This is a genomic window from Rhodovulum sp. 12E13 (assembly GCF_003340565.1).
GTDB lineage: Bacteria > Pseudomonadota > Alphaproteobacteria > Rhodobacterales > Rhodobacteraceae > HLUCCA09.
Genome location: NZ_QPLK01000005.1, coordinates 1 through 55,566, shown reverse-complemented (window position 1 = coordinate 55,566; position 55,566 = coordinate 1). Strand labels below are relative to the sequence as shown.

At 71.4% G+C, this 55,566-nt stretch carries 50 protein-coding genes and 1 CRISPR repeat array (1 of these 51 only partly in view); of the genes, 21 read left to right on the top strand and 29 right to left on the bottom strand.

Translation table 11 applies throughout. The features are described from left to right. Together DLJ49_RS06005 and DLJ49_RS06000 are read left to right on the top strand one after the other, a co-directional pair. Positions 1–275 carry the 3' portion of a RidA family protein gene (locus DLJ49_RS06005; protein WP_115392630.1) on the top strand. The gene continues 127 nt to the left of window position 1, outside the view, so the window shows 275 of its 402 coding nt (coding positions 128–402); the start codon falls outside the window, past its left edge; the stop codon is at positions 273–275. Further along, the gene (locus tag DLJ49_RS06000; protein WP_115392629.1) at positions 272–967 is read left to right on the top strand and encodes a GntR family transcriptional regulator; all 696 of its coding nucleotides are present in this window, start codon (positions 272–274) and stop codon (positions 965–967) included. Before DLJ49_RS06005 ends, DLJ49_RS06000 begins: the two co-directional genes overlap by 4 nt. Before the next feature lie 38 nt (positions 968–1,005). On the opposite strand, the gene DLJ49_RS05995 is transcribed toward DLJ49_RS06000, so the two are convergent. Then, the gene (locus tag DLJ49_RS05995) at positions 1,006–2,454 is read right to left on the bottom strand and encodes an aminotransferase class V-fold PLP-dependent enzyme (protein WP_115392628.1); all 1,449 of its coding nucleotides are present in this window, start codon (positions 2,452–2,454) and stop codon (positions 1,006–1,008) included. Between the two features lie 108 nt (positions 2,455–2,562). On the opposite strand from DLJ49_RS05995, the gene DLJ49_RS05990 reads away from it, so the two are divergent. Beyond that, positions 2,563–3,027 carry an Lrp/AsnC family transcriptional regulator gene (locus DLJ49_RS05990; RefSeq protein WP_115392627.1) on the top strand — a complete coding sequence of 155 codons (465 nt, stop codon included), beginning with the start codon at positions 2,563–2,565 and terminating at the stop codon, positions 3,025–3,027. On the opposite strand, the gene DLJ49_RS05985 is transcribed toward DLJ49_RS05990, so the two are convergent. The 8 genes from DLJ49_RS05985 to DLJ49_RS05950 all read right to left on the bottom strand — a co-directional run bounded on the left by DLJ49_RS05985 (position 3,017) and on the right by DLJ49_RS05950 (position 10,577). Then, a complete protein-coding gene (locus tag DLJ49_RS05985) occupies positions 3,017–3,877 on the bottom strand; it encodes a VOC family protein (RefSeq protein WP_158547408.1) in 861 nt (286 codons plus the stop codon). The genes DLJ49_RS05990 and DLJ49_RS05985 overlap by 11 nt on opposite strands. 11 nt (positions 3,878–3,888) lie before the next feature. Then, a complete protein-coding gene (locus tag DLJ49_RS05980) occupies positions 3,889–5,205 on the bottom strand; it encodes a TRAP transporter large permease (protein WP_115392625.1) in 1,317 nt (438 codons plus the stop codon). A 7-nt stretch (positions 5,206–5,212) separates the two neighbouring features. Further along, complete coding sequence (locus tag DLJ49_RS05975; protein WP_115392624.1) at positions 5,213–5,764, bottom strand: TRAP transporter small permease subunit; 552 nt, start codon at positions 5,762–5,764, stop codon at positions 5,213–5,215. Positions 5,765–5,816: 52 nt separating this feature from the next. Further along, positions 5,817–6,896, bottom strand: coding sequence for a type 2 periplasmic-binding domain-containing protein (locus tag DLJ49_RS05970; protein WP_115392623.1), 1,080 nt, complete (start codon positions 6,894–6,896; stop codon positions 5,817–5,819). Between the two features lie 108 nt (positions 6,897–7,004). Continuing rightward, positions 7,005–8,009, bottom strand: coding sequence for a zinc-binding dehydrogenase (locus DLJ49_RS05965; protein WP_115392622.1), 1,005 nt, complete (start codon positions 8,007–8,009; stop codon positions 7,005–7,007). Then, complete coding sequence (locus tag DLJ49_RS05960) at positions 8,006–9,523, bottom strand: class I adenylate-forming enzyme family protein (RefSeq protein WP_115392621.1); 1,518 nt, start codon at positions 9,521–9,523, stop codon at positions 8,006–8,008. Before DLJ49_RS05960 ends, DLJ49_RS05965 begins: the two co-directional genes overlap by 4 nt. After that, positions 9,523–9,957 (bottom strand): PaaI family thioesterase, encoded by a 435-nt coding sequence (locus DLJ49_RS05955; RefSeq protein WP_199533311.1) that lies wholly within the window; start codon positions 9,955–9,957, stop codon positions 9,523–9,525. Before DLJ49_RS05955 ends, DLJ49_RS05960 begins: the two co-directional genes overlap by 1 nt. Beyond that, on the bottom strand, positions 9,954–10,577 hold the full coding sequence (locus DLJ49_RS05950; RefSeq protein ID WP_115392620.1) for a VOC family protein: 624 nt from the start codon (positions 10,575–10,577) through the stop codon (positions 9,954–9,956). The genes DLJ49_RS05955 and DLJ49_RS05950 overlap by 4 nt, the downstream gene beginning before the upstream one ends. A gap of 267 nt (positions 10,578–10,844) precedes the next feature. Here DLJ49_RS05950 and DLJ49_RS05945 point away from each other — a divergent pair, with 267 nt between their 5' ends. After that, positions 10,845–11,807: a TetR/AcrR family transcriptional regulator gene (locus DLJ49_RS05945; RefSeq protein WP_158547407.1), complete on the top strand. Its 963-nt coding sequence runs from the start codon at positions 10,845–10,847 to the stop codon at positions 11,805–11,807. Positions 11,808–12,095: 288 nt separating this feature from the next. On the opposite strand, the gene DLJ49_RS05940 is transcribed toward DLJ49_RS05945, so the two are convergent. The 4 genes from DLJ49_RS05940 to DLJ49_RS05930 all read right to left on the bottom strand — a co-directional run bounded on the left by DLJ49_RS05940 (position 12,096) and on the right by DLJ49_RS05930 (position 16,708). Then, positions 12,096–12,527, bottom strand: a complete 432-nt coding sequence (locus DLJ49_RS05940; protein WP_115392618.1) for a hypothetical protein — start codon at positions 12,525–12,527, stop codon at positions 12,096–12,098. A gap of 150 nt (positions 12,528–12,677) precedes the next feature. Then, positions 12,678–12,815 (bottom strand): hypothetical protein, encoded by a 138-nt coding sequence (locus DLJ49_RS21685; RefSeq protein WP_158547406.1) that lies wholly within the window; start codon positions 12,813–12,815, stop codon positions 12,678–12,680. A 60-nt stretch (positions 12,816–12,875) separates the two neighbouring features. After that, the gene (locus tag DLJ49_RS05935; RefSeq protein ID WP_115392617.1) at positions 12,876–13,541 is read right to left on the bottom strand and encodes a class I SAM-dependent methyltransferase; all 666 of its coding nucleotides are present in this window, start codon (positions 13,539–13,541) and stop codon (positions 12,876–12,878) included. 140 nt (positions 13,542–13,681) lie between these two features. Beyond that, entirely contained in the window at positions 13,682–16,708 is a 3,027-nt protein-coding gene (locus tag DLJ49_RS05930) for a M10 family metallopeptidase C-terminal domain-containing protein (protein ID WP_158547405.1), read from the bottom strand. Positions 16,709–17,020: 312 nt separating this feature from the next. Between DLJ49_RS05930 and DLJ49_RS05925 the strand changes: the two genes are divergently transcribed. From DLJ49_RS05925 to DLJ49_RS05910, 4 genes are all read left to right on the top strand, one after another. Further along, positions 17,021–17,242 (top strand): hypothetical protein, encoded by a 222-nt coding sequence (locus DLJ49_RS05925; RefSeq protein WP_115392615.1) that lies wholly within the window; start codon positions 17,021–17,023, stop codon positions 17,240–17,242. 78 nt (positions 17,243–17,320) lie between these two features. Then, positions 17,321–18,997 carry a cytochrome c oxidase subunit I gene (gene ctaD / locus DLJ49_RS05920; RefSeq protein WP_115392614.1) on the top strand — a complete coding sequence of 559 codons (1,677 nt, stop codon included), beginning with the start codon at positions 17,321–17,323 and terminating at the stop codon, positions 18,995–18,997. Positions 18,998–19,004: 7 nt separating this feature from the next. Next, positions 19,005–19,583, top strand: coding sequence for a DUF2244 domain-containing protein (locus tag DLJ49_RS05915; RefSeq protein ID WP_115392613.1), 579 nt, complete (start codon positions 19,005–19,007; stop codon positions 19,581–19,583). 47 nt (positions 19,584–19,630) lie between these two features. Beyond that, entirely contained in the window at positions 19,631–20,533 is a 903-nt protein-coding gene (locus DLJ49_RS05910; RefSeq protein WP_115392612.1) for a hypothetical protein, read from the top strand. Between the two features lie 3 nt (positions 20,534–20,536). On the opposite strand, the gene DLJ49_RS05905 is transcribed toward DLJ49_RS05910, so the two are convergent. Together DLJ49_RS05905 and DLJ49_RS05900 are read right to left on the bottom strand one after the other, a co-directional pair. Continuing rightward, the gene (locus DLJ49_RS05905) at positions 20,537–21,001 is read right to left on the bottom strand and encodes a GatB/YqeY domain-containing protein (RefSeq protein ID WP_115392611.1); all 465 of its coding nucleotides are present in this window, start codon (positions 20,999–21,001) and stop codon (positions 20,537–20,539) included. 111 nt (positions 21,002–21,112) lie between these two features. After that, the gene (locus DLJ49_RS05900) at positions 21,113–21,526 is read right to left on the bottom strand and encodes a hypothetical protein (protein WP_115392610.1); all 414 of its coding nucleotides are present in this window, start codon (positions 21,524–21,526) and stop codon (positions 21,113–21,115) included. Positions 21,527–21,722: 196 nt separating this feature from the next. On the opposite strand from DLJ49_RS05900, the gene carA reads away from it, so the two are divergent. Then, the gene (gene carA, locus DLJ49_RS05895; protein WP_115392609.1) at positions 21,723–22,874 is read left to right on the top strand and encodes a glutamine-hydrolyzing carbamoyl-phosphate synthase small subunit; all 1,152 of its coding nucleotides are present in this window, start codon (positions 21,723–21,725) and stop codon (positions 22,872–22,874) included. A 100-nt stretch (positions 22,875–22,974) separates the two neighbouring features. Then, entirely contained in the window at positions 22,975–23,625 is a 651-nt protein-coding gene (locus DLJ49_RS05890; protein WP_255566560.1) for a GntR family transcriptional regulator, read from the top strand. A gap of 15 nt (positions 23,626–23,640) precedes the next feature. Here the strand turns inward: DLJ49_RS05890 and DLJ49_RS05885 are convergent, their stop codons facing one another. Continuing rightward, positions 23,641–25,887 carry a glycosyltransferase family 2 protein gene (locus tag DLJ49_RS05885; protein WP_233488783.1) on the bottom strand — a complete coding sequence of 749 codons (2,247 nt, stop codon included), beginning with the start codon at positions 25,885–25,887 and terminating at the stop codon, positions 23,641–23,643. Positions 25,888–26,087: 200 nt separating this feature from the next. Further along, positions 26,088–26,930: a 3-oxoadipate:acetyl-CoA acetyltransferase gene (locus DLJ49_RS05880; RefSeq protein WP_115392607.1), complete on the bottom strand. Its 843-nt coding sequence runs from the start codon at positions 26,928–26,930 to the stop codon at positions 26,088–26,090. Between the two features lie 196 nt (positions 26,931–27,126). Between DLJ49_RS05880 and DLJ49_RS05875 the strand changes: the two genes are divergently transcribed. Genes DLJ49_RS05875 through DLJ49_RS05865 form a run of 3 tightly spaced genes read left to right on the top strand, consistent with a single transcriptional unit; the run spans position 27,127 to position 29,266 of the window. After that, the gene (locus DLJ49_RS05875; RefSeq protein ID WP_115392606.1) at positions 27,127–27,798 is read left to right on the top strand and encodes a pyrimidine 5'-nucleotidase; all 672 of its coding nucleotides are present in this window, start codon (positions 27,127–27,129) and stop codon (positions 27,796–27,798) included. Positions 27,799–27,806: 8 nt separating this feature from the next. Continuing rightward, positions 27,807–28,040, top strand: coding sequence for a hypothetical protein (locus tag DLJ49_RS05870; RefSeq protein ID WP_115392605.1), 234 nt, complete (start codon positions 27,807–27,809; stop codon positions 28,038–28,040). 29 nt (positions 28,041–28,069) lie between these two features. Further along, positions 28,070–29,266: an FAD-dependent monooxygenase gene (locus DLJ49_RS05865; RefSeq protein WP_115392604.1), complete on the top strand. Its 1,197-nt coding sequence runs from the start codon at positions 28,070–28,072 to the stop codon at positions 29,264–29,266. Positions 29,267–29,333: 67 nt separating this feature from the next. Here the strand turns inward: DLJ49_RS05865 and DLJ49_RS05860 are convergent, their stop codons facing one another. Together DLJ49_RS05860 and ilvC are read right to left on the bottom strand one after the other, a co-directional pair. Continuing rightward, positions 29,334–30,278: a DMT family transporter gene (locus DLJ49_RS05860; RefSeq protein ID WP_115392603.1), complete on the bottom strand. Its 945-nt coding sequence runs from the start codon at positions 30,276–30,278 to the stop codon at positions 29,334–29,336. A gap of 91 nt (positions 30,279–30,369) precedes the next feature. Next, a complete protein-coding gene (ilvC, locus tag DLJ49_RS05855) occupies positions 30,370–31,392 on the bottom strand; it encodes a ketol-acid reductoisomerase (protein ID WP_115392602.1) in 1,023 nt (340 codons plus the stop codon). A 132-nt stretch (positions 31,393–31,524) separates the two neighbouring features. Between ilvC and DLJ49_RS05850 the strand changes: the two genes are divergently transcribed. Both DLJ49_RS05850 and DLJ49_RS05845 read left to right on the top strand, forming a co-directional pair. Further along, a complete protein-coding gene (locus DLJ49_RS05850; RefSeq protein ID WP_115392601.1) occupies positions 31,525–31,980 on the top strand; it encodes an Lrp/AsnC family transcriptional regulator in 456 nt (151 codons plus the stop codon). A 10-nt stretch (positions 31,981–31,990) separates the two neighbouring features. After that, the gene (locus DLJ49_RS05845; protein ID WP_115392600.1) at positions 31,991–32,449 is read left to right on the top strand and encodes an Lrp/AsnC family transcriptional regulator; all 459 of its coding nucleotides are present in this window, start codon (positions 31,991–31,993) and stop codon (positions 32,447–32,449) included. A 177-nt stretch (positions 32,450–32,626) separates the two neighbouring features. On the opposite strand, the gene DLJ49_RS05840 is transcribed toward DLJ49_RS05845, so the two are convergent. Then, complete coding sequence (locus DLJ49_RS05840) at positions 32,627–34,531, bottom strand: PhoX family protein (RefSeq protein ID WP_115392599.1); 1,905 nt, start codon at positions 34,529–34,531, stop codon at positions 32,627–32,629. Positions 34,532–34,762: 231 nt separating this feature from the next. On the opposite strand from DLJ49_RS05840, the gene DLJ49_RS05835 reads away from it, so the two are divergent. The 5 genes from DLJ49_RS05835 (at position 34,763) to glnT (ending at position 39,830) form a co-directional block, all read left to right on the top strand. Beyond that, positions 34,763–35,395 (top strand): helix-turn-helix domain-containing protein, encoded by a 633-nt coding sequence (locus tag DLJ49_RS05835; protein WP_199533309.1) that lies wholly within the window; start codon positions 34,763–34,765, stop codon positions 35,393–35,395. Between the two features lie 93 nt (positions 35,396–35,488). Continuing rightward, on the top strand, positions 35,489–36,397 hold the full coding sequence (locus tag DLJ49_RS05830; RefSeq protein WP_115392597.1) for a class II glutamine amidotransferase: 909 nt from the start codon (positions 35,489–35,491) through the stop codon (positions 36,395–36,397). Next, complete coding sequence (locus DLJ49_RS05825) at positions 36,394–37,104, top strand: GltB/FmdC/FwdC-like GXGXG domain-containing protein (RefSeq protein WP_115392596.1); 711 nt, start codon at positions 36,394–36,396, stop codon at positions 37,102–37,104. Before DLJ49_RS05830 ends, DLJ49_RS05825 begins: the two co-directional genes overlap by 4 nt. Before the next feature lie 18 nt (positions 37,105–37,122). Continuing rightward, positions 37,123–38,481: an FMN-binding glutamate synthase family protein gene (locus tag DLJ49_RS05820; protein ID WP_115392595.1), complete on the top strand. Its 1,359-nt coding sequence runs from the start codon at positions 37,123–37,125 to the stop codon at positions 38,479–38,481. Positions 38,482–38,537: 56 nt separating this feature from the next. Beyond that, a complete protein-coding gene (gene glnT, locus DLJ49_RS05815; protein ID WP_115392594.1) occupies positions 38,538–39,830 on the top strand; it encodes a type III glutamate--ammonia ligase in 1,293 nt (430 codons plus the stop codon). A gap of 3 nt (positions 39,831–39,833) precedes the next feature. On the opposite strand, the gene DLJ49_RS05810 is transcribed toward glnT, so the two are convergent. The 9 genes from DLJ49_RS05810 to DLJ49_RS05770 form a co-directional block, all read right to left on the bottom strand. After that, on the bottom strand, positions 39,834–40,475 hold the full coding sequence (locus tag DLJ49_RS05810; protein ID WP_115392593.1) for an ATP-binding cassette domain-containing protein: 642 nt from the start codon (positions 40,473–40,475) through the stop codon (positions 39,834–39,836). Further along, on the bottom strand, positions 40,472–42,181 hold the full coding sequence (locus tag DLJ49_RS05805) for an ABC transporter permease (RefSeq protein ID WP_233488781.1): 1,710 nt from the start codon (positions 42,179–42,181) through the stop codon (positions 40,472–40,474). The genes DLJ49_RS05810 and DLJ49_RS05805 overlap by 4 nt, the downstream gene beginning before the upstream one ends. Further along, positions 42,178–43,362, bottom strand: coding sequence for an ABC transporter substrate-binding protein (locus DLJ49_RS05800; RefSeq protein ID WP_115392592.1), 1,185 nt, complete (start codon positions 43,360–43,362; stop codon positions 42,178–42,180). The genes DLJ49_RS05805 and DLJ49_RS05800 overlap by 4 nt, the downstream gene beginning before the upstream one ends. 10 nt (positions 43,363–43,372) lie before the next feature. After that, the gene (locus DLJ49_RS05795) at positions 43,373–43,957 is read right to left on the bottom strand and encodes a CDP-alcohol phosphatidyltransferase family protein (RefSeq protein ID WP_369932493.1); all 585 of its coding nucleotides are present in this window, start codon (positions 43,955–43,957) and stop codon (positions 43,373–43,375) included. Positions 43,958–44,135: 178 nt separating this feature from the next. Further along, complete coding sequence (locus DLJ49_RS05790; RefSeq protein ID WP_115392590.1) at positions 44,136–45,686, bottom strand: bifunctional aminoglycoside phosphotransferase/ATP-binding protein; 1,551 nt, start codon at positions 45,684–45,686, stop codon at positions 44,136–44,138. A gap of 75 nt (positions 45,687–45,761) precedes the next feature. After that, positions 45,762–46,169 carry a PIN domain-containing protein gene (locus tag DLJ49_RS05785; protein WP_115392589.1) on the bottom strand — a complete coding sequence of 136 codons (408 nt, stop codon included), beginning with the start codon at positions 46,167–46,169 and terminating at the stop codon, positions 45,762–45,764. 13 nt (positions 46,170–46,182) lie between these two features. Further along, a complete protein-coding gene (locus DLJ49_RS05780; protein ID WP_115392588.1) occupies positions 46,183–49,311 on the bottom strand; it encodes an efflux RND transporter permease subunit in 3,129 nt (1,042 codons plus the stop codon). Between the two features lie 10 nt (positions 49,312–49,321). Beyond that, entirely contained in the window at positions 49,322–50,497 is a 1,176-nt protein-coding gene (locus DLJ49_RS05775; protein WP_115392587.1) for an efflux RND transporter periplasmic adaptor subunit, read from the bottom strand. A 213-nt stretch (positions 50,498–50,710) separates the two neighbouring features. Next, positions 50,711–51,160, bottom strand: coding sequence for a DUF1489 family protein (locus DLJ49_RS05770; RefSeq protein WP_115392586.1), 450 nt, complete (start codon positions 51,158–51,160; stop codon positions 50,711–50,713). Positions 51,161–51,280: 120 nt separating this feature from the next. Here DLJ49_RS05770 and DLJ49_RS05765 point away from each other — a divergent pair, with 120 nt between their 5' ends. After that, positions 51,281–53,848 carry an adenosylcobalamin-dependent ribonucleoside-diphosphate reductase gene (locus DLJ49_RS05765; RefSeq protein WP_233488779.1) on the top strand — a complete coding sequence of 856 codons (2,568 nt, stop codon included), beginning with the start codon at positions 51,281–51,283 and terminating at the stop codon, positions 53,846–53,848. Positions 53,849–54,035: 187 nt separating this feature from the next. Beyond that, a CRISPR array of direct repeats spans positions 54,036–55,529; the repeat unit is 29 nt; unit sequence CGGGTCATCCCCGCGCGGGCGGGGAACGG. Between the last annotated feature and the right edge of the window lie 37 nt (positions 55,530–55,566).

Here is a 55,566-nt window from a genome sequence, read left to right as displayed (position 1 = left end):
GCGCGATCTCGCCCGATCCCGCCGAGCAGACCCGGCAGGCGCTGCGCAACATCGAGGCGGCGCTCGAGGCGCTCGGCGCATCCCTCGCCGACCTCGTTCAGATCACCACCTACGTCGACTCGGCCGAGAGCTTCGAGGCGGTCGGCCCGGTGCTGGGCGAGGTGCTGGGCGGGGTGCGCCCGACCAACGCCGCGCTCGTCGTGGGCTTCCCCTTCCCCGACATCAAGGTCGAGATCAGCGGCGTGGCCATGGTCGGTTGCGGAGCGGCCGCGTGAGCGACGCGCTGCACGGCCTGCGCCCCGTCGAGCGGCACGAGACGCTTGCGGATCGCGCCCGGCAGGAATTGCGCGCCGCGGTCATGGCCGGCCGGTTCGAGCCGGGCGCGCGGCTGACGGTGCGCTCGGTCTCGCAGGCGCTGGGCATCAGCCTGACTCCCGCACGCGAGGCGCTCTACGGCCTCGTGGCGGAGGGTGCGCTCGAGACGGGGCCGACCGGCTCCGCCTCGATCCCCGTCCTGACGGAGGCACGGGTGCAGGAACTGCTCGTCATCCGCTGCGCGCTGGAGGGGGCGGCCGCCCGCGCGGCGGCCGGGCGCATCTCCGGGGCCGCGCTCGACGAGCTGCGCGCCTGCGATGCGGTGCTGCGGGGTGCGCACCGGAGGGCCGCGTTCAAGGAGGTGATGGCGCTCAACTGGCGCTTCCACTTCACCGTCTACGAGGCGTCCGGCATGCCCAACCTCGTGCGCATGATCGAGGGCTGCTGGCTGAGCGCCGGCGCCTATCTCAACGTGATCTACCCCGACTACGGCCAGACCGACCGGGGGCTGGCCAACCACGCCGAAATCCTCGCCGCGATCGAGGAGGCCGACGGCGAGCGGCTGGCTGCCGCGATCCGCACCGATATCGAGATGGCGAGCCATGCGCTGCTCGCCGCCATCACTGGCCGGGAAGAGAGCGCGGGCGCCTGACCGGCCGGCGGGCTGGCCCCGCGCGAGGCGTCGCCCGGCTATCCGGCCGCCGCGAGCGGCGCGAAACGCGCGGTTGCCCGGTCGGCCGCGTAGAGGCCCGCGAGCGTGTCGATCCGCCCGGCCACGTCGCGCACGGCGGCGAGAATGCGCGCCACCTCCTCGTCGCAGTGCAGCCACGACAGGTTGAGGCGCGTCCAGCCTGGCTTGTCCAGTTCCTCGCCGCGGGCAAGCCGCGTGCGCAGGGCCTCCGAGGCGGCCTCGTCGATGCCCAGCAGGCGGTGGGCATAGGGGCCCGCGCAGGCGCATCCGCCACGGGCCTGAACGCCGTGCAGGTCCGACAGAAGCCGCGTGACGAGCTGGTGGTGGACGGGCCGCCCTGCCCCGTCGCGCAGGCGGAACGACAGGATCGGCAGGGCCGGCGCCACCGCCTCTCGGCCCAGCAGCTCGAGCCCCGGCACATCGGACAGCTCGGCCAGGGCACGGGCGCGCAGGGCGGCGTCGCGCGCGTCGATGGCGTCGATCCCGGCGGCCTCCTTCACGCAGAGGGCGAGTGCGGCGCGGATGTCGCCCACAACGTTGGGCGTGCCGCCTTCCTCGCGCGCCTCGACGCGGCTCGAATAGTCGTGCGCCCAGGGCGAGACGAAGCTCACCGTGCCGCCGCCGGGCACCGATGGCCGGGCCGCGCGCACCACCGTGTTCCGCACGACGAGGAGGCCCGAGGCCCCCGGCCCGCCGGGGAACTTGTGGGGCGACAGGGCGACGGCGTCGATCTCGGCCCCGGGCGCGGGTGCCATGCGGATCGGCAGGTAGGGGCCGCCGCCGGCGTAATCCCATACCGCGAGCGCACCGCGCGCCTTGAGGCGCCGGGTGACGGCGTCGACGTCGGTCAGGATACCGGTGACGTTGGAGCAGGCCGAAAAGGCGCCGACGATCGTCTCGGCCCCCTGCGCCGCGTCGAGGCTCGCGTCGAGGGCGGCCATGTCGACCCCGCCGCCCGGCGCCTCGGCGATCTCGACCACCTCGGCGCCGCTCTCGCGCCAGGGCAGCAGGTTGGAGTGGTGCTCGTAGGGGCCGTGGATCACGACGACACGCGCACCCGCCCGCACCCGCGCCGGCAGGTCGAGCAGCGAGACGAGGCGGGCAAGGCCGGCCGTCGCGCCGGAGCCCGTGAAGATGGCGTGACAGTCGTCGCCGCCGCCGACATGGGCGAGCGCCACGGCGCGGGCGGCCTCGCGCAGGCGGGTCATCACCATCCCGCAATGGGACGCCTCGGTGTGACTGTTGGCGTAGAAGGGAAGGACATGCTCGCGCACCGCGTCCTCGACCTGCGCGAGCGCCCGGCCCGAGGCGACCCAGTCGGCATAGAGCAGCCGCACCGGGCCGAACGGCCCGTCGAATTGCGTGTCGCGCCCGATCAGCCCCGCGCGCAGCCGGGCGATGCCACCGTCGCGGAGGCGGTCCCGGAATGTCTCGAAGAAGTCCTGCATGGCTGTCTCCCCGTCTGCGCACGGTCAGAGAGTATCTTGTGCAACAGGGGCGGTTTCATCGCCGTCCGACCCGCTTTTTCGATCAATGCATGAGAGTATGATCGGCCAATGTCGGAGTCTCTCGATCAGACTGACCGGCGCCTCCTGCAGGCCTTGCAGGAGCGTCCCGGCCTCACGCAGCGCGCTCTGGCCGACCGAGTGGGCCTGTCGCAGAACGCCTGCTGGCGCAGGCTCAAGCGGCTGGAGGAGCGGGGCGTGCTCAGGGGCGCCCAGACGGTGATCGACCGGCACGCGCTAGGGCTCGATCTGGTGGTCTTCACGATGATCCGCACGCGGCACCACTCGGCCGAGTGGCTCGCGCGCTTTCACCGGCATGTCGTGGCGATCCCCGAGGTGATCGACGTGTTCCGCATCGCGGGCGAGTACGACTACATGCTCAAGATCGTCACCGCCGACATGGCGAGCTTCGATCGCGTCTATCGCTCGCTGATCGAGCTCGATCTCGAGACGGTGACCTCGTTCTTCGCGATGGAGGCGATCGCCGAGAACCGCCCCCTGCCGGTCATGCGCTGAGCGGCTCGAAGACGAGCACCGCGCCGCACGCGTCTGCCGCCGCCACCCCGATTCCGTGCTCGAGGTCGGCCACCTCGACACCCGCGCCGGCGAGGAACCCTCGGGTCGCGTCGGGGTCGCTCACGCGGAAATGCATCGCCACGGGGTAGCCGCCCACGGTGCCGGGATCGGCCGCACCGGCGAGCGCACCGTAGCGGGCGCGAACGGCGTGAGACGTCAGCACTTCCGAGAGATCCCCCCGTGCGCCGCGAAAGACGAATCCGTCTTCGCCCACGCTCTCGGGCTCTTGCCCCCAGCTGTCGCGGAAGTAGCCCAGATCGGACCCCGGATCGGCCGAGAGCCAGACGAGGCGTGTCACGTCGCGCGCCCCGTTGGCGTGGTCGACATAGCCCGGGATGAAGATCTGGTCGGGCTTGCGGTGTTCGGAGAAGAACAGCGAATTGAACGGGCGCGCGGGCTGCCAATTGTAGAGGAACGAACTGTCGGTCTCGTCGTCGCGCCCGTCGGGCATGGTGACGGCCCGGCGCGCGTTGCCCTCGACGCCCACGGCGTGGCCGAGGCCCTCGAGCCTCTGTCGCTCCGCGGCGAGGCTGTCGGCCGTGAGCGAGACGTGGGCAAGCCCCTCGCCGGCCGTCAGGCGCGGCATGTAGGGATCGACCAGCGCCGGCGCCGTGCAGTGCTCCAGCCACAAAAGCTCGTTGTAGGTGCGCTCGAAGATCACCACGGCGTTCGACGAGCCGAACTCGATGTGCCGCGCCGCCGGCCGGACATGGAAGCCCAGCCGCGACCATGTCTGCCGCGCGGTCTCGAGGTCGCGGACCATGTGGACGAAGTGATCGAGGCTCTTCATCGTGGGCGTCCTCAGTCGATCAGCACGCCCGGCAGCCATGTCGCCAGTGCCGGGAAGGCGAAGATCAGCGCCAGGGTGGCGAGTTGCGCGAGGATGAAGGGCACGACGCCCCAGTACATGTCGCGGTAGGTGATGTCGGGCGGCGCGATGGAGCGCAGGTAGAAGATCGACGGCGCCATCGGCGGGGTGAGGTACGATGTCTGGATCACCACGATCATCAGCACCGCGAACCACAGCGGCTCGATCTGGAAGGCCGAGAGCACGGGCACGAAGATCGGCAGGCAGATCAGAACCACCGACACCCAGTCGAGGATGAAGCCCGCGATGAACACGACGAGCAGCATGACGAGGATGATCCCCGTCTGGCCGAAGCCCGTCGCCTCGAGCAGGTCGCGCACCAGCCCGTTGCCGCCATGGATGCGGAAGGTGCCGGCGAAGATCGTTCCGCCCACGACGATCAGCAGGATCATCGCGTTGACGAGCATCGTCTGCCGCAACGCCTCGGTGAAGGTGGCCCAGGTGAAGCGGCCGTAGGCGATCGTCAGCAGCACGGTGCCGAGCGCGCCGACCGACGCCGCCTCGGTCGGCGAGGCGATGCCGAAGGAGATCGAGCCGAGCACGGCCACGATCAGCGCCACCATCGGCACGAGCGCCACGCCCGTCACGCGCAGCTTCTCGCCCAGCGGCACCTGGGTCTCGGAGACCTCGGCCGGCGCCATCCGGGGCGAGGCGAAGGCCGCGCCCAGCACGTAGCCGGCGAAGAGGGCGATCATGATGATGCCGGGAAGCATCACGGCGGCGAAGAGCTGGCCCACCGAGATCTGCGCGACGGTGGCGTAGATCACCACCACGATCGAGGGCGGGATCATCGTGCCGAGCGAGCCGCCCGCGCAGATCACGCCGGAGATCAGCCGCTTGTCGTAGCCCCGCGCCATCATCGCGGGGATCGCCATGACGCCGATCAGCACCTCGACCGCGCCGACGATGCCCGTGGCCGCGGCGAGTATGCCGGCCATCCCCATCGTCGCCAGCGCGAGGCCGCCGGGCAGCCGCCCGAGCCAGAGCTGAAGCGCGGCGAACAGCCGTTCGGCCACGCCCGAGCGCTCGAGCATGAAGCCCATGAAGATGAACGGCGGCACCGCCGACAGCACGAAGGACGAGGCTGTCTGCGAGATCCCGGCATAGAGCTGGTTGGCCACCGCGTCGCCGAAAAGCGGCCAGGCGAAGATCGCTGCCGTCACCAGCAGCGAGAACGAGATCGGCAGCCCCAGCAGGACGAACACGAACAGGCACGGAAACATCAGCGCCGCGAGCGTCTCTCCACTCATGCCCGCCTCACAGCTCTGGGCCGGCCGCGTGGCCGGGCAGGGGCACGGCCTCGGGGCGGAAGACGCCGATGGCGTGGCGGATCGTCTGCAGCGTCACCTGCAGCGCCAGGCCCAGAAGCCCCAGCGCGATGCCGGTCAGGAACGGCCAGATCACGGGCTGCCAGACGCTCATGTTCTCCAGCGTCTTCTCGACGAACGCCTCCCATGCCTTGTCGACGCTCGCCGAGGTGGTCAGCGCGAGCAGCGGCAGGAAAAGAAGCGCGTAGAACAGCGCGTTGACGGCGTGCTGCACCCGCGCGGGCAGCCGCGACGACAGGAAGTCGATCCGCACGTGGCGCTCCTTGAGCAGGGTGTAGCCCGCCGAGATCAGGAAAAGCGTGCCGTTGACCATGTAGACGATGTCGACCGACCACAGCGTGGGCGAATTGAAGATCCGCCGCGCTGCGACCTCGTAGAGCATCACGCAGATCAGGACGACGATCATCGCCTGCGCCACGACGGCGAGCGCCGCGGAGACGCGGTCGAGTGCAGGCAGGATGCGGCGAAGGAGCAGGTCCATGAAGCCTTCCAGACGGGGGGCCCGCGCCCCGTGGGAGCGCGGGCCGTGCGCGTCACTGACGCGTGTCGGTCACCATGTAGTACGACGAGGCGCGCCAGGCGTCCTGGAACGGGAAGAGCGAGTCGACCACCCTCTGCGGCCAGTCGTTGCCTTCCGCGGCGGCCTCGGCTGCCGTCTCGACAGCCCATTCGCGGGCGGCGGCCTCGGCCGCGTCGCGGAACTCCTGGTCGAGCTCCAGCAGGGTGTTCTGCCCCGCCTCTGCGCGTTCGTTGATCTTGCGCACCGCTTCCATGTCGGCGAGCATCGTGCGCTGCATGCTGTCGTAGGTCACGAGCCGCGCCGCCGTCTCGATGGCGGTCTTGTATTCTTCCGGCAGCTCCTCCCACTGGTCCATGCCGACCATCAGCTCGAAGCTCCAGCCGGGCGCGTGGATGCCGGGATAGATGATGTACTCTGCCGTCTCGTGCAGGCCCTGGTTGAAGTTCTCGCCGGGCAGCGAGTACTCGGCGAGGTCCAGGCCCTGCCGCTCGAGCATCGAATACACTTCGGAGCCCGGCGTGGTCGTGGCGGCCGCTCCGAACTTGTCCGACACGATCGCGGCCCAGTTGCCGAGCGTGCGATAGCGCTTGCCCTCCAGATCCTCGACGGTCTCGAGCGGGACATGCGAGTGCGCGAACCACTCGGCGGGGCCGGACCCGAGGATGATCGAGTGCACGCCCATCGTCTCGGCCCGGTGGGCGGTCAGCAGCTCCTCGCCACCTCCGTAGTAGAGCCAGGCGAGGATCGAGTCGCTGCCGAGGCCGGTGGGGAAGGTGTTGATCATCGAGTTGAACGGATCCTCGTTGCCGAGGAAGGCCGCCGGCCAGTTGACCATGTCGACAAGACCGTCGTCGAGCGCCTCGTGCAGGCGGAAGACCGAGCCGACGGTGCCCGCGGGCAGCGGCTGGATCTCCACCTCGCCGCCGGTGAGGTCGCTTACCAGTTCGGCGAAGGGCACGGCGATGAAGTTGAAGTAGTTGCCCGTCTCCACGTCGATCGTGGCCATGCGGAACGAGTATTCCTGCGCCGCGGCAGGGGCGGCGAGGCCCGTGGCGAGGGCAAGCGCGGCGAAGGATGTGCGAGCGTGTCTCATGAGTGTCTCCCTGTTTCTGGGTCGTCTCACGCCCAGGGGCGCGATCCTGTCTGCGCCTCGCGGCGCCTGTCTCTTTGCGCGCCCGCGGCGCTGGTCCTGTCCGTGCGCCTACGGCGCGACGAGCACCTTGCCGAAGATCCGTCGCTCCGCCATGTCGGAAAACGCGGCGTGGGCGTCGGGCAAGGCGTGGGTGCGGTCGATCACCGGCGTCAGCCTTCCCTGATCGACAAGGGCGAGCAGCGCCTCGACATCGGCGCGCTCCCACCCGTTCGAGCCCACGATCTGCTGCTCGAAGGTCCAGATGAAGCGGATGTCGGTCTTTGGGTCGTAACCCGCGGTCGCGCCGCAGGTCAGCATCCGCCCGTGGCGTTTCAGGCTGCGCAGCGACGGCACCCATGTCTCGCCGCCGGTGAAGTTCACCACCACGTCGACGCCGCCGCCGCCGGCGATGCGCGGCTTGCCATGGCGCTCGACGATCTGGTCGCGGAACAGGCGCTCGGTATAGTCGATCACCTCGTCGGCGCCGAGCGACTCGAGCTTCGCCAGCTTCTCGGGGCTCGAGGCGGCGGCGATCACGTGGGCGCCGGCCATCCTGGCGAGCTGCACGCAGCAGGTGCCCACGCCCCCCGAGGCGCCGAGGATCAGCACCTTCTCGCCCTCGGCGACCTGCCCGCGGGTGACCATCATGCGGTAGGCGGTGCCGTAGGCGCAGGGCAGTGCCGCCCCTGACTCGAAGCCGACGCTGTCGGGCAGGCGGACGAGCTGGTGCGCCTTGACCACCGCGTATTCGGCCAGCCCGCCGTTCACCATCTCGCCGAAGAGCCGGCCGCTCTCGCGGTCGATCGGGTCGATGAGCACGCGGTCGCCCTCGGCCCAGCCCTCGACGCCGGGGCCGGTGCCCGCCACCGTGCCGGAGGCGTCGATGCCCATGATGATCGGCATGGGCACCTTGATCCCGGGCATGCCGCGCAGGGTGAACAGGTCGTGGTAGTTGAGCGCGCAGGCGGCCACGCGCACCAGCACCTCGCCTTCGCCGGGTTCGGGGTCGGGCCAGTCCTCGTGCCACTCGATGTCGCCGATCTCGCCGTGGGCGTGCAGCACCATCGCCTTCATTGCGTCTCCTCCCTGTCGCGCGAGAACGCCGCCGCGCGGGCCTTCAGCGCCTTGCGATCCACCTTGCCGACGCCCGAGAGCGGCAGCGCCGTCACCACCTCGACGAAGCGCGGATGGGCGAAGGCCGGGCCGGTGGCGAGCGCGTGCGCCTTCACAGCCTCGGCCGTGATCCCGGCTCCCGGCCGGGCCACGACGAAGGCCGCCGGCAGCGCCCCCTTCACCTCGTCGGCCACCGGCACCACGCAGGCCTCAGCGATGTCGGGGTGCGCGGTCAGCCGTATCTCGATCTCGCCGGGGTGGATGTTTTCGCCGCCGCAGACGAACATGTCGTCGGAGCGGTCGACGAAGTAGAAGAAGCCCTGTGCGTCGCGCCGCATGACGTCGCCGGTGTCGTACCAGCCGTCATGCAGCTTCTCGGCCGACTTCTCGGGCAGGTTGAGATAGCCCGGCATCACCACCGGGCTCTTCACCCAGAGCACGCCCTCGTCCTCCGACGGCCCTCCGACCAGCTTCACCTCGGCATGGGGCGAGGCGACGCCGAGCGAGGTGGGCGGCGTCGGCCGCCCGTCGGGATGCGGGGCGAAGGCGGTCGGGCCGGCCTCGGTCGTGCCGTAGGTGATCCGCAGCGTCGCGCCGGGAAACGCCTCGGCGATCTGGCCGGCGAGGCGCTCGGTGACCGGGGACGAGCCGATCATGACGGTATCCACCGACGACAGGTCGAGCCGCTCCAGCAGGTCGTGCTCGCGCAGGGCCAGCGTCAGCATGGTGGGGATGCCGGTGAGCAGGGTGCAGCGCTCGGCGGCCGCCGCCACGAGGTAGGCGCGCGCCTCGAAGCGGCGCATCAGCACCATCTGCGCGCCCGACGCGGCCAGCATCTTGGCGAAGAACAGCCCGTTCATGTGGTAGAGCGGCGCCGGCACGAGCGCGCGCGCACCCCATGGCTTCGGCAGGGCGGCGATGGCCGCCTGCACCGCGTGGCCGTAGCCGCGATGGGTGAGCGGCACGCCCTTGGGCAACCCGGTCGACCCGGAGGTGTAGAGGATGTTCGCGGTCTCTGCCTCGCCGGCCTCCACCGCCGCGAAGGGGCCGGGGTCGCGCAGCGCCTCCCAGTCAGGCCCGTCGAGGGCGAGCGTGGGCACGCCTTCGGGCACCATGGGCGCCCGGTCGGTATCGGCCAGCGTCAGCGCCACGCCCGCGTCGCGGTGGATGTGGGCGATCGCGTCGGCCGGCAGCCGCCAGTTGACGGGCACGGAGACGAGGCCCGCCCGCATCGTGCCGAAATAGGCGAGCAGAAAGCGGGCGGAGTTCTCGCCGAGAATCGCCACCCGGTCGCCCCGCTTCAAGCCGCGCGCCAGCAGGCCGCGCGCCACGGCACAGGCCTCGGTGGCGAGATCGCCGTAGGTCAGTCGCGCGCTCGCGGTGGCTCCGTCCATTTCGACAAGCCACGGCGCGGCCGGATCGGCGGCGGCGAGAGCGAGGTCGCCCAGGTTGCGGGTGACCGGCAGCGTCGGCATCAGCCGACCTGCGTCGAATAGGTGCCGCGGCCCACGGCGGTCAGCCGGCCCTCGGCATCGGTCACGTCGACGTCGACCACCGCGACCGTCCGGCCGATGCGCCGTGCCGTTGCCGTGGCCGTCAGCGCCCTGCCGCCCGAGGGGCGCAGATAGTCGACGCGGAAGTTCATCGTGGGCACGCCCCCGCCGACGGCGACGGCCACGGCGAAGTCGCCCGCCGTGTCGATCAGCGCCGCCACGGGCCCGCCGTGGAACTGGCCCTGCATCGGGCCGCCGCGCTCGAGCTCCGGCCGCATGGGCATGGTCATGGCGACGCGCCCGGTGCCGGCGTCGGCCTCGGTCACGGTCAGCCCGAGGAAGGCGATGAAGGGAGAGGCGTCGAGCATCTCCTGCATAGCCTCGGCCGTCAGCGGCGTCCGCTCGGCGCCGCTCACGTCAGCACCACCCGGCCCTTCGGCGTGTCGAGCTCGGCCACCGCGCCGGGGGCGAGGCCCCGCGCCACCGGCACGTCGGCCCCGATGGCGGTGACCAGCGCCGAGAGCCCCTCGGGCGCGGGATCGGTCAGCACGAGGTTGGAGAGCGCGCAGCCGGCGGGCGTCGAAGCCGAGGGATGCGGCGTGTCCTTCCAGTCGATGACGAAGGGCATCGCCCAGCCGCGCGCCGGGTCGTCGAACCGCAGGATCTGCCAGGCGAGGTGCACGCCGTCGGGTCGGGTGCGCGCCATGTCGATCGGCGCGCCGGGCGCCGCCCCGGCTGCCCGCGCCGCCTGGGCGACCGCGTCGAGCCCGGAGGCGGCGAAGGCGATCGTGAACATCCGCGGCGCGGGCAGCGCGGCGAGCTCGGCGCCGAGGGTTCCTGCAAGGTCCTGGACGGGGTCGGGCGCGATCACCTCGAGGTAGCGGCCATCGTCGAGCGCGACGAGCGCGTTGCGCGTCCCGAAGCCAGGATGGCTTCCGCCCGTCGCGGGTGTCACGCCGGTCAGCTCGGCGAAGGCGGCCGAAGCTGCCTCCAGGTCGGGCCCTGCCCACAACAGATGATCGATGCGTGCCTGCACGCCTGCACTCCCCGTCCCACGCGCGTTAACAAGCGCTTGTTAGGTCCGTAGCCAACTGCCATCCGCCCCGGCTGTCAAGCCTTTGTCCGAGCTTGCGCGAGGCCCTTGCCGCCGCGTATCGCTGGTGCTGTGCGATGCGGCGCAGGGCCGCCGATGAGGCCCAGGGAGGAGGCGGAGAGCGTGGAGCGTGAAGATTTGGCCCGCGGCGTTGCGGCGACGGTCGCGCATTCCGGCGCTCCGGCGCCTCGGCCGGCGCCTTCAGGCGGGGTGCGCCTGCTCGCCGTGCGGCCGGAGCGCATCGTCGGCGAGACCGCGCCGGCTTTTCCGGCGGCCGCGCGGGCGCCCGTCACGCTTGCGTCGCTCCTGGGATTTGCCGAGGCGCTCGTGCTCGCCGGCACCGAGGCGCGCGGGCACGAGGTGACGGCGTTCGACGTCAAGACCGTCTCGCTGTCGCCCCGCCCCGCCAATCGCCTGACCGGAGAAGCCATCCCGCAGCCGGCACCCGCGGGCCTGTCGGTCTGGACGGTGACCATCCAGGACGATCACGAGAGCGCCATCGCAACGCTCGTGCTGACGTATGCGCTGCGCACGGCGGACGGTCCGCCCGAGCCGGCCCCCGCCGCGGAGGCCCCGCCGAGAATGACACACGCCGAGGACGCCCGGCCGGAGACGCCGCTCGCGCGCATCCTCGCCGCAGCGACCGACGTGATCGCGAGAAAGGGGTTCGCCCAGGCCACCATGCGCGAGATCGCCGATGCCACGGGCATGCACGTGCCCACCCTCTATGCGCATGTGAAGGGCAAGGACGAATTGCTGGAACTCGTCTACGCCCACGAAATGGAGCGCCTCGTCTCCCGCCTCGAGCAGGTGGCGACCGGGGCGAGCGCGACGGAGCGTATCCGGCGCATGATGGAGGCCGCGCTCGACGTGGCTGACGAGCGGCGCCGCCAGATCGGCATCCTCAACCGCGAGCTCAAGAGCCTGCGGCCCGAGGCGCGGGCACGCATGATCGCCCGGTATCGGGCGCTGGTCGGCCGCTACGAGGCGGTCATTCGCGATGGCATCGCATCGGGCGAGTTCCACGACATCGACCCCCTCGTCGCGGCGAATTTCCTCGACATGATTCACGACATCTGGGCGCTGCGGCAGTTCTTCCTCTCGGAAATGCCCCGCGACGCCTATCTCGAGGCCGCGGTGACCTTCGCGCTCAAGGGTCTCGTTCGAGCCTGAGGGCCGGCGGCTGGCGCGCTGGCGGGCGCCGGCCGACAGCCGGCCCGGGCTGCGCCGCGAGAGAGCCATCGGCCGCACCCGCCCGCTCCCCCCGGCTCAGGGCCGCCTCGGCCCCTGATCCTGCGGGTATCGGGGGGCGGGCCGTTCTTCGGGCGTGGTGGTGGCCACCATCCTGGCCCGGTCGAGCGCGCGACCGGGCGCCGGCGGGCGACGCGGCGGCCGGGCAGGCGGTCGAGGCTCAACGCATGCCCTGCGCCTGCGACAGGCGGGCCCAGGCCCCGTCGACCATCACCGCCTCGGCGTGCAGGTCGGCCGAGAGGCTGGTGAGCACGGTCCGCCCCCCGCCACGATCCGCCCCAGCCCGTCGGGTCCGGCGGCCCGTGCCGGCCAGCCCGAGGCCATGTCGAGCGCCTTTGCCTCGGCCACGCCGAGGGCAACCATGCGCCGCGCCGCCGCGTCCATCGCCAGGGGCGCGCCAGCCAGCGTGCCCTCGGGCGAAACGAGCCGCCCGCCCGCGAGCCGAACCGGCATGCCGAACAGGTCGAAGGCGTCGAGGTCGCTGCCGAGCGTCGCCATCGCGTCGGTCACGAGGAACGGCCGGTCGCCCCTCACCCGCGCGGCTTCGGCCCTCCGGGCCGGTGTGTGGGGCGTGGGCGCGTCGTTGAAAAGCACCCCGCCGCCGCCGTTGATCTGGACATCGACGAAGCCCGGCGCGACCACGGCGAAGCGGTGGTCAGGCGTCGGCGCGTCTGCCGCGGGGCGGATCTCGACGATGCGGCCCTCAGACCCGGCGAGGCAGGCGCCCTCGATCGACGGCGTGCCGCCCCCTCGACCAGGAGGTCGGCGGCGCTGCGGACGCGCTCAGCGAACCTAGGTCTCCCCGCCGCCGGGCATCGTCTCGCCCGTGGCGAGGCCGAGCACCGAGGCGGGCGCCCGTGCCAGCCGGTCGGCCAGGATGCCGGCGGCCCGGTCGGTGGCGGCGGTATCGGGCAGGACGAGCACCTTCACAGTCTCGCCCCGGGCGCCTCGGTCAGGCAGAGAGAGGCGCGAGCGCCCGCTCGGGACGGATCAGGCGGCGCGCTGCCGCTGGCCCCGCCACAGGAGCACTTCCTTGATCCACGTCCTGTCACCGCTCCGCACGGTGTAGCGGCGCAGCTCTTCCGCGGTCAGGCCGAAGGGCGGCTCGCGCAGAAGCAGCGGCCGCCACCCGCCCGGCGGGATGTCGGCGTTCGGCGTGCCGATCTCTGTCGTCCGCCACAGGTGCCGCCACCCGAGTCGCGTGCGCAGGACGCGATCGTTGGTGAGCATGACCATGGGAAACCGGGACAGCCGATCGAGCGCGCGGGCCACCTGCGCGTTGCCGAGGTGCTGCAGCACATCCTTGCACAGCACGAGGTCCGCGTCGGGCAGTTCGGTGTCGAGCAGGTTCCCCTGCATGAACCCCACGTTCGGCCCGCCGAAGGTGGCACGCAGGTGCGCGACCAGCTCGGGCACGATATCGACCCCGACATAACGCGCGCCGCCCCAGTCGATGTGCCGCGAAAACTCCCAGTCGCCGCAGCCGAGATCGAGCACCGTGCCAACCCCGAAGCGCCGCATGACGGAGGTGACCGTGTCGGCATAGGCGCGCGCCGCCTCCTGCGACGAGCCGATGCCCGAGCGTGAGACGCCGCCCCAGGAATGATCGCGGTAAATCTGGCCGAAGGCCGCGCTCGTCTCGTCCGGCTCGCTCATCGCTGTGTGCCCCGCTCAGGCCCGGCCCGGCAGGGCCGGCCCTTGTGCCGCCGCTCCCGCGCGCCGCGCCGGGCGCGGCTGGTGCAGACCCTTCGCCCAGCGCGCGCCGAAACGCAACCTCGGCGACCGACATGGCCCGATCAGGCGAAGATCAGGCCCGCGTCGAAGGCCGCGATGCCGATGACCTCGGTCGTGTGGCCCATCTCGGGGTCGGCCGAGCGTTCCTCCTCGACGAAGAGCATGGCCCCTTCGGTGTCGACCGAGCGGGCGCGCACCGTCGACGGGTCGGAGCCGTCGAAGCTCTGCATCGCCGCAAGCAGGGCGGGCGCGTCGGGATCGCCGCTGAAGGCGCCGCCGAAGCTCACGTTCTGTTCCACATGGGTCACCTCGTCGCCCGTGAGCGCGACGTGCCGGTCGGTGCCCGTGCCTGTAACCGTGCCCGTGTCGATCACGATCCAGTCGATCTCTTCCACGGCGTGCAGGCCGTCGTTGCCCTCCTCCTCCTGCACGGTCACGCGGAAGCCCGTCTCGGTCACGTCGCGCAGGCGTGCGGTGGCGGCCTGCGGCCCGTTCCATGTCACGATCTGCGCCAGCACCACCGGCGTTGCACCCATCGCGCCGTGGGTCACTTCCGTCCAGCCGTGGTCGGCAGAGGCCGATCCCGCGCGGATCACGGTGCCGTCGGGCAGGGTGTGGCTGCCCCGCTCGATGGCGAGAAACGAGATCGTCTCGGTGGCATGGCCGCCATCGAGATAATCCCACTCGTCGATCTGCACCTCGAAGCCGGTCTCGGTGACGTTGCGCACCCGGACCGCGGCCGGGTCGGGCCCGGCGAAGCCGAGGGGGCCCATGACGACCTCGGGGGTGTCGAGCGGTTGCAGGAAATCGACCCGCGTCCAGGCGCCGGGGCCCGGCTGCGAGATCTCGATCGTGCGCGCCTCGCCGATCGGGTCGGGGGCTGCGGCGACGGTCTGCCCGCTGAGCACGCCCGCGGCCGCGGCGACGAGACCGACCGACTCGGCGGCATGGGCGGTCTCGGCATCGGCCGAGCCCTCCTCCTCGACGAAGACAGACGCCCCCGAGGTGTCGAGCGCGCTCAGCCGCACCGTGGCGGGATCGACGCCGCGCAGGCTCTGCATGTCGGCCAGCAGCGCCGGCGCCGTTGCGAAGGAGCCGCCGAACCCGACGGCCTGCGCGGCCTGCGTCACGATGTTGCCCGTCACCAGCGAGACGAGCCCGCCGCCGGCGCTGCCGCCCTGCTCCACCGCGATCCAGTCGACCGCCTCGGCGGCAGGCGCGGCGCCCGCGCTCTCCTGCGCCTGCAGGCGCACGGAAAAGCCCGCCGACGACACGCCGTCGAGCCGGGTGGCGACGGCGCCCGCGCCAATGGTGGTCGTCGCCTGGGCGAGCACGACCGGGCTAGCGTCGAAGCTGTCGCCGAGGCTCACCGAGACGGGGCTGCCGCCGGCGACGGCCGAGCCCGCGCGCAGGGTCGTCCCGTCGGTGAGCGTGTGCGTGCCCGCCTCGACCGCGAGCCAGCCGAGCGTCGCCTGCGGGTGGGCGCCGTCGAGATAATCCCACTCGTCGATCTGCACCTCGAAGCCGGTCTCGGTGACGTTGCGCACCCGCACCGTGGACGGATCGCCGTCGCCCCCGGAGATCGGGCCGACGACGACCGAGGGGGCCGTGAGCGCCTCGGCGAAGGCGACGGTCGTCCAGGCGTTCGGGCCGGTCTGAGTGAGCGTCACGCGGCCGGCTTCTCCCACGGTCACGGCCGGCGGCGCGTCGGGCAGGGCGATGGTGCCGTCGTCGAACTGGAGCGTCTCGATGCCGGAGAGCGTATCGGTGCCGTCTGCCCCGCTCACCGTGGCCGAGTCGCGGGTGCCCGTCACCGTGTAGGCGGCCCGGTTGCCGGAAAAGACGGCGACGTCGTCGCCCGTCCCGCCGGTCAGGGTGTCGTTGCCCTCGGCGCCGGTCAGCGTGTCGTCGCCGGCGCCGCCCTGCAGATGGTTGGCCGCCGCGTTGCCCCGGATCGCGTCGGCGCCCGACCCGCCGATCGCGTTCTCGATCACGGTGCCCTCGGCGATGGTCAGGTTGCCCCGGCTGCCGCCGATGTCGGAGACGTGCGGCGCGGTGGCGCCGCGCTCGGAGGCGCGCAGGTCGATCGACTGGTCGAGCGCGTAGCCGCTGAAGTCGAGCGTGTCGGTGCCGCCGCCGTCGACGATGGTCGAGGCGGTGCGGTGGGCGTAGCTCGAGAAGTTCGCCCAGATGTCGCTCACCTCGGAGGTGATCGTCGTGTTGAAGCCCCACACGGTGTCGCCGGTGAAGGCGTTCTGCACGCCGAAGGTGACGCCGCCGTGGCTCTGGCTGCCGTAGATGTCGTCGAGTGCCATCCAGTCGACGGCCATCGGCGTCTGCAGGAACTCGTAGTTGGCGTCGACCGTCGTGTTCTCGCTCTGGGCGAAATACGACATCATCGACGCCTGCCAGCTGTCGTTGGAGAAGGTCGCGTCGCCCGGATAGCCGGCGGAGCCGTTGTAGTAGCCCTGGTGGCCGAGGCCGAGCGCGTGGCCGATCTCGTGCAGGATCGTCTGCAGCGTGTAGTCGTCGTAGGTCGAGGTGCCGCCCGACCAAGACTCGGCGACGTTGATGTAGCTGCGGGTGATCATGCCCGGCTGGCCGGAAAAGAACGAGTAGCCCGACGAGGCGTAGGCGCCCGAATCGTTGTCGCCGAAGAAGAAGTCGACGGTCGAGGGGTCGTCCGACGTCGTCTCCTCGAAGTCGATCCCGAGCGTCGCCTCGAACAGCTTGAACGCCTCGCGCACCAGCTCCTTGCGGTCGTCGGTGATGCCGTCTGCGTCGGACCGGACCGAATGGACGTAGCCCGACACGTTGTAGAGCAGGACGCCCGAGTTCGGGTTGAGCCCGCTCGAGGTCAGGTTCCAGTGGAAGGCGCGCCCGCCGCCCTCGACCCAGTAGCCGTCGCGCAGGTAGTCGGCGAGCTGGTCGAGCGTGCCTGTGGGCAGCGCCGACAGCACGCGGCCGTCCGGCTCGGGCGGCGGGGCGTCTGGGTCGGGCTCGGGGCGCATGACGCAGGCGGCGCAGGCGCAGCCCGACTCGTGCACGACGGACGATTCGGGCGCGGAGGGGGCGGGATCAATGGGCATGGTGACGCGAACTCGGGATACTCGTAGGGGAAAGGCGCTCGCCGCCGCCCGTCCCCGGCGCGTGGGCGGCTGCTCATGATCGTGGCGGCGAAACGGGGCCGCCACGCACGGAGAGATGGTGTGCCGGGGAGATCGCCCGTCCTGGGCCGCCCTTCTGGGCCATTGGCCGGAACCAGACGCGGACATTCGGGCGCCGGCTGGGCATGTCGTGGTCTATTCAGTGAGGGGTAAAGGCGATCTTTACAGGTCGCCGCCCCGTGCCGGGCCAAGGCGCAGGTTGCCTCGCACGGCCATGGCGGGCAGACGGGTGACGTGTCCGATGCCGCCGATCCCACCGTGATGCGCGATCGCCGGGGGCTGCAGGTGATCTTCACGGTGGGTGCGCTGGGCACGGTGCTGACGCTGGTGTGCCCGGTCATGCCGCGGCGCGACTTTCCGCAGGCGCGCGCCTCCCCTTCGAATGAATTCGGCATCGTGAATATTCTGCTCAAGTGCGGCCAAGTGACCGTTGCCGGCGCGGCGCGTCGCAACTAGGGTCCGCCGCAACTCCGGGCGCGCCCGCGCGCGAACCTTGTGGCCTGCCCGAGACGAGAATCGCGAACAGGAGGCACCATGGCCGACGCTGCCGTACCGCACGGGCACGACCACGAGGATCCCCGCGGGTTCTTCACCCGCTGGTTCATGTCCACCAACCACAAGGACATCGGCATCCTCTACCTGATCACCAGCGCCGTGGTCGGGTTCATCGCCGTCGCCTTCACCGTCTACATGCGGATGGAGCTGATGCAGCCCGGCGTGCAGTTCATGTGCATGGAAGGCGCGCGGATGCTGCCGACCGCGACCGAGAACTGCACGCCCAACGGCCATCTCTGGAACGTGCTGATCACCGCGCACGGCATCCTGATGATGTTCTTCGTGGTGATCCCGGCCCTCTTCGGCGGCTTCGGCAACTACTTCATGCCGTTGCAGATCGGCGCGCCCGACATGGCGTTCCCGCGCCTCAACAACCTGTCCTACTGGCTCTACGTCGCGGGCACATCGCTGGCTGTCGCGTCGCTCTTCGCGCCGGGGGGCAACGGGCAGATGGGCTCGGGCCTGGGCTGGGTGCTCTACCCGCCGCTCTCGACCTCGGAGGCCGGCTATTCGACCGACCTCGCCATCTTCGCGGTGCACGTCTCGGGCGCCTCGTCGATCCTGGGCGCGATCAACATCATCACCACGTTCCTCAACATGCGCGCGCCGGGCATGACCCTGCACAAGGTGCCGCTGTTCGCGTGGTCGGTGTTCATCACCGCGTGGCTGATCCTTCTGGCGCTGCCGGTGCTCGCGGGCGCGATCACGATGCTGCTGACCGACCGCAACTTCGGCACGACCTTCTTCGACCCGGCGGGCGGCGGTGACCCGGTGCTCTACCAGCACATCCTGTGGTTCTTCGGGCACCCGGAGGTCTACATCATCATCCTGCCCGGCTTCGGCATCATCAGCCACGTCATCGCCACGTTCTCGCGCAAGCCGATCTTCGGCTACCTGCCGATGGTCTACGCCATGGTGGCGATCGGCGTGCTCGGCTTCGTCGTCTGGGCGCACCACATGTACACGGTGGGCATGAGCGTCAGCCAGCAGGCCTACTTCATGCTGGCGACCATGGTCATCGCCGTGCCGACGGGCATCAAGGTGTTCAGCTGGATCGCCACGATGTGGGGCGGCTCGGTCGAGTTCCGCACGCCGATGCTCTGGGCGTTCGGCTTCCTGTTCCTGTTCACCGTGGGCGGCGTCACCGGCGTCGTGCTTTCCCAGGCCGGCATCGACCGCGCCTACCATGACACCTACTACGTCGTGGCCCACTTCCACTACGTGATGAGCCTCGGCGCCGTCTTCGCCATCTTCGCCGGCATCTACTTCTACATCGGCAAGATGTCGGGGCGGCAATACCCCGAGTTCTGGGGCAAGGTGCATTTCTGGCTGATGTTCATCGGCTCGAACCTGACGTTCTTCCCGCAGCACTTCCTCGGACGCCAGGGCATGCCGCGCCGCTACATCGACTACCCCGAGGCCTTCGCCTTCTGGAACTACGTCAGCTCGATCGGCGCGTTCATCGCCTTCGGCTCGTTCATCCTGTTCTTCGGCATCATGTGGTACACGCTGACGCGGGGCGCCCGCGTGACCGAGGCGAACTACTGGAACGAGCACGCCGACACGCTCGAGTGGACGCTGCCCTCGCCCCCGCCCGAGCACACGTTCGAGACGCTGCCCAAGCAGTCGGACTGGGACAAGACGCACGCCCACTGAGGCCGTCATGCCCTATGCATGGGACGAGATCGGCGATGCGGCCCCGGATCCTTCCGGGGCCGCTCCTGCTGGGGGCGGGCCTGCCGGGGCGGGCCCGCGGGCACGCCTGCGCCTCTGGCCGCACCGCTCGATGACGAACCGGGGCTATGCGCTCTTCGTCGGCGCGACCTTCGCGCTGATCTGCGTGCCGATGCTGTCGGTGCTGGGCTCGCCGGTGATGTGGGCGATCCTGCCCTTCGCCATGGGCACGCTGGGCCTGACGATGTGGCTGATCCGCATGAACGACCGGTCGCTCCTGCTCACTGAGGAGCTGACCTTGTGGGACGACCGTGTGGCGCTGGTGCGCCGCGAGCCGCGCCGCGCCGAACGGCGGTGGGAGGCCAACCCGCACTGGGTGCGCGTGGCGCTCCACGAGGAGGCGGGGCCGGTGCCGAACTACGTCACCCTCAAGGGCGGCGACCGCGAGGTGGAGATCGGCGCGTTCCTCTCGGCCGACGAACGTGCAGCGCTCTTCGACGACCTGACCCGCCGGCTTTCGGGCACCGGCCTCGGCGCCGGGGTGGGCGGGCCGGCCACGCGGCCCTGATCCCGCTTTCGCTTGCCGGCGCCGCGCCCCTGGCCTAGCGATTCAGCATGGCGCAGGCCCCTGCCACCCCCAAGAGCAAGCGCGCGGCGTTGCGGGTCGCGGCCGCGCTGTCGCCGTCGCTGGCGATGCGCCTCGGCCCCCAGCCCTCCGAGGTCGCCGCTCTCGCCGCCCGCGCCCGGCGCCTCGCCCCGCCCGAATCGCCCGACGTGGTATTCCTTCTCCCGCTCGTCGGGCGCCACCATGTATCCGACTGGGGCGCGGTCTCGGCCCGTCTCGCCCGCACGATCGAGAGCTTTCGCCGCCAGACCTCGCCCCGCTGGCGCGCGCTGATCTGCGGGCAGGACGCGCCCGAGGGGCTGCCGGGCGACGGGCGCGTGCGCTTTATGCCTTTCGCCGAGCCGGTGGAGGGGAACGACAAGTGGGCCAAGCTCGCCGCTCTCGCCCGCGCCTTGCCCGAATCCGGCGTGACGCGGGGCTACGCGATGCCCTTCGACGCCGACGACCTGCTCGCTCCGCATGTCGTGCAGGAGATGGCGCAGGGCCGTGCGCCCGGCGGCTACCTCGTCACCCGGGGCTACGTGCTCGACGCGGCCGAGGGGCTGTGGGCCGAGGCACGCCCGCAGAGCCTGAGCGATCCGGGTCAGAAGGCGTTCTGGAAGCTCTGCGGCTCCTGCGCCGCCTTCGGCTTCGACCTGCGGGGCGGGCAAGACGACGCTGCGCTGATCGGCGCCATGACCGCCCACGAGCACCGGATGTTCCCGTATCTCGCGCGCCTCGCGGGCCGGCCGCTGACGCCGCTCGCCCGGCCCTCGGCGCTCTACATCGTCAACCACGGCGAGAACTTCGGCGCGCGGCGCGGGCGAACCGGCTTCAAGACGCGGTTCGTGCGCCGCTTTCCCCTCGCGGCCGACGAGACCGCCCGCGCCCGCGCCGCCTTCGCTTTCGACTGAGGCTCAGCCAGCCAGCCGCGCCTTCACCCGCGGCCCCACCGCGCCGAAATCCATCTGGCCCGTGTGGCGGGCCTTGAGCGCGGCCATCACCTTGCCCATGTCGCGCAGCCCCGCGGCGCCCGTCTCGGCGATCGCCGCGTCGATGGCCGCCTCGACCTCGCCCTCGTCGAGCTGGCGTGGCAGGAACTCCTCGATCACGGCGATCTCGGCGCGCTCCTGCTCGGCCAGCTCGAGCCGGCCGCCCTCTTCGTAGGCGCTGGCGCTCTCCTGCCGCTGCTTGACCATCCGGGCGAGGATCTGCAGCACCTCGTCATCGCCGATCCCGCCCTGATCGCCCTCGCCGCGCCGGGCGATGTCGCGGTCCTTGATCGCGGCGTTGATCAGGCGGAGCGTCGAGAGGCGGACGGGCTCGCGTGCCCGCATCGCCTCCTTCAGCGCGGTCGTCACCCGCGACTTCATGTCCGTCATGGCGTCGTCCTCCGGGGATGTCGGGCGCTCCTGCCCGCCCCTTCCGTGGCCGGCACAGGTAGCGATGCACCCCGGCGCTGGCAACTGCCGGGCGCGGCGAGGGCACCACCGTCAGCGCGGGTCGCGCTCGCCAGGCCCCGACGAGTCGCTTGGCGGCGCGCCGTCGGCGCCGTCGCCTTCGGGCATGCCCTCGTCGCGGGTGTCGCGGGCCGCGGTCTCGACAGAGCCCGCGATCCACGGCACGTCCTCGGCCTCGATCGGCGGGGTGACATCGCGTGCGCCGGCCGGGTGGGCGCGGGCCTCCTCCATCTCGCGCTCGTAGGTGTCGGATTTCAGCTTGAAGAACCGCATCGCCATCTCCTCGTACATCTCCTTCGACAGCAGGAGCGCGAGGACCGCGGCGGTGAGGAAGAACACGAAATGAGAGTAGACGAACACGCCCGCGATCAGGTGCACGACGATCAGCACGACCGCCAGACCGCGCAGCACGAGCGACGGCCACTCCTCGGGCTTTATGCGTTTCATGGCGCCGGCCTCTCTTCCCCCGGGGGCTCTTCCCGGAGCCGGGCACGCTTCCATGTGCCAAGGCTGGCGCCAGCCGGCCCGCCTGCGCAAGAGGCAAGACAGGGCCAAAGCGCCGCAGGGCGCGGCCGTCTTGACCCCTCTCGCGCCCGTCTCTAGGTGCGGGCGGGGCCGCGCCCGGCCCGAGGGAGACCATGCCATGCCCCAGCCCCGCCCGACCGCCTGCCTCGCCCTCGCCGACGGCACGCTCTTTTACGGGCGCGGCTTCGGTGCGACGGGCGAGCGACAGGCCGAGTTGTGCTTCAATACCGCCATGACCGGCTACCAGGAGATCATGACCGATCCATCCTATGCCGGGCAGATCGTCACCTTCACCTTCCCCCATGTCGGCAACGTGGGCGTGAACCCCGAAGACGACGAGACCGCCGACCCGGTGGCCGAGGGCATGGTGGTCAAGTGGGATCCGACCGAGCCGTCGAACTGGCGCGCGGCCGAGCCCCTGTCGGACTGGCTCGCGCGGCGCGGACGCGTCGGCATCGGCGGGATCGACACGCGCCGGCTGACCCGCGCCATCCGCCAGCAGGGGGCTCCCCATGTCGCGCTTGCGCATGACCCGTCGGGCGCCTTCGACATCGAGGCGCTGGTCGCCGCGGCGCGCGGCTTCACTGGGCTCGAGGGGCGCGACCTGGCCAGGGCGGTCACCTGCGCGCAATCTTACCGGTGGGACGAGATGCGCTGGGCCTGGCCCGAGGGCTACACGCGCCGCGAGGGGCCGGGGCACCGGGTGGTGGCGATCGACTACGGCGCCAAGCGCAACATCCTGCGCTGCCTTGCCTCCGCCGGCTGCGAGGTGACGGTGCTGCCCGCCACCGCCACGGCCGACGAGGTGCTCGCGCTTGCGCCCGACGGGCTGTTCCTGTCGAACGGCCCCGGCGACCCGGCGGCGACGGGCGCCTATGCCGTGCCGATGATCCGCGAGGTGATGGACCGCTCGGCGCTGCCGATCTTCGGCATCTGCCTCGGTCACCAGATGCTGGCGCTGGCCCTCGGCGCGCGGACGATCAAGATGAACCACGGCCACCATGGCGCCAACCACCCGGTGAAGGACATCGAGACCGGCAAGGTCGAGATCACGTCGATGAACCACGGCTTCACCGTCGACAGCCAGACGCTGCCCGCCGGCGTGCGCGAGACCCACGTTTCGCTCTTCGACGGATCGAATTGCGGCATCCGGCTCGAGGATCGGCCCGTCTTCTCGGTGCAGTACCACCCCGAGGCCAGCCCCGGCCCGCAGGACAGCGCCTATCTCTTCGATCGCTTCGCCACCGCGATGGCCGGCCGGCGCGGCTGACGCCCCGGCCACGTTCGGCCCCGCCATGCCGGTCGCGTCTTGCGCTGCCCGCTCGGGCACGGCTAGCGTAGCGCGCCGCCCAGACACGGAGACAGAGGCCTTGCCCGTCGAGAAGACCCCGCAGAAAGACGCCTACGACATGATCCTCGAGGCGATCGACATCGGGGTCTACCGCCCCGGCGACCGCCTGGTCGAGAGCGAGCTGGCCGAGCGGTTCGGCGTTTCGCGCACGCCGATCCGCGAGGCGCTGCAGCGGCTCGAGACGCAGAGCCTGCTGGCGCGCGACGGGCGCTCGCTGATCGTCGCCTCGCTCGACCACAACCAGCTCGCCGAGCTCTATGTCGTGCGCTCCGAGCTCGAGGGCCTGGCGGCGCGGCTCGCCGCGCGTCACGCCGCCGACGAAGAGATCGAGGTGCTCGAGCAGATGATCGAGGACGACCGGGCGCTGGTGGGCGACCCCTCGGCGCTGGCGCGGGCCAACCGGCGATTTCATCGCCAGATTCACCTCGCCTCGCACAACCGCTACCTCGTGCAGCAGCTTGATCTCGTCTATCGCTCGATGGCGCTGATGGCGACGACCTCGCTCGCCGCGACCGGGCGGGGCGAAAAGGCGCTGGAAGAACACGAGAAGATCGTCGCGGCGATCAAGGCGCGCGACGAGCAAGGCGCCTACGAGGCGCTCAAGTCGCACATCTCGATCGCCTTCGTTCAGCGGCTGAGGACAGACGGCGAGGGCGACGTTCGCTACTGAGGCGCCCCGGCCGCCTCACTCGGCGGCCGCCGGCACGACTCCTGCCGCCGAGACGGTGCCGGTTCGAAAGGGCGCGCGAGGGGGCGGTTCCCCGCCCTGCCGTGGCACAGGCTCTTCCTCGCCGTGCAGCCCGTGCTCGGTCTTGTCCCACCAGAACGGCCGGGAGATCAGCTCCCACAGGCCCTTGTAGGCGGCCAGCGTGGCGAGCGGGAAATAGGCCTGCATCGTCGGAATCCACCACCACAGCCGGCGCCGCTCGCGCGCGCGATTGGCGATGAGCGTGAGCGCGAGCGAGATCGCCTCTGTGCCCGCGAAGAGGGCGAGGCAGGCCCAGCCCAGGAGCGGCGGCACCTGCCCGGCGAGCGGGTGGATCGCGCCGAGCGAGAGCAGCCAGAAGCTGAGCATCACCGGCGTCAGAACGAACTGCACGAGCGTGCCCAGGAAGAGCGCGTTGAAGCCCAGGAAGCCCCGAGGCCCCATCTCCTCCCACAGCCGCACGGGCCGGCGCATGTGCACGGCCCAGGTGATGGCATAGCCCTTCAGCCAGCGCGAGCGTTGCCGCACCCAGGGCATCAGTCGGCACGTCGCCTCCTCGCGCGTGGTGGTCTGCACGATCTCGGTGCGAAAGCCCGCGCGGTAGAGCCGTATGCCCAGGTCGGCATCCTCGGTCACGTTGTGCGCGTCCCACCCCCCCAGCGCTTCGAGCGCGGCGCGGCGGAAGAACAGGGTGGTGCCGCCGAGCGGGATCGGCAGGTCGAGGCCCTGAAGCCCCGGAAGGAAGCCGCGGAACCACGTTCCGTATTCCAGCGTGAAGCAACGCGACAGCCAGTTGGTGCGCGCGTTGTAGAAGTCGAGCGCGCCCTGCAGGCAGGCGACATGCGGCGCGGCGCGGGCGAAGCCGGCGGCGACGACGTGCAGCTGGTCGGGGTCGGGCGCGTCCTCGGCGTCCCATATCCCGACGATCTCGCCGCGGGCGAAGCCGAGGCCGTAGTTCAGCGCGCGCGGCTTGGTCATCACCGTTCCGGGCGGCACCGTCACCCAGCGCATGTGACGGGGCAGGCGCACGGCCTCCAGCGCGGCGCGGGTGACATGGTCGCCCTCCTCGACCAGCAACACGATGTCGGTCAGCTCGCGAGGGTAGCGCAGACGCTCGAGCCGGGGGATCAGCGCGTCGGCGATGCCTTGCTCCTCGAACAGCGCGACGAGCATCGAGATGCGCGGCAGGCGCGGCTCGATCACGGCCGAGGGGGCAACGAGCGCGGTATCGGCTGTGTCGCCGCTCTCCGCGAGGCCGGCCCGTCGCTCGGCCCGCACCCGGCGCACGAGTTGGCCCAGCGCGAAGCCCTTGAGCACGGCGGTGGCGAGCAGGGTCGCCATCACGACGCCGGTCAGCGCCCAGAGCGTGGTCATGGGGGCCGCGACCGCTGCCGCGGCGAGGGCCGCGAGCGCCGCAAGGGTGAGCACGGCGGTGTTGCGCCCCTGCCAGTCGCGGCAGGAGAGGCGGGCCGGCGTGCGCGCCTCGGCCGCCTCCGCCAGCGCACCGCCCCGCAGCCGCCGGATCGTATCGCCGACCGCGCGCTCGGCCACGAGGGCGGCGACCACCGGCCCCAGAGCGGCCTCCACCTCGGCCCGGCAGGAGTGGAACGTCTCGGGCCGCGCGGTGGCGACAAGCGTGACGCTGCCCACCCGCCGCACCGGCACGACGCCGAGGGCGAGGCACCGCTCGGCGCCGACCCGGTCGACCAGTCGCGGATCCGGGTGGATGGTCGCCAGGTCGAGCGGTTCGGCGCGCCATTGCTCGGCCAGCACGTCGCGCACCGCCTCCTCCGAGGCGAAGCGGTGCGCCACGAGGATCTCGCCAAGCCGCGAATCCTCGCGTGTCTGCAGGGCGAGGGCGCGCACGAGGTGACCGGGTGCCAGGGCGCCGCGGCGCAGCAGCCGCTCGCCCAGGGGCAGGCCCCGCCGGCCCGGCGCAGCGGCGGGCAGCGAAGGCGGAAGCGCGACCGGCGCCGGCGCGGTGCGCGGCGGGTGTGCGGGTGTGGCCGCGGCCTCGCGCGGGGGCGCGCGCAGCACCATCGGGCTGGCTGCGGCGTCGTCCTCAGGCAGCCCGAGGTGGAGGCGCGGCGTGCCGAGGGTGGGCTGGGGGGCAGCAAGGTCTTCCTCGGTCAGGAGCCTCAGGTGTCGTGCCGCACCGGGGCGGCGGCGGCGCGGCTTCCCGCCGTCTGCGGCGGAGGCGGCATCATGATCGACGACAAGACTCACCGGGGGCCTCCTGCGGCTGTGGCCTGCGAGCGCTGCCCCGCGTGGCGCCGTCGCGGCGCACGCCCCCCGGCACCGCGCCCCGCGGGCATGCGCCCCGCGGCACGCCCGTGACCCCTCATCACGCGTTAAGGTTAATGTAAGGTTAATTCGGTGCCCCCGCGCCGACGTCTCCGCGCGGTGTGCCGGCCGGTGGCGCGCGCTCAGGCCGCCACGGTCGCCGGGCGCAGCCCCAGGAGGCTGCGGGCCTCGGCCGGGCCGGCCACCGGCCGCTCGTGGCGCGCGCAGAGTTCGACCACGCGCCGCACCAGCGCGGCGTTCGACGGCGCGAGCCGGTCTCTGTCGAGGCGCACGTTGTCTTCCAGCCCCGTCCGGCAATGCCCGCCCGCGGCGATGCACCATTCGTTCACCTCCAGCTGGTGCCGCCCGATGCCCGCCGCACACCACTCCGCCCCAGGCGCGATGCGCGCGAGCGTCTCGACGAAGAAGTCGAATGACGGCCGATCGGCCGGCATCGCGTTCTTCACCCCCATGACGAACTGCACGTAGAGCGGCGCGACAAGCCGCCCGTCGCCCGCCATCTTCGCCGCCTGGAAGATGTGGGAGAGGTCGAACGCCTCGATCTCGGGCTTGACGTCGTGCCTGCGCATCTCGGCGGCCAGCCAGTCGACCAGCTCGGGCGGGTTCTCGTAGACGCGGGTGGGAAAGTTGTTGGAGCCGACGGCGAGCGAGGCCATGTCGGGCCGCAGCCGCAGCATCCCCCCGCGCTCCGCCCCGGCGCCCGAGCGACCGCCGGTGGAGAACTGCACGATCATGCCGGGGCAGTGCCTCTCGAGCCCCTCCTTGAGCCGGGCGAAGCGCTCGGGATCGGAGGTGGGCGTCTGGTCGTCGTTGCGCACATGGCAATGGGCGATGGCTGCGCCTGCCTCGAACGCTTCGTGCGCGCTCTCCACCTGTTCGGCCACGGTGACGGGGACGGCCGGATTGTCCTCCTTGCGGGGGACCGAACCGGTCAGCGCGACGCAGATGATGCAGGGCTTGGTCATGGGCGGGCCTCCCTCCGCTGCGCGCCGACCTACCCCGACAGCCCGGCAAGGGAAAGGCCGACGCCGCGGGAGTGCCGCGCGAGGCAGAGCTCGGCCGCGCCCCTTCTCGAGAGACAGGCGGCTTGCACGCGGCGGACCCCGTGCCTGACGCGCCGGCCGCTTGCGCCGGCGCCTGCGTGCCCCTAGCGTCGCGGCCATGGTCGCCGTGCATTTCGCCCATGTCGAGACATGGGTCTTCGATCTCGACAACACGCTCTACCCGCCCGAGGCGCGCCTGTTCGACCAGATCGAGCGGAAGATGACGGCCTGGGTGGCCGCCACCCTCGACGTGACAGAGGCAGAGGCCGACCGCCTGCGCCGCGCCTACTGGCAGAGCCACGGCACCACGCTCGCCGGCCTGATGGAGGTGCACGGGATCGACCCGGCCGGCTACCTGACCGATGTACATGACATCTCGTTCGACGCGCTCGCGCCCGACCCCGTGCTCGAATCGGCCATCGCGCGCCTGCCGGGGCGGCGCATCATCTACACCAACGGCACGGCGGGTTATGCCGAGCGGGTGCTCGACGCGCTCGGCCTGTCGCGCCTCTTCGACGCGCTCTACGGGGTGGAGGAGGCGGGCTTTCAACCCAAGCCGCGCGCCGAAGCCTACGCCGCGGTCTTCGCCGCGGACGGTCTGTCACCCGACCGGGCCGCCATGTTCGAGGACGATCCGCGCAACCTCGCCGTGCCGCATGGCCTCGGAATGCGCACCGTCCATGTCGCGCCCGCGCCGCACGAGGCGCCGCATATCCACCACCACACCGACGACCTTGCCGCATTCCTTGCCTCTGCGACCTCGGCTAAGGCGGTGCGTGAGCGAGGATAGGAGGCACCATGGTCAATCGTAACGACACGACGCCCGACGACCGCCCGGACACCGGAGATCGCGGCTGGCGCGGCCTCGCGCGCGATCCGGGCGAACGCGAGGTCTGGCTGGGTATCCTCGCGCTCGTCGTGCTGCTGGCCGGCATGACGGCGCTCTGGGGGCTTCCGGGGCTGCTCGTGGCCTTCGTCGCGCTCACCCTCGTGATCATGGTCGTGCTGGTCATCATCTCGGTCGGAAGCTAGCTCTCCGGCCGAGGCAACGGAGGGCAGACATGGCGCGCACCGAGACCGACGTGTTCATCGCCGGGGGGGGGATCGCCGGCCTGTCGGCCGCGCTCGCCTTCGGGCGGGCGGGCTTTCGCGTGGTGCTGGCCTCGCCCGCGCCGCCGGTGACCGAGGAGCGGGGCGACGGCTCCGACCTGCGCTCGACCGCCTTTCTGCAACCCGCCAAGGATCTCTACGAGGAGATCGGGCTATGGCCGGCGCTCGGCCCCGACGCGGTGCCGCTCGAGGGGCTGCGCATCGTCGACAGCGCGGGCTGGCCGCCGGAGGTGCGCGACACGCGCGAGTTCCGCGCGACCGATCTCGGCCTCGACTGCTTCGGCTGGAACCTCATCAACTGGCGCGTCTCGAAGGCGCTGATGGAGGTGCTGGCGGGCGAGCCTTCGGTCGATCTGCGCCTCGACACCCGCTTTGCCTCGATGGTCACGCGCGAGAGCGGCGCCCTGGTGCGCCTGGCCTCGGGCGACAGCGTGGCTGCGCGGCTGGTCGTCGCCGCAGACGGGCGCGACTCGGCGGTGCGCCAGGCGGCCGGCATCGGCGTGGACGTCACGCGCTACGGGCAGAAGGCGCTGGCCTTTACCGTCACCCACCCGGTGCCGCACCAGAACGTGTCGACCGAGATCTACAACGAGGGCGGCCCGTTCACCATGGTGCCCCTGCCGGATGTCGAGGGGCGCCCCGCCTCGGCCATCGTCTGGATGAACCCGGGCGCGAAGGCGCTCGACCTGGCGTCGATGGAGCAGGCGGCGTTCGACGCGGTGATGTCGGTGCGCTCGTGCCACCACCTCGGGCCGCTCACGCTCGCCTCGGAGCGGCGCGTCTGGCCGATCGTGTCGCAGCGGGCCGAGCGGCTGGTGGCCGAGCGCACGGCCATTCTCGCCGAGGCGGCACATGTCGTCCCGCCCATCGGGGCGCAGGGGCTGAACACGTCGCTCAACGACGTGATCGCGCTGCGCGACCTGGCCGTGCGGGACCCTTCGCGCCTCGGCACGCCCGACATGCTGGCGACATTCGCGCGCACCCGCGGCCCCGACATCCGCGCCCGCGTGGCCGCCATCGACCTGTTCAACCGCGTCACCCGCTCGGGCGAGCCCGTGCTGCAGGCCCTGCGGCTCGCCGGCCTGCGCACCGTCTACGACGTGGCGCCGCTGCGGCAGGCGGTCATGCGGGCGGGCATGGCGCGCTGACGCGGCGACGGTCTGCCGGGCGGCACGGGTGCGCCATGCGTATTTGGAACAGAAAGAAGCCGGGAACTCAGCGCTGGCGAAACCGAGCGAGAAGGGCGCGTGACTGGGCGAGTGCGATCCCGGCGAGGATCAGGCCGAGCCCCGCATAGAGGCCCGCATCCGGCGTCTCGCCCATCAGCGCGATGCCGAAGATCACCGAGAAAAGCGGCACGATGTAGTTCGTCAGGCTCATGAACAGCGAGCCGGCGGTGACGATGATCTGCACGCGCATCGCCGCTGCCACGGCCGTGGGCAGGAGCGCGGTGAACAGAAGCGCCGCCGTCGGGCCCGGAGGCCATGCCGATGGCCAGCCCTCGACCGCGAGCATGGCGGGGGTGAGCACGACCGAGCCGACCACGATCGTGCCGGCGGCGAAGCCCACGGGCGGCATCGGCGGGGCGCGGCGCGTCACCACCATCGAGACGGCGTAGCACAGCGCCACGGCGATGCAGGCGAGCCGGCCCGCGAGGGAGGCATCGGCCCCCGAGGCCAGCGCGCCCGGCCCGATCAGCACGACGAGGCCGACGAAGCCCAGGCCCACGCCTGCCAGCCTGCGCGGGCCGATCCCCTCGTCCGGCGTGAAGATGGCCACGAGCGGCAGCACCAGGAGCGGCACCGCGCCCATGGCCACCCCGGCGAACGCAGACGGCACGTGTTGAAGCGCCCAGGCCAGAAGCCCGTAGGGCAGCGCGACCATCGTGATGCCGAGGGCGGCGACGAAGCACAGGCCGCGCGCCCCGCCCGCGCGCCAGAGCGTCCACGGCCCCTGTCCCATGGCCGAGGCGATGGCGAGGAGCGCCAGCGCCCCGAAGACCGTGCGCAGGGCGGCGACGCTCATAGGGCCGAAGCCCCCGAGCGACAGCGCGATGCCCATGAAGGCGGCGCCCCAGATCACGCCGAGCGAGACGAGAAGGGCCCAGTTGAGGGCGCCCGGATGGTCGGGCGAGGGGGGGTGCGCCGTCTCTGTCGCCATGATGCCTTAAACGCCAGCACCTGCGGCGCCGTCCAGCCAGAAACGCGGGCAGGACGGCGCGGCGCCGGGGCGGGGCCCCGGCGCCGTGACGTCAGTTCTTCGAGCGGTCGACCATGCGGCCCGCGGTGATCCACGGCATCATCTCGCGCAGCTTCGCGCCGACTTCCTCGATCTGGTGCGCGTCGTTGTTGCGGCGGATCGCCTTGAAGCTGGGCTGGCCGACGCTGCACTCGGTCATCCAGTCGCGCACGAAGCGGCCCTGCTGGATGTCGTCGAGCACCGCCTTCATCCGCGCCTTCGTCTCGTCATAGGGCAGGATCCGGGGACCGGAGACATATTCGCCGAACTCGGCGGTGTTCGAGATCGAGTAGTTCATGTTGGCGATGCCGCCCTCGTAGATCAGGTCGACGATCAGCTTCACCTCGTGCAGGCACTCGAAATAGGCCATCTCAGGGGCGTAGCCCGCCTCGACCAGCGTCTCGAAGCCCATGCGGATCAGTTCGACGAGGCCGCCGCAGAGCACCGCCTGCTCACCGAACAGGTCGGTCTCGCACTCTTCCTGGAAGGTCGTCTCGATGATGCCCGAGCGCCCGCCGCCGATGGCCGAGCAGTAGGACAGGCCGATCTCGAGCGCCTTGCCCGAGGCGTCGTTGTCGACGGCCACGAGGCAGGGCACGCCGCCGCCCTTGAGGTATTCGCCGCGCACGGTGTGGCCGGGGCCCTTGGGCGCCATCATCAGCACGTCGACGCCGGGCTTGGCCTCGATCAGGCCGAAATGCACGTTGAGCCCGTGGGCGAAGGCGATGGCCGACCCCTCGCGCAGGTTGTCGTGCACGTATTTCCGGTAGGTCTCGGCCTGCAGTTCGTCGGGCATGGTGAACATCATCAGGTCGCACCACGCGGCGGCCTCGGCGATGCCCATGACCTGGAGCCCCTCGGCTTCGGCTTTCTTGGCCGAGGCCGAGCCCTCGCGCAGGGCGACGGCGAGGTTCTTCGCCCCCGAATCGCGCAGGTTCAGCGCGTGGGCATGGCCCTGGCTGCCATAGCCCAGGATCGCCACCTTCTTGTCCTTGATCAGATTGATGTCGCAGTCGCGGTCGTAATAGACGCGCATGTCCCTCTCCCTTCCGGTGCTGTCGTGACGGGCGGAGCATAGGCAGGCGAGCGCGAGAGCGATTGCATTTATTGCATGTTTGGCCCAAGTGGCGCGAAGTTCATTCGCTTCCTGAGCCAAGGCGCAAGAATCATGCTCGACGATCTCGATCGCCGCCTGCTCCGCCACCTGCAGGCCGAGCCCACGATGAAGACGCCCGCGCTGGCCGAGGCCGCCGGATGCACCCCCACCGCGGCGTGGCGGCGGCTGGAGCGGCTGCGCGCGCGCGGCATCCTCAAGGGGCAGGAGGCGGTGATCGACTGGGGCGCGCTCGGCTGGGCAGTGCAGGTCTCGCTCCGCTTCACGCTCGACAAGACGGCGCAGGGCGCCTTCGACGCCTTCCTCGCCGAGGCCCGCAGGATCCCCGAGGTGCTCGAGATCCAGACCTTCCTCGGCCGCGTCGACGTGCGGCTTGCGGTGATCGCACGGGACATGGCGCACTACCAGCAGCTCTACCGCGACCGCATCCTGACGCTGCCCCACATCGCCGACATCGAGGCGCTGATGCATGTCGCCACCATCAAGCGCGACGAGGCGCTCCCGCTGTGAGGGGCCGCCGATGATCGAGCTCGACACCACCGACCGCGCCCTCCTGCGCGCTCTGCGCGACGACGCCACGCAGACGGCCGCCGAGCTCGGTCGCGCGCTGGGCCTCTCCCAGCCCGCCACGTGGCGCCGCGTGAAGAGGCTGACCGAGGCGGGCGCCATCGCCGGCCGCCGCCTCGTGCTCGACCGCGAGGCACTCGGCTTCGGCGTCACCGTCTTTCTCGGGGTGAAGCTGGCCGGCAAGGGCCGCCCCTCGCTGCAGGATTTCGAGCGCGCCGTCTCGGCCATCCCCGAGGTGCAGACGGTCGAGCACGTGCTCGGCCTCTACGACTACCGACTGCGCGTCACGGCGCGCGACCTGCCCGATTTCGAGCGCGTCCTGCGCCGGCGGATCATGGCGCTGCCCGGCATCGGCTCGGTCGAGGCGAACGTGCTGCTCAGCGAGGAGCGGCTACCCGGCCCTCTCGGCTGATCCGGCGTCGCCTCCGCCTTGCCGCGGGTGGTCGGGGGGCACCGGTCGGGACGGCGCGATGCCTGCCCGCCGCATCGACAGGACATGGCGGTGGGGGAGCAGGCCGGTGGCGGCGCCCGGTCGAGGCCGGACGCGCGGCGCGGGGCCGGCCGGCGCGCGCCCGCCGGCCGGATCGGCTCAGCCGATGATGCCGTTGTCCTCGCGCTTGACCGCGATCACCGCCGAGCGGGGCAGGGCGCCGCCGTCGGGCCAGTCGCCGCCGGGATGCTGGATGCCGACGAACATCGTGCGGCGGTCGGACGACCAGCACAGCCCCGTCACCTCGCAGCCCTTCGGGCCGGTCAGGAAGCGCGCGATCTCGCCCGTCACAGGGTCGCCAACAAGCATCTGGTTGTTGCCCATTCCGGCGAAGTCGCCCTCGTTGTCGTCGTCGCCGTCGGTCTGGATCCAGACGAGGCCGTTCTCGTCGAAGGCCATCCCGTCGGGCGAGTTGAACATGTTGCCCGGCGTGATGTTGGGCGAGCCGGCATAGGCGTCGTCGTGCACGGTCGGGTTGCCGGCCATCACGTAGAGATCCCAGTCGAACGTCGTCGCCGCGTGGTCGTCGTCATGCGGGCGCCAGCGCACGATCTGGCCGTAATGGTTGACCTCGCGCGGGTTGGGCCCGTTGACGGGCGTCTCGTCGCCGCCCGCATTCGGCTTCACCCCGCGGTTGCGGTTGTTGGTGAGGCAGCAATAGACCTCGATCGCGTGCGGGTTGGCCGAGATCCACTCGGGCCGGTCCATCGTGGTGGCGCCCACCGCCGAGCCCGCCTTGCGCGCAAAGATCAGGATCTCGGCAAGCTCCATGCCGGTCGTCTCGGGCGTCAGCGGCAGCCATTCGCCGGTCTGGTCGTCGTTGAACTTCGCGACGAAGAGCGTGCCGTCGTCCAGCAGGCCCTCGGTTGGGCCGCCGGGGGCCCAGGTGCCGTTCGAGACGAACTTGTAGAGGAACTCGCCCCGCTCGTCGTCGCCCATGTAGACGACCACCCGGCCGTCGGGCGCCAGAACCACCTCGGCGTTCTCGTGCTTGAAGCGGCCGAGCCCGGTATGCTTGACGGGCGTCGAAGCCAGGTCGGTCGGGTCGATCTCGACCACCCAGCCGGCGCGGTGCGGCTCGTTGGGGTTGACGGACGTGTCGAAGCGCGCGTCCCACTTGTGGTAGTCGTAGCCCCAGCCGTCGGTGCCGATGCCGTAGCGGGCATAGCCCTCGGCAGCCTGGATCGGCTTCTGGTCCTGCGCGGTCTCGGTCGAGCCGAAGTAGCCGTTGAAGTTTTCCTCGCAGGTCAGGTAGGTGCCCCACGGCGTCTTGCCCGAGCCGCAATTGTTCATCGTGCCAAGCGATTGCGTGCCGGTCGGGTCGGCCTCGGTCTTGAGCAGGTCATGTCCGGCCGCGGGCCCGACGATCTGCATGGGCGTGTTGTGGGTGATGCGGCGGTTGAACGGGCTGTCGGTGACGACGCGCCAGCCCTCCGGCCCCTCGGCGACCTCGATGACCGAGATGCCCTGCAGGTTCTGCAGCTTGAGCACGTCGTCGGCGCCGCCCGGCGTGCCGCCGTCGGTGTGCGGCAGGTTCACGTCGCGGTTGGTGTATTCGTGGTTGATTGCCAGGAGCTGGCGGCCCTGGTAGAGAAAGCTCTCCATCCCGTCGGTGTTCTCGCCGAAAACCTTGTCGGAGGCCTCGGTCGTGCCGCCCGTCTCGTGGTCGAACGCGCCCTCGACACCGTCGAATATCGGGTCGCCCCAACGCACCATGACCTTCCACTCGTAGCCCTCCGGCACATGCACGGTGCCGTCGGTCTGTGCCGGGATCGGGGTGAACGGGAAGCGCGAGGCAGCGGCCTGTGCCTGCGCCGATGTGCCGCTCAGCAGGCCCGTGCCCATCGCCGCGGCGCCCGAGCCGAAGGCGAGAACGCCGCCGAGGAAGCCGCGGCGCGAGATGGCGGCCTCGACCACGCGGTCGAATTCGCAGGTCTCGGGGCGGGGAAAGTTGAGCTCGTCCCAATCGTCGGCGGACAGCTTCACGGGATCGATGTCTTTCATGCCTGGCTCCTGTTGGCTGAGAATCGAGCGAGACACTGGGCACGCGCCGTAACGGTATCGTGACAGATGACACCAAGCCCTGCGGCGACACGCAGCCGATCGGCGCGTCGTCTGGTCACGCGGGAGGGCCACCGAGCGAACGCGACGGTTTGCCAGCGCCCGCGCCGCCGCCTAATCTTTGGCGTTACCCGCCGCACGCTCTCGCGCGCCGGCCAGCCGAAGGGACGCGACATGACCGGCAGCGCCGCCCCTCCTCCGCCCGATGCCGGCGACGCGCGGCGCGAGGCCGGTGCGCCCAGCCTCGAGGCCGCCATCGGGCGCAAGGTGCGGGCGCTGAGGCAGGGCCTCGACGTGACGCTGGCCGACCTGGCCCGGTCCACCGGTCTGTCGGTCGGCATGGTCAGCAAGATCGAGAACGGGCAGACCTCGCCCTCGCTCTCGACGCTGAAGGCGCTGGCGCAGGCGCTGAACGTGCCGATCTCGCATTTCTTCGAGGATTTCGAGGAACGGCGCGACTGCTCGTTCGTGCCTGCCGGGCAGGGCGTGCGGATCGACCGGCGCGGCACGAAGGCGGGACACGTCTACGAGCTGCTCGGCCATTCGCTGCGCTCCGAGACGCGGGTCGAGCCCTTCCTCATCACCATCGACGAGGGGGGCGAGCCGCACGCGACCTTCCAGCACCCGGGCCACGAATTCATCTACATGCTGTCGGGCCGGCTGACCTACCGCCACGGCGATATGCGCTACGAGATGGGGCCGGGCGACGCGCTGTTCTTCGACGCGCTCGCCCCGCACGGCCCCGAAGCCCTGCCCGAATTGCCCGTGCGCTACCTGTCGATCATCGTGACCCCGCCGCAGGAGTGATGCCGGTTTTCACCACAGGAAACATTATTGCCCCGTGTTGACTCCCCTGTCAGCGCCGCGCATGGTCTCGCGCGTCAATCGAAGGATCGCGACATGTGCGGAATCGTCGGCCTCTTCCTGAAGGATGCCGCTCTCCATCCCCGGCTCGGTGCGCTCATGGCGCCGATGCTGGCCGAGATGACCGACCGCGGCCCAGACAGCGCGGGCTTCGCCATCTACCGCGACGGCCCGGCGCGGCCGACGCTCTCGTGCCTCGCGCCCGAGGGCTTCGACTGGCCGGGTGCGGCGCGGGCCCTGGCCGACGCCACCGGCGCCGAGGTGGGCGTCGAGCGTATTTCCGACCATGCGTTGCTGCGCGTTTCGGGCGACCTGCGCGCCGCGCGGCGCTGGCTGATCGACCATGTGCCGCAGGTCGACGTGCTGGCGAGCGGCGAAGCCATCGAGACGTTCAAGGGCGTGGGCGACCCGCTGGCGGTGGCGCGCACCTTCGGCCTCGAAGGTCGGACGGGCACCCACGGCCTCGCCCATACCCGCATGGCGACCGAGAGCGCGGTGACGATTTCGGGCTCGCACCCCTTCTCGACCGGGCCCGACACCTGCCTCGTGCACAACGGCTCGCTGTCCAACCACTTCCTGCTGCGCGGGATGCTCGAGGCGCAGGGCGAGCGCCTCCAGACCGAGAACGACAGCGAGGTGGCCGCCGCGTTCCTCGCGTGGCGGATGCGCTCGGGCGACACGCTGCGGCAGGCGCTCGAAGCGGCGCTGAAGCGGCTCGACGGGTTCTACACGCTGACCATCGGCACCCGCGACGGCTTCGCCGTGCTGCGCGATCCCATCGCCTGCAAGCCCGCGGTGCTGGCCGAAACCGACCGGTGGGTCGCCATGGCGAGCGAGTTCCGCGCCATCGCGCCATTGCCCGGCGTCGAGCATGCCCGGATATGGGAGCCGGAGCCGGGCACGATCTATACCTGGGGGGGCGGCGACATGGCGAAGGCGGCATGAGCGACGGCATCACCGCGACGGCCGAGGCGCAGGCGAATACCGCGCTCGACCTTACCACCCTTTCGGTGCGCGAGGCCAACCGTGCGCTCCAGTCGGCCAAGGGTGGCGCCTTTCGCCTGCTCAACCCCGGTGGCAAGCACGCGCTGGCCTGCGGGCTGTCGCAGCCCGTCTCGGTCAGCATCGAAGGGCACGCCGGCTACTACTGCGCCGGCATGAACCAGCGCGCCGAGGTGACGGTGCACGGCAACGCCGGCACGGGGCTGGCCGAGAACATCATGTCGGGCACCGTCCGCGTGACCGGCGACGCCAGCCAGTCGGCCGGCGCCACCGGCCATGGCGGGCTCGTCGTGATCGCGGGCAACGCCTCGGCCCGCTGCGGCATCTCGATGAAGGGGGTCGACATCGTGGTGGGCGGCGATGTCGGCCACATGTCGGCCTTCATGGCGCAGGCCGGCAATCTCGTGGTGCTGGGCGATGCGGGGCCGGATCTCGGCGATTCGATCTACGAGGCGCGGCTGTTCGTGCGTGGCGCCGTCGCCCGCCTCGGCACCGACTGCGTGGAAAAGGAGATGCGGGCCGAGCACCTCGACCTGCTGCGCGACCTGCTCGCGCGGGCAGGGATGCAGGCCGACCCGGCCGAGTTCCGTCGCTACGGATCGGCGCGCAGGCTCTACCACTTCAAGGTCGACAATGCCGGCGCCTACTGAGCGCCAACGGAGCGGAACATGAACGACCAGTCCAACGCGCCCCGCGGCGAGCCCGGCAACGGCGCGCCCCGCACCACGCCGGTCAAGTCGGCCATCTTCGACGACTACACCCTGTCGGAGATCCGCCGCGCGGCGGCGACGGGCCTCTACGACATCCGCGGCGGCGGGGCCAAGCGCGCGCTGCCGCATTTCGACGACCTGCTGTTTCTGGGGGCCTCGGTCTCGCGCTACCCCCTCGAGGGCTACCGCGAGGCCTGCGGCACCGACGTCACGATCGGCGCGCGGCACGCCGAGACGCCCCTCCACCTCAAGACGCCCATCACCATCGCCGGCATGTCCTTCGGCTCGCTCTCGGCGCAGGCGAAGGAGGCGCTGGGGCGCGGCGCCAACGCGGCCGGCACCTCCACCACCACGGGCGACGGCGGCATGACGCCCGAGGAGCGCGAGCACTCCAACCTGCTCGTCTACCAGCTTCTGCCCTCGCGCTACGGGATGAACCCGGACGACCTGCGCAAGGCCGACGCGATCGAGGTGGTCGTGGGGCAGGGGGCCAAGCCGGGCGGCGGCGGCATGCTGCTGGGCCAGAAGATCGGCGCGCGGGTGGCCGAGATGCGCACCCTGCCCGAGGGGATCGACCAGCGCTCCGCCTGCCGCCACCCCGACTGGACGGGGCCCGACGATCTGGAGATCAAGATCGGCGAGCTGCGCGAGATCACCGGATGGCGCGTGCCCATCTACATCAAGGTCGGTGCCTCGCGGCCCTATTACGACGTTGCGCTCGCCGTGAAGGCGGGGGCCGACGCGGTGGTGCTCGACGGGATGCAGGGTGGCACCGCGGCGACGCAGACGGTATTCATCGAGCATGTCGGCATCCCCATTCTCGCCGCGATCCGGCCCGCGGTGCAGGCGCTCAAGGATCTGGGCATGCACCGGCAGGTGCAGCTGATCGTGTCGGGCGGCATCCGCAACGGGGCCGACGTGGCCAAGGCGCTGGCGCTCGGGGCCGACGCGGTTTCGATCGGCACTGCGGCGCTGGTGGCGCTGGGCGACAACGATCCGCGCTGGGAAGACGAGTATCGGCGCCTTGGCACCACCGCCGGTGCCTACGACGACTGGCACGAGGGCGCCGACCCCGCCGGCATCACCACGCAGGATCCGGCGCTGGCCGCGCGGCTCGACCCGGTGGCGGCAGGGCGCAGGCTGGCCAACTACCTTGCCGTGATGACGCTGGAGCTGCAGACCATCGCGCGGGCCTGCGGCAAGAGCCACGTGCACAACCTCGAACCCGAGGACCTCGTGGCGCTGACGGTGGAATCGGCCGCGATGGCGGGCGTTCCGCTCGCGGGGACAGACTGGATACCGGGGCGCACCGGCTGACCGGTGGCGGCGCGTCCCATGACAACGACAGAAGAACCGGAACGACAGGGGACGACATGACGGATCTGGCCAGCATCGCCCGCGAGAAGGGCATCGAGTTCTTCCTGATCTCCTTCACCGACCTGCTCGGCGTGCAACGGGCCAAGCTGGTGCCAGCCCGCGCCATCGCCGACATGGCGGTGAACGGCGCGGGCTTCGCCGGCTTCGCCGCGTGGCTCGACATGTCGCCGGCCGATGCCGACATCCTCGCCATTCCCGACCCCGAGTCGCTCATCCAGCTGCCGTGGAAGCCGAGCGTCGGCTGGCTGGCCGCCGACGTGCATTTCGAGGGCAGGCCCTTTCCCAAGGCACCCCGCGTCGCGCTCAAGTCGGTGCTGGCGCGAGCGGCGGGAAAGGACATGCACCTCAAGCACGGGGTCGAGTGCGAGTTCTTCCTGATCCAGCCCGACGGCTCGGCCATCTCCGACCCCGCCGACACGCAGGCCAAGCCCTGCTACGATCAGGACGCCCTGATGCGCCGCTTCGACGTGATCGCCGAGATCTGCTCCTACATGGTCGATCTCGGCTGGGGCCCCTACCAGAACGACCACGAGGACGCGAACGGCCAGTTCGAGATGAACTGGGATTATGCCGACGCGCTGGTGACCGCCGACCGCCATGCCTTCTTCAAGTTCATGGTCAAGTCGGTGGCGGAACGGCACGGCCTGCGCGCCACCTTCATGCCCAAGCCCTTCGCCCACCTCACCGGCAACGGCTGCCACACGCATCTGTCGATGTGGACAGCCGCCGGCGACAACCTGTTCGAGGGCGACGGAGAGCTCGGCCTTTCGCCCACCGCCTACGCCTTTCTCGGGGGCCTGATCGGCCACGCCAAGGGGCTGACGGCCGTCGTCAACCCCACGGTCAATTCCTACAAGCGGCTGAACGCGCCGGTGACGGTTTCGGGGGCCACGTGGTCGCCCAACACAATCACCTACGGCGGCAACAACCGCACCCACATGGTGCGGATTCCCGATGCCGGACGGCTGGAGCTGCGCCTGCCCGACGGCGCGGCTAACCCCTACCTCATGCCGGCCGCGATCCTCGCCGCGGGGCTCGACGGCATCGAGACGCAAGCCGACCCGGGCCAGCGCCTGGACATCGACATGTATGTCGAGGGCCACAGTGTCGAGGCGGAGCAGCTGCCGCTCAACCTGCTCGACGCGGTGCGCGCGCTCGAGGCCGACGAGGTCCTTGCCGGCGGTCTTGGTGCGGCGGCGGCGGCCTTCGCGAAGTTCAAGCGCGCGGAATGGGCCGATTACAAGAGCCAGCTGACCGAGTGGGAGCGGCGCACGACGCTCGATTGCTGAGGCTCAGGCCGCCGAAAGCGTCATGCGGGGGCCGCCCGCCGCCTCGGCGTCGGCCGGATCGTGGGTGACGATCAGAGCGGGGATTGCCCGGCGGCGGATCAGGTCGAGGGTAAAGGCGCGCATCTCGGACCGCCGTTCGGTGTCAAGCCCCGAGAAGGGTTCGTCGAGCAAGATCGCCTCGGGCCCTGCCAGGAGCGCGCGCATCAGCGCCGCCCGCGCGCGCTGCCCGCCCGACAATGTGGCGGGGTCGCGCGCTGCCATCCCCTCGAGTCCCGCCTGCGCCAGCGCCCGCTCGACCGCCGCGCGCCGCGCCGCCCGTCCGCGCACCGAGCGGGCGAGGCCGAAGGCGAGGTTGTCGCCGACCGACAGATGGGGAAACAGCCCGGCATCCTGAAAGACGAGGCCGATGCGCCGCGCCTCGGGCGGCAGCCCGGTCACGTCGCGGCCGTTGAGCGTGACGCGACCTTCGCAGGAAAAGCCGTGCGCGAGATGCCCGCCCACCGCGTCGAGCAGGGTCGACTTGCCCACGCCCGACGGCCCCATCACGGCGGCCATCTGCCCCGGCGCGATCTCGAGGTCGAGCGGCGGGAAGAGCGGCGGCCCGCCCCGGAACCGCACGGCGAGACCGGCAAGCGACAGGCTCATGCCGCCGCCCCCCTGAGCGCCCGCCGGTCACGGTGCACCAGCGCGGGAATGGCGAAGGCGGCCACGTAGGCGGCGAAGGGCAGCGCCGCCTGAAGCGTCGCGTACACGGCCGTCACCCTGCGGTCGGAGCCCGACGAGAGCGCCACCGCCTCGGTCGTCAGCGTCTGCACCCGGCCCGCGCCCATGAAGAGGGTCGGCAGGTATTGCGCGACCGACACCGCCACGCCCACCGCAGCGGCCGTCATCAGCGGCGTCAGCAGGACCGGCAGCTTGACCGCGACGAGCCTGCGCCACGGCCCCGCCCCCAGCGCCGCGGCCGAGCGCACCAGCCGGGGGTCGAGCGCGCGCCATGCCGGCGACAGCGCGATCATGACATAGGGAAAGACGAAGAGCGCCTGCGCCCATGCCACGGCGAGGAAGTGGTCGGTCACGCCCGCCTGCAGGAACAGCACGTTCAGCCCGTAGAGAAAGCCGATCTGCGGCACGAGGAGCGGAAGGTAGATCAGAGCCTCGGCCCATCCCGCCCGACCGCGTCGTGCCCTGTCCTCTCCCTCGAGCCAGGCGATGGCGAGCAGCAGCGCCGCGCCCGTCGTCAGCGCCGCGAGGGCGAGCGTGGTGGTCAGCGCCGCGCCCCAGCCGCGGGCGTTGCCGCTCCACGCCCGCAGCGACCACGTCTCGGGCAGGGCGGCGGGCCACGGCCAGCGCCAGGCGACCGACCAGAGGGCGAGCGAGACGAGCGCCAGCGCGCCGAGGGCCAACAGGGCCGAGGCGCCGAACGCCGCGAGGCGCAGCCCAGGCTCTGCCGTCACGCCCCGCCCGCCCCGCCGCAGCCACCACAGGCCCGCCGACCGCGCCGCCCGCTCGACCGACCAGAGCCCGGCAAAGGCGGCGACGACCAGCGCCAGTTGCAGCAGCGCCCCCGCCGAGGCGGGCAGCAGCCGCGCGATGTCGGGGTCGGAGAACAGGCGCGTCAACAGCACCGCCAGCGTCGGCGGGTTCGACGGGCCGAGGATCAGCGCCATGTCGACGACCGACAGCGAGTAGGCCAGCACCACCATCACCGGCAGGCGGATCAGCGGCCAGAGCTGCGGCGCGATCACCTTGACCCAGACGATCCCCGGCCCGTAGCCGAGGGCGCGGGCCGCCGCCATGTCCTGCCGGAGCCGCACCTGGCTCAGCGCCGCGAGGATCATCAGCAGCAGGAACGGCACCTCCTTGACCGCCAGCCCGACGATCAGGGCGACGCCCCAGGGGTCGCCCACCGTGACGACGCCGGGCGGTTGCACCCAGCCGAAAATCGGCGCCAGGAGCCGCGCGATCCACCCCGAGGGCGCCAGCAAGAAGGCCAGCCCGATGGCGACGGCCGCGTGCGGCGCGGCGAGGAATGGTGCGAGCAGCCGCGTGCCGAAGGGCGAGGCGAGCCGGGCATGGGCGACCGCTGCGAGGCCGAGCGCGAGCGCCAGCGACAGCGCCGTGGCGCCGAGGCCGGTGACCAGCGTCACCGTCACGCTCGTGCCGAGGCCGGGCACGTCGAGCAGGGCGCGCAGGGGCGCAAGGCCGGCCTCGGTCGCGCCGATCGCCGGCATGATGCCGAAGGCGGCGCGCGCGGTCTGCCACAGCCCCGCCGCGATGGGCGCGACGAGGCCCGCCGCGAGGACGGCCAGCACCGCCCCGCGCAGGAGCCTGCCGTCGCGCGCCCGGCTCACCGCGTGTAGCGCCGCGCCCAGTCGTCGGTCAGGCGGGTCATCCAGCTCGGGTGCGGCTCGAGCAGGGTCGGCCCCAGCGCGTCGAGATCGGGCAGGGCGGGGGCGTCGGGCAATGCGGCGAAGGCGGCCTGCGCCTCGGCGTCGAGCCGTGCCGGATCGAGCACGGAGTAGGAGCCGAGCACCTCGATGTTCTGCATGTGCGCCTGCGTTTCGGGGGCAAGCAGGAAGTTGGCCACCACCATCGCCCCCTCGGGGTTGGCGGCGTTGTAGGGGATCGCCACGAAGCTGACATTGCCGATCGTGCCGCCTTCGGGCACGAAGACCCGTGCGCTTTCGGGCAGCAACCCTTCGTCGATGGCGGCGGCGGTCGAGGCCGGGTCGAAGGACATCGACATGTCGATCACCCCGTCGTTCAGCATCTGCTGCTGCACCGACTGGTTCTCGGGAAACGCCTCGCCCTGCCGCCAGAGATTGGGGCGCAGCGCGTCGTACCATGCCCAGAGCGGTTCGATTGTGGCGGCATAGCTCTCGTCTGTCACCGGCTCCTGCAGCACGCCGCGGTCGGGGGCGAGCTCGATCAGCGCCTGCTTGAGAAAGGTCGCGCCCATGAAGTTGGCCGGGTCGGGGTGGGTGAAGCGGCCGGGGTTCTCGGCCGCCCAGTCGACGAAGGCGGCCATCGTCTCGGGCGGCTCGGCCACGCGCGCGCTGTCGTAGTTGAAGACGAACTTGGCCAGCCGCCACGGGCTTTCCATCCCGTCGACGGGCACGGTGAAGTCGACCGACGCCGGGGCGCCGGGCGACAGGTCGACATAGCGCGCGTTCGGCAGGTCTGCGACGAAGGGGCCGAAGAGCAGGTCCTGCTCCTTCATGGCGAGGAAGTTGGGGCCGTTGATCCAGATGAGGTCGACCGAGCCGCCCGTGTCGCGCCCCGCCGCCCTTTCCGACAGGACGCGGGTGACCGCCTCGGCGGTGTCGGTCAGCTTCACCTGCTCGACGGAGACGCCGTAGCGCGCCTCCGTCTGCGCGCCGACCCACTCGATGAAGGCGTTGGTGCGGGCGTCGCCGCCCCAGGCATGCCAGTAGACGGTCTGGCCCTCGGCGGCCGCCAGCGTGTCCTGCCAGTCGGCCGCGGCGGGCAGGGCGAGGGCCGTGACGGCCGCGGCGATAAGGGGGATGCGCATGGGCGTGCTCCTAACGGTTACGGGGCGCCCCGTCGAACGCCACCCAGCCCTGCCGCCAGCGCAGCACGGTGGTCAGCGCGCAGGCGGCGGCAAAGATGGTGGCGAAGACGGGAAAGAGGGGCGGAAACAGACAGATCGCGACGAAGAGCACGATGGTCTCGAAGCCCTCGGTGAGGCCGCCGAGATAGTAGATGCCCTTGGTCGGGTAGGCCGGCGCCGCCTCTCCGCGCTTGGCCGACACGGCCGCGAAGGCCAGGAACGACGAGCCCGTGCCGACGAACGCCGCGATCAGCACCGCCGCCGGCAGGGCGTTGGCCTCCGGGTCGGCGAGGGCGAAGCCCAGCGGCACCAGCGCGTAGAACACGAAGTCGAGCGCGATGTCGAGGAAGGCGCCGCGGTCGGTCGGCCCGGTCAGCCGCGCCACCGCGCCGTCGAGCCCGTCGCAGAGCCGGTTGACGAGGATGAGCGCGAGCGCGGGCCACCAGAGCTGGAGCGCGAGCAGCGGCACCGCGCCGAGGCCGATGGCGAAGCCCGCGAGCGTGATCGTGTCGGCGCGCACGCCGCGCGCGGCCAGCCATTCTGCCGGTCGCTGCATCGCTGCCCGCTGCAGCGGAAGGAGCGCGGCGTCGATCATGGTCTCCGCCTCTGGCGCGCGGCCCGTCTGCGGCTCGTGGCGTGCATGTCTCTCCCTCGGCGGCCCTTGCGCGAGAGTTACCGGATCGCGCGGCGGGGGAAAGGCACGATCGGTTGAGGTGCGACGCGCATGGCGCGCTTCAGCGGTCGCGTGCGGCGCCTGTCTCGGCGCGGTCGAGCGCGGCGCAGGCGCGGGAGAGCGTGTCGTCGGGCGTGCCCGCGGCATCGACCGGCAGCCAGCCGACTGGCGGCACCGCGTGGTCGAGTTGCCGGCGAAGGACGGTCTCGTCGGCGTCGGAGGCATCGCCGCGCCGCGCGGCGACACGGGAGAGCAGAATGTCGGCCGGCGCCTCGAGCCACAGCCCCGCGAAGGGCACACCGGCCTTTCGGGCCATCGCCTCTACCGCCGCCCGTTCGCCCGCGTCGAGAAACGTGGCGTCGAGCACCACTGCGCGGCCCGCGTCGAGAAGCGTCGCCGCCCGCATGGCGAGACGGTCGTACACGCGGTGGCGCGCGGCCGCGCTGTAGTGCCCGGCGTCGAGCGTCTCGGCGGCGGCGACCCGCGCCATCGCCTTGCGTTCGGTATCGCTGCGCAGATGCACCGCGCCGGGCGCCGCGCCAAGGGTCGGCACGAGGGCGCGGGCGAGGCCGGTCTTGCCGGTGCCGGAAAGGCCGCCCACGGCTACCAGCACGGGCGGCTCGGGGGCGAGGAAGCGCACCGCCGCGTCAAGATAGGCACGCGCCTTGCCGGTCTCCGCGTCGCCCTGTGCCCGCGCCGCCTGCACGCCGGTCATGGCCCGGATCGCCGCGCGCACGGCCATGAACAGGAGCAGGGCGGCGGTGCCCGCATCCTCGTCGCCGCCCGCGGCGAGCAGGTAGCTTCCGAGCGTGGCATTGGCCTGCGCGTGCAGGTCGCGATGCCACAGGTCCATCAGCAGGAAGGCGAGGTCGTAGAGGGTATCGCAGGTGCCGAGCGTCTCGTCGAACTCGAGCGCGTCGAACAGAACCGGATCGCCGTCGATCAGCACGATGTTGCGCAGGTGAAGGTCGCCGTGGGCGCGACGGACATGGCCGGCCGCCGCCCGCGCGTCGAGCAGGTCGGTCTGCGCCCCGAGTTCGGCGCGCGCGGCCGCGTCGAACCGCGCGATCCGGCCCTCTCCGAGCGCGTCGCCCATGCCGGCGAATTCGCGGCCGAGCTCGTCGAGGATGTCGCCGATCAGCCGGGCGCCCGGCGCGTGGCGCACCTCGCACCGCCCGTGCCAGTCGCGGATCTCGCGCCCCAGCCGCTCGGCAAGCGGCGTGTCGAGCGCGCCGCGTGCGGCCACCTCGACCAGCTCGGCCGATTTCGGGAACCGCCGCATGCGCAGAACCCATTCCACCGGCTCGCCCGTGCCGCCGAGGGCGAGGGCGCCGTCGGCCTCGCGGCCGATCGGCACCACGTCGCGGTAGATCATGGGCGCGCCGGGGGCGTTGAGCCTCAGCTCGCGTCGCAGCATCTCTTCCCGCAGGGCGAGGGTCGAGAGATCCATGTAGTCGTAACGGACGGCGCGCTTGATCTTCAGCGCCTCGCTGCCCGACAGGAAGACGAGCGCGCCGTGGGTCTCGACCGCCTCCACCTCGCCGGGCGCCTCGAAGGCCGCGCCGGCGCGGAGGAAGGCGATGGCCTCCGTCTGGTCCTGCTCGGTGGTCATGCTCTCCCCGCTGGTTCGCCCCGAGGGGTAGTGGAGCGCCCGGGCGGCTCCATGACATGGGTCAAGCAAGGGGCGTCAGGCCGAGGTGGCGTCGCCCTCGAGCGCACGCAGGAAGGCGCCGGGGGTATAGACCGGCAGCCGGCCGGCATGGGCGAGCAGGTCGTCGTCGGAGCTGACGAGCGGCGTGCCTGTCGCCAGAGCCAGCGCGGCGAACTTCCGGTCGGCCGGATCGGCCACGAAGACGACCGGCGCCAGGTCGCGCGGGGCCTCGACCTGGCCTTGCGGCGTGAAGAGCGGCGCGATGGCAGGCCAGCTCAGGCGGGGGATACGGGTGAGCACCTCGCGGGTCTCGGCGCGGGTGGCCTCGCTCCAGACCTGCACGAGGGTTCCGGCGGCGGCGAGCTCGAGCAGGGCTGCCGAAGCGCTGCCGGCCCGAAATCCTGCGGCCACGAAGACGTTGGTGTCGATGATCGCGCGGGCCATCCGTCGACGGAGCCTAACCGGGCGTGGCCGACCGGTCGCCCGGCCCTGTCAGCGCCGCGCCGAGCTCGGCCTCGAGCCGCCGCGCCGCCTCGGCGCGGGGTGCCGAGAAGCGCGCGAGCAGCAGGTAGGCGACCGGGGTGAGGTAGAGGGTGGAGAGCGTGGCGAGGCCGAGGCCGCCCACGATCACCCAGCCCAGCGCCTCGCGCGCCTCGGCGCCGGCGCCCGACGAGAGGATCAGCGGCACGCCGCCCAGCACCGTCGAGGTCATCGTCATCATCACGGGCCGCAGGCGGATGGTCGAGGCGTCGAGGATCGCGTCGCGCACGCCCGCTCCGGCGTCGCGCAGCTGGTTGGCGAACTCGACGATCAGGATGCCGTTCTTGGCCATGATCCCTATGAGCATGACGAGGCCGATCTGGCTGTAGACGTTGAGGCTGAGCCCGGTGAAGAGCAGCGCGAACACCGCGCAGGCGAGGCCCAGCGGCACGGTGGCCATGACGACGACCGCCGAGACGAAGCTCTCGAACTGGGCCGCCAGCACGAGGAACACCACCACGATCGCGAAGCCGAAGGTGACGAGCAGGCCCGAGGCGGTCTGGTCGAGCGTCGCCGCCTCGGCCAGCGGCACGATGCGGTTTTCTTCTGCCAGAACATCGTCCGCCAGATCATCGACCTGCGCCAGCGCGTCGCCCAGTGCGAGCTGGGGGGTGAGGCCGGCCGAGATCTCGACCGAGCGGTTCTGGCCCTCGCGCTCGAGCTCGGGGGCGACCGCGCGTTCCTCGAGGGTGACGAAGCTCGACATCGGCACGGTCTGTCCCTGCGATGTCTGCACGAAGACGTTCTGCAGGTCGCCGGGGTCGTTCACCGGCGTCGCGGTTGAGAGCATCTGGATGTCGAAGCTCTGGTCGTCGATGAAGACCGAGCCTACGGTGCGCCCGTCGAGCACCGCGCGCAGCGCCTCGCCCAACCCCGTGATGTCGATGCCGAGATCCGAGGCGCGCTCGCGGTCGATCTCGACGAAGAGCTGAGGCTGCGTCGTCTCGTATTCCAGCCGGACGGAGCCGAAGGCGGGGTTCTCCTGCATCCGGGCGACGAGGCGCTCCGACACCTCGGCGAGCTGGTCGTAATTGTCGCCGGTGATGGCGAAGGTCAGGCCCCGACCCGCCCCGCGGATGCCGAGCGAATTGGGCTGGATGGCGAAGGCGCGCACGCCCATCACGCCGCGCAGCTTGCCGTTGATCTCGCCCACGATCTCGTCCTGGCTGCGGGCGCGCTCGCTCCACGGCGCGAGGCTGAACACCATGAAGCCACGGTTGTCTGACCCGAAACCGGTGATCGAAAAGACGTTGGTCACCTCGCCGGTCTCGCGGAGCGGCTCGATCAGCGCCTCGATCTCGGCCATCTTGGCGGTGGTGTAGTCGAGCGAGACGCCCTGCGGCGCCGAGACCGACAGCAGCGCCACCGCCCGATCCTCGCGCGGGGTCAGCTCCTGCCGGATGTCGCCCGAGACGAAGACGGCCGTGGCGGCGAAGAGGCCGGCCGCCAGCACGATCACGAACGGCATCGCGAGCGCCCAGTCGAGCGTGCGGCGGTAGAGGGCGGCGAGGCGGTTGCCGACCCACACCAAGAGGCCGCGCGGCTCGGCCTCGGGCTCGGCGGTCAGCAGGCGGCTCGCCAGCACCGGGCAGAGCGTGAGCGCGACGACAGACGACAGCAGCACCGCCATGGCGAGGGTGAAGCCGAACTCGCGGAACAGGCCGCCAGCCTGCCCCGGCAGGAACGACAGAGGCACGAAGACGGCGGCAAGCGTGGCGGTGGTGGTGACGACGGCGAAGAACACCTGCCGCGTGCCGAGCACGGCCGCCGCGCGCGCCCCCATCCCCTCTGACCGCCTCCGCACGATGTTTTCCAGCACCACGATGGCGTCATCGACGACCATGCCGGTGGCGAGCACCAGCGCCAGCAGCGTCAGGATGTTGACCGAGAAGCCCACGAGGTAGATCGCGGCGATCGTGCCGATCAGCGCGACGGGCATGGTCAGGCCGGGGATCAGTGTCGCGCGGGCGTCGCGGAGGAACAGGAAGATCACCGCCACGACGATGGCCACCGCCGCTGCCAGCGTCTTGAGCACCTCCTCGATCGAGCCGCGGATGAACACCGCGTCGTCGGAGGTGACGAAGATCGACACGTCGTCGGGCAGCGTCGCGTCGAGCTCTGCCACCACCTCGCGCACCGCGGCCGAGATCTCGAGCGTGTTCGACGTGGCCTGCCGGATGATGCCGAGGCCGAGGCCGGCCTCGCCGTTGGCGCGCAGGATGGTCTGGTCGGGCGCCGGTCCGAGCGTGACCGTGGCCACGTCGCGCACCCGCACGTTGGGCGCGATCTGCAGATCCATGAAGCCCGCGGTCGTGGCGACCGTGGCGGTGGTGCGGACGGCGATGGTCTGGCTGTCGCCCGACAGGTCGCCGGCGGGCGCGTCGAACGCGACGTCCGACAGGGCGCGGCGCATGTCGACCAGGGTCAGGCCGCGGGCGGCGAGGGCGGCCTGGTCGATGTCGACGCGGAAGATCGGCTCGCGGTCGCCGTAGATCTGGAGGTCGGCCACGCCGGGCACCGACAGCAGCCGGTCTTCCACCCGCTCGCGCACGATCTGCGTCAGCTCCTGCGGCGCGCGGCCGGGCGAGGTCACTGCGATGCGCACCACGGGCTGGGCGTTGGCGTCGGCCTTGACGATCTCGGGCGTGTCCGCGCCCTCGGGCAGCTGGTTTGCGATGCGGGCGACCGCGTCGCGCGTGTCGGTCGCCGCCACGTCGAGATCGACGCTGTCCTCGAACTCGAGCGTGACGCGCGAGCGGCCGAAGCGCGAGTTCGACGAGATCGAGCGAACGCCGGCGACACGCCCCACCGCGCCCTCGATGCGGCCCGTCACCTCCTGGTCGACGCTCTCGGGCGAGGCGCCGGAAAACTCGGTGGTGATCGTCACGACGGGGCGGTCCACATTGGGCAGTTCGCGCACCTCGACACCGAACAGCGCCGCGAGGCCCGCGATCACGATGAGCGACGACAGGACGAAGGCCAGGATCGGGCGGCGGACGAACAGCGCGGTACCGGAGCCCGCGATGGCCTCGGGGTTATCGCTCATGGTGGCGCCCTCACAGCGGGTCGGCCCGCGGGGAAGTGCCGGCCACGGGCGCCTCGGCCCGCGCCTCGGCGCGATTGGCGACCATGACCTCGGCGCCGGGGCGCAGCGACTGCACGCCCTCGACCACGACCGTGTCGCCCGGTGCCAGATCGCCCTCGACCAGCACGCGCCCGGCATCGCGCTGCCGGATCGTCACGGCAACCCTCTGCGCGGCGCCCTCGCGCACCGCCCAGACGTAAGAGCCCTCGGCGGCCCACTGCACGGCGAGCGGATCGACCGCGGCCATCGTCTCGCCGGGGAAGCGCAGCGCCACGGCGAAGGCCATGCCGGCGCGCAGGCGGTCGTCGTCGTTGGCGAGGCGCCCCTGCACGCGCAGGGTGCGGCTGGCCCGGTCGATCACGTTGTCGACGGCGTGCACCTCGCCCGGGAGTGGCGCGCCGGAGATGCCGAGTGGCCGCGCCTCGAGCGGCATGCCGGGTTCGACGAGGCTCACGGCGCGCTCCGGCACGCGGAAATCTATCAGAATTTCGGACCGGTCGGTGAGCGTGGCGACCTCGTCTGAGGCGGAGAGGCGGTCGCCGATGGCCACGTCGATCAGGCCGACCCAGCCGGCAAAGGGGGCGCGGATCGTCCGCCGCTCGAGTTCGTACTCTGCCTCCTGAAGCTCCAGCTCGGCGGTGCGCAGCGCCAGCCGCGCCTCGCGCAGCCGCACCTCGGTGACCGAGCCGGTATCCTGCAGACGGCCGACGCGCTCGGCATCGTCCCGCGCGTCGGCGAGCATCAGGCGGGCGCGTTCGAGCGCGATGCGCTCGGCCTCGTCTTCGAGCCGCAGGATCACGGTGCCCGCCTCGACGTAACCGCCGGTGTCGAGCGCAACCTCGACTACCTCGCCGCCCACCTCGGTGCGCAGCGTGGCGCTGCGGAGCGCGCGGCCGTCGCCGATGGCTTCTACCCGGTCGTTCATCGCACCCTCGGTGACCTCGGCCACCACGACCTGAGCCGGGCCGCGCGAGCCGAAGCCGCGGCCGCCTGGGGCTGCCTCTGCATCGGCGATCTCGAGGCCGAGCACGTCGGCGAGGCCGACCCTGTCGAGAAAGGCGGCGGCCGAGGGCACGTAGCCGACCCAGAGCCACAGCGTCGCCGCGAGCACGAGCACCGACAGCACGATCTGCTTAAGGATGCGCATGGCCTTCCCGCCCAACCCCTTTTGCCTTCTGAAAGCCCCGCAACGCGCGACGCGCTGACAGGTAGCGCGCCGTCCTGCAGGGTCCATCCGCATGGACCGCTTAGGCCCGGTGGCGCCTGCAATCGAGCCGCCGCGCGCGGGCGGGCGCCAGACACCGGTTGCCGGGAGATCGGCCCAGCGAAGGACAGGCCGCCGAGGACGCGCGAGACGGCCTCAGAGCACCCCGATCTCGGCCAGCGCGGCCTCGAGCCGGGGCGGCAGCGCAGGCTCCGCGGCGCGGCCCGCAGGCAGGTCGGCCGGCGCATCGCCCGGGGCGAGGTAGCGCCAGCCCTGGAAGGGTTTTTTCGGCACGGCCCGGGTGCGGTGCAGCTCGGGGTCGAGAACCAGAGCGCACCGCAGCACACCGTCGGCGCCCACCGCCTCGTCGAGCGCCACAATCCGCTGGCGAACGAGGATCGCCCCCTTGATCACCCAGTACAGCGACCCGCCCGCCAGCAGTTCCGCCCCGCGCTTCGGCCACATCCGGGTGACGTGGCGCGGCCGCCCGCCCGGCCCCTGCGCCGCCCGGCTCGCCTGCCACGCCGCAAGATCCTCGACCGTGTCGGCGCCGACGCAGAGCTTCACCAGATTGACGTGGCCCGCCGCTACCTTGCCTCGTGCCATGCTGCTCGCCACGACACCCCCCGCATGTTGTTGTATGCGTCCGACATTAGCCAACCCGTTGCGATTCTCAAGGGAAGGCGCTAGCTTGCACAGCCTTCCCCCGCGCGAGGAGCCCCGCCCATGAGCCGCGCCCAGAGCCGCTTCGCCGCCCCGATCTCGGAAACGATCTGGGACATGAAGTATCGCCTCAAGGCGGCCGATGGCACGCCCGTGGACGCCGACCTCGGCGAGACGTGGGATCGCGTCGCCAACGCCCTCGCGCTCGCCGAGGACGACCCCGCGCGCTGGGTCGGCCCGTTCCGCGACGCGCTCGAGGGCTTTCGCTTCCTGCCCGCGGGCCGCATCCTTGCCGGTGCCGGCACGGGGCGTTCGGTGACGCTCTTCAACTGCTTCGTGATGGGCACCATCGAGGATTCGATGGCCGGCATCTTCGACGCGCTGAAGGAGGCCGCGCTGACGATGCAGCAGGGCGGCGGCATCGGCTATGATTTCTCGACGATCCGGCCGGAGGGCGCGCATGTGGCGGGGGTAGGCGCCGACGCATCCGGCCCGCTGTCGTTCATGGACGTGTGGGACGCGATGTGCCGCACCATCATGTCAGCCGGCTCGCGCCGGGGCGCGATGATGGCCACCCTGCGCTGCGACCACCCCGACATCGAGGCGTTCGTCGCCGCCAAGGCCGACCCCGCCCGCCTGCGCAACTTCAACGTCTCTGTGCTGGCCACCGACGCCTTCATGGAGGCGGTGAAGGCCGACGGGCCGTGGGACCTCGTGTTCGACGGAACCGTCTATCGCACGATCCGCGCCCGCGACCTGTGGGACCGCATCATGCGCTCGACCTACGACTACGCCGAGCCCGGCGTGATCTTCATCGACCGGATCAACGCGCTCAACAACCTCCGGTATGCCGAGGAGATCGCGGCCACCAATCCCTGCGGCGAGCAGCCCCTGCCCCCTTACGGCGCGTGCCTGCTCGGCTCGATCAACCTCGCCGCGCTGGTGCGCGAGCCGTTCTCGGAGCGCGCCGGGATCGACGCGACCGAACTGGCGGAGCTGGTGGCCACGGCCGTGCGGATGATGGACGACGTGGTGGACGTCTCGCGCTTCCCCCTGCCCCGGCAGGAGGCCGAGGCCCGGGCCAAGCGCCGGATCGGCCTCGGCGTCACGGGGCTGGCCGACGCGCTCATGATGACCGGCCTGCGCTATGGCTCTGAGGCCGCCGCGGCGCAGGCCGAAGACTGGCTGAAACGCATCGCCGAGGCCGCCTACCGCGCCTCGGCCGACCTCGCTGAGGAGAAGGGGCCGTTCCCCCTGTTCGAGGCCGAGGGTTTTCTCGCCAACCCCGCGCTCTCGTGGCTGCCAGACGATCTGCGCGCGCAGATCCGGGCCGGCGGCCTGCGCAACGCCCTGCTCACCTCGATCGCGCCCACCGGCACGATCTCTCTCTTCGCCGGCAACGTCTCGTCGGGCATCGAGCCCGTCTTCGCCTACAGCTACACCCGCAAGGTCTTGCAGAACGACGGCACGGCGAAGGAGGAAGAGGTCGTCGACTACGCCGTCGCCCAATGGCGCCAGACGATGGGCGAGGACGCGGCGTTCCCCGATCACTTCGTCGACGCCCGGCGCCTGACGCCGGCCGAGCATGTTCGCATGCAGGCCGCCGCCCAGAAATGGATCGACTCGTCGATCTCCAAGACGATCAACGTCCCCGCCGACATCGCCTTCGACGCCTTCAAGGACGTCTACCTGCAGGCCTACGAGGAAGGCTGCAAGGGCTGCACGACCTATCGTCCCAACGCCGTGACGGGCAGCGTTCTGAGCGTGGCGGAGGTGGCGGACCGATCGGACGCTCCGCCGGAGGTCATGTCATTCGCGGAAGCCTTCAGGCGTCACCGCGAGGCAAGCGGGCTAGAGCTTGCCGAGATCGCGAAAACCGCTGATGTTTCGCTCGACATTCTCAAGATGCTCAGCACGCGCGACGCAGCTTCAACAAATGCCGAGAGCGAAAACAAGATCGCTTCGGTGTTCGGTATGTCGTTGGAGCAGTTCCTTGCCACGGCCCCACTTGGCGAAACCGTCGATGCGAGCCCAGCGCCCTCTCATCATCCTGGCAAAAATACTCAATCCGCCGTCGCCACCCCTGCCCCCGCAGACGTGGTCTATCTCTCCGACCCGCTCGACCGCCCAGAGAGCCTCGAGGGCCACACCTACAAGCTGCAATGGCCCGACAGCCCGCACGCGATCTACATCACGCTCAACGACATCCGCCTGAACGGCCGCCGCATCCCCTTTGAGATCTTCATCAACTCCAAGAACATGGAGCACTACGCCTGGACGGTGGCGCTCACCCGGATGATCTCGGCCGTCTTCCGCCGCGGCGGCGACGTGAGCTTCGTGGTCGAGGAACTGAAGGCCGTGTTCGACCCCCGCGGCGGTGCCTGGATGGGCGGCAAGTACGTCCCCTCCATCCTCGCCGCGATCGGTGGCGTGATCGAGCGCCACCTCGTCTCGATCGGCTTCATGCAGGAAGGGGGCCTCGGCCTGCAGCCCGACCCCGAGGCCGAACGCGCCGTCATCGGCGCCGCCACCCCCGGCCCCGCCTGCCCCGCCTGCGGCCAGCACGAGATGGCCATGATCGAAGGCTGCATGACCTGCCGCAATTGCGGATATTCCTCCTGTTCTGGGTGAATTTTGTTAGTTGTTTTGTCACGCGAGCCCCAATTCGCCCATTATCCCGCAAAAATGCCCATTCTCACCATGACAAAATTTCAAAGAGCCCGCTAAGTTATTGATTTTGCGCGCCCCGCCTTGAGGGCGGGGCCCGGTTGCTCCGGGATGCCGGGCAGGCGGCGCGCGAGACAACCATCGTCGCGAGTGTGTCATCGCCGCGCGGGCGGGGAACGGCATGAGGTTGCACCAAGCAGCGTAGGACTGGCCGGGTCATCCCCGCGCGGGCGGGGAACGGACGCCCTGATCCGGTCGAAAACTGCCATCCTGCGGGTCATCCCCGCGCGGGCGGGGAACGGGAGACCGCGGAGAGCTTCCCCCGGGCCTACGCCGGGTCATCCCCGCGCGGGCGGGGAACGGTCGTCCCGGCTGCGGTCGTCATCCATCAAGAGCGGGTCATCCCCGCGCGGGCGGGGAACGGTTCGTTGAACTCGCGGCGATACTGCTTCAGCGCGGGTCATCCCCGCGCGGGCGGGGAACGGTCGACGTTCTGCGAAGCCACGCTATCGAGCGCCGGGTCATCCCCGCGCGGGCGGGGAACGGGATCCTCGACCGCATGAACATCCCGGCGCTGGCGGGTCATCCCCGCGCGGGCGGGGAACGGCGCAAGCTGTCCGTGACCTCGACACCCTGCCGCGGGTCATCCCCGCGCGGGCGGGGAACGGGCCGCTGACGAAATCGACACCGTGGTGCCGCTCGGGTCATCCCCGCGCGGGCGGGGAACGGCATCGCTTCCGCTACGGCGCGTCGCGGACCGTCGGGTCATCCCCGCGCGGGCGGGGAACGGCCCGCAAGCGCGAACGCCGACCGGACCACCACCGGGTCATCCCCGCGCGGGCGGGGAACGGAGATCGAGCGGTTGGGTGTCGGTGGTCATAGGCGGGTCATCCCCGCGCGGGCGGGGAACGGCGCGGTGCTCCGATCTGGAACCGGCACCCCTCCGGGTCATCCCCGCGCGGGCGGGGAACGGCGACTACGATCCACAGGGCATCGTCGCTGACGCGGGTCATCCCCGCGCGGGCGGGGAACGGGCACGAGCCGACCCTTGGTCACGATGTCGGCATCGGGTCATCCCCGCGCGGGCGGGGAACGGCACCGGACCACCGACGCTCACCGCGCCCGTGCCGGGTCATCCCCGCGCGGGCGGGGAACGGGCTCGCGCTCGTCCAGCGTGCCCTGGCGGATGCGGGTCATCCCCGCGCGGGCGGGGAACGGTGGGAGCAGGATCCGCCTGCCGATCCATACACCGGGTCATCCCCGCGCGGGCGGGGAACGGGTAAGCAGCGTTTTTCGTATAGCTCCAAACGGCGGGTCATCCCCGCGCGGGCGGGGAACGGGTCTTGCTGTTGGGCAATCTGCGCCTGCGCGACGGGTCATCCCCGCGCGGGCGGGGAACGGGCACCTGCGGGTTCCAGCCGGCGAGCTTGAAGCGGGTCATCCCCGCGCGGGCGGGGAACGGGCCTCAACGTAGGCGCGGGCGAGGTCGGCGAGCGGGTCATCCCCGCGCGGGCGGGGAACGGAGCGAGCTACTCGCCCATCGGTGGGCGCTCGACGGGTCATCCCCGCGCGGGCGGGGAACGGACGCCCTGATCCGGTCGAAAACTGCCATCCTGCGGGTCATCCCCGCGCGGGCGGGGAACGGGAGACCGCGGAGAGCTTCCCCCGGGCCTACGCCGGGT

What these genes read in the sequence shown, in the direction of transcription:
- DLJ49_RS05850 (WP_115392601.1), top strand. Translation starts at nt 31,525, where the DNA reads ATGCTCGACGATCTCGATCGCCGCCTGCTCCGCCACCTGCAGGCCGAG.
- DLJ49_RS05930 (WP_158547405.1), bottom strand. Translation starts at nt 16,708, where the DNA reads ATGCCCATTGATCCCGCCCCCTCCGCGCCCGAATCGTCCGTCGTGCAC.
- DLJ49_RS05900 (WP_115392610.1), bottom strand. Translation starts at nt 21,526, where the DNA reads ATGAAACGCATAAAGCCCGAGGAGTGGCCGTCGCTCGTGCTGCGCGGT.
- DLJ49_RS05910 (WP_115392612.1), top strand. Translation starts at nt 19,631, where the DNA reads ATGGCGCAGGCCCCTGCCACCCCCAAGAGCAAGCGCGCGGCGTTGCGG.
- glnT (WP_115392594.1), top strand. Translation starts at nt 38,538, where the DNA reads ATGACGGATCTGGCCAGCATCGCCCGCGAGAAGGGCATCGAGTTCTTC.
- DLJ49_RS05985 (WP_158547408.1), bottom strand. Translation starts at nt 3,877, where the DNA reads ATGAAGAGCCTCGATCACTTCGTCCACATGGTCCGCGACCTCGAGACC.
- DLJ49_RS05785 (WP_115392589.1), bottom strand. Translation starts at nt 46,169, where the DNA reads ATGGCCCGCGCGATCATCGACACCAACGTCTTCGTGGCCGCAGGATTT.
- DLJ49_RS05820 (WP_115392595.1), top strand. Translation starts at nt 37,123, where the DNA reads ATGAACGACCAGTCCAACGCGCCCCGCGGCGAGCCCGGCAACGGCGCG.
- DLJ49_RS05865 (WP_115392604.1), top strand. Translation starts at nt 28,070, where the DNA reads ATGGCGCGCACCGAGACCGACGTGTTCATCGCCGGGGGGGGGATCGCC.
- DLJ49_RS05915 (WP_115392613.1), top strand. Translation starts at nt 19,005, where the DNA reads ATGCCCTATGCATGGGACGAGATCGGCGATGCGGCCCCGGATCCTTCC.
- DLJ49_RS05990 (WP_115392627.1), top strand. Translation starts at nt 2,563, where the DNA reads ATGTCGGAGTCTCTCGATCAGACTGACCGGCGCCTCCTGCAGGCCTTG.
- DLJ49_RS05880 (WP_115392607.1), bottom strand. Translation starts at nt 26,930, where the DNA reads ATGACCAAGCCCTGCATCATCTGCGTCGCGCTGACCGGTTCGGTCCCC.
- DLJ49_RS05770 (WP_115392586.1), bottom strand. Translation starts at nt 51,160, where the DNA reads ATGGCACGAGGCAAGGTAGCGGCGGGCCACGTCAATCTGGTGAAGCTC.
- DLJ49_RS05840 (WP_115392599.1), bottom strand. Translation starts at nt 34,531, where the DNA reads ATGAAAGACATCGATCCCGTGAAGCTGTCCGCCGACGATTGGGACGAG.
- DLJ49_RS05935 (WP_115392617.1), bottom strand. Translation starts at nt 13,541, where the DNA reads ATGAGCGAGCCGGACGAGACGAGCGCGGCCTTCGGCCAGATTTACCGC.
- DLJ49_RS05905 (WP_115392611.1), bottom strand. Translation starts at nt 21,001, where the DNA reads ATGACGGACATGAAGTCGCGGGTGACGACCGCGCTGAAGGAGGCGATG.
- DLJ49_RS05775 (WP_115392587.1), bottom strand. Translation starts at nt 50,497, where the DNA reads ATGCGCATCCTTAAGCAGATCGTGCTGTCGGTGCTCGTGCTCGCGGCG.
- DLJ49_RS05875 (WP_115392606.1), top strand. Translation starts at nt 27,127, where the DNA reads ATGGTCGCCGTGCATTTCGCCCATGTCGAGACATGGGTCTTCGATCTC.
- DLJ49_RS05870 (WP_115392605.1), top strand. Translation starts at nt 27,807, where the DNA reads ATGGTCAATCGTAACGACACGACGCCCGACGACCGCCCGGACACCGGA.
- DLJ49_RS05975 (WP_115392624.1), bottom strand. Translation starts at nt 5,764, where the DNA reads ATGGACCTGCTCCTTCGCCGCATCCTGCCTGCACTCGACCGCGTCTCC.
- DLJ49_RS05980 (WP_115392625.1), bottom strand. Translation starts at nt 5,205, where the DNA reads ATGAGTGGAGAGACGCTCGCGGCGCTGATGTTTCCGTGCCTGTTCGTG.
- DLJ49_RS05830 (WP_115392597.1), top strand. Translation starts at nt 35,489, where the DNA reads ATGTGCGGAATCGTCGGCCTCTTCCTGAAGGATGCCGCTCTCCATCCC.
- DLJ49_RS05995 (WP_115392628.1), bottom strand. Translation starts at nt 2,454, where the DNA reads ATGCAGGACTTCTTCGAGACATTCCGGGACCGCCTCCGCGACGGTGGC.
- DLJ49_RS05810 (WP_115392593.1), bottom strand. Translation starts at nt 40,475, where the DNA reads ATGAGCCTGTCGCTTGCCGGTCTCGCCGTGCGGTTCCGGGGCGGGCCG.
- DLJ49_RS05845 (WP_115392600.1), top strand. Translation starts at nt 31,991, where the DNA reads ATGATCGAGCTCGACACCACCGACCGCGCCCTCCTGCGCGCTCTGCGC.
- DLJ49_RS05825 (WP_115392596.1), top strand. Translation starts at nt 36,394, where the DNA reads ATGAGCGACGGCATCACCGCGACGGCCGAGGCGCAGGCGAATACCGCG.
- DLJ49_RS05960 (WP_115392621.1), bottom strand. Translation starts at nt 9,523, where the DNA reads ATGCCGACGCTGCCGGTCACCCGCAACCTGGGCGACCTCGCTCTCGCC.
- DLJ49_RS05765 (WP_233488779.1), top strand. Translation starts at nt 51,281, where the DNA reads ATGAGCCGCGCCCAGAGCCGCTTCGCCGCCCCGATCTCGGAAACGATC.
- carA (WP_115392609.1), top strand. Translation starts at nt 21,723, where the DNA reads ATGCCCCAGCCCCGCCCGACCGCCTGCCTCGCCCTCGCCGACGGCACG.
- DLJ49_RS05795 (WP_369932493.1), bottom strand. Translation starts at nt 43,957, where the DNA reads ATGCAGCGACCGGCAGAATGGCTGGCCGCGCGCGGCGTGCGCGCCGAC.
- DLJ49_RS05860 (WP_115392603.1), bottom strand. Translation starts at nt 30,278, where the DNA reads ATGGCGACAGAGACGGCGCACCCCCCCTCGCCCGACCATCCGGGCGCC.
- ctaD (WP_115392614.1), top strand. Translation starts at nt 17,321, where the DNA reads ATGGCCGACGCTGCCGTACCGCACGGGCACGACCACGAGGATCCCCGC.
- DLJ49_RS05835 (WP_199533309.1), top strand. Translation starts at nt 34,763, where the DNA reads ATGACCGGCAGCGCCGCCCCTCCTCCGCCCGATGCCGGCGACGCGCGG.
- DLJ49_RS05780 (WP_115392588.1), bottom strand. Translation starts at nt 49,311, where the DNA reads ATGAGCGATAACCCCGAGGCCATCGCGGGCTCCGGTACCGCGCTGTTC.
- DLJ49_RS05970 (WP_115392623.1), bottom strand. Translation starts at nt 6,896, where the DNA reads ATGAGACACGCTCGCACATCCTTCGCCGCGCTTGCCCTCGCCACGGGC.
- DLJ49_RS05965 (WP_115392622.1), bottom strand. Translation starts at nt 8,009, where the DNA reads ATGAAGGCGATGGTGCTGCACGCCCACGGCGAGATCGGCGACATCGAG.
- DLJ49_RS05790 (WP_115392590.1), bottom strand. Translation starts at nt 45,686, where the DNA reads ATGACCACCGAGCAGGACCAGACGGAGGCCATCGCCTTCCTCCGCGCC.
- DLJ49_RS05800 (WP_115392592.1), bottom strand. Translation starts at nt 43,362, where the DNA reads ATGCGCATCCCCCTTATCGCCGCGGCCGTCACGGCCCTCGCCCTGCCC.
- ilvC (WP_115392602.1), bottom strand. Translation starts at nt 31,392, where the DNA reads ATGCGCGTCTATTACGACCGCGACTGCGACATCAATCTGATCAAGGAC.